46 protein-coding genes (2 of these 46 cut by a window edge) are annotated in these 57,671 nt (G+C 71.0%); 31 read left to right on the forward strand and 15 right to left on the reverse strand.

The window, feature by feature from the left end; all coding sequences use genetic code 11:
* Positions 1-905: the 3' portion of a rifampin monooxygenase gene (gene rox, locus AC3WLB_RS14340; RefSeq protein ID WP_492507064.1), read on the forward strand. Its footprint begins 523 nt before the window's first position; the window shows 905 of its 1,428 coding nt (coding positions 524-1,428); the start codon falls outside the window, past its left edge; its stop codon occupies positions 903-905.
* Between the two features lie 7 nt (positions 906-912).
* Here rox and AC3WLB_RS14345 read toward each other — a convergent pair whose 3' ends face one another.
* Positions 913-2,091: a coiled-coil domain-containing protein gene (locus AC3WLB_RS14345; RefSeq protein WP_492507066.1), complete on the reverse strand. Its 1,179-nt coding sequence runs from the start codon at positions 2,089-2,091 to the stop codon at positions 913-915.
* Between the two features lie 81 nt (positions 2,092-2,172).
* On the opposite strand from AC3WLB_RS14345, the gene AC3WLB_RS14350 reads away from it, so the two are divergent.
* The 3 genes from AC3WLB_RS14350 (at position 2,173) to AC3WLB_RS14360 (ending at position 4,744) form a co-directional block, all read left to right on the forward strand.
* A complete protein-coding gene (locus AC3WLB_RS14350) occupies positions 2,173-2,670 on the forward strand; it encodes a hypothetical protein (RefSeq protein WP_022898065.1) in 498 nt (165 codons plus the stop codon).
* A 111-nt stretch (positions 2,671-2,781) separates the two neighbouring features.
* Positions 2,782-3,336 carry a YceI family protein gene (locus AC3WLB_RS14355; RefSeq protein WP_492507068.1) on the forward strand — a complete coding sequence of 185 codons (555 nt, stop codon included), beginning with the start codon at positions 2,782-2,784 and terminating at the stop codon, positions 3,334-3,336.
* A gap of 169 nt (positions 3,337-3,505) precedes the next feature.
* On the forward strand, positions 3,506-4,744 hold the full coding sequence (locus AC3WLB_RS14360; RefSeq protein ID WP_492507070.1) for a DUF4192 family protein: 1,239 nt from the start codon (positions 3,506-3,508) through the stop codon (positions 4,742-4,744).
* A 116-nt stretch (positions 4,745-4,860) separates the two neighbouring features.
* Here AC3WLB_RS14360 and AC3WLB_RS14365 read toward each other — a convergent pair whose 3' ends face one another.
* Genes AC3WLB_RS14365 through AC3WLB_RS14375 form a run of 3 tightly spaced genes read right to left on the reverse strand, consistent with a single transcriptional unit; the run spans position 4,861 to position 8,164 of the window.
* On the reverse strand, positions 4,861-6,267 hold the full coding sequence (locus tag AC3WLB_RS14365) for an NAD(P)/FAD-dependent oxidoreductase (RefSeq protein WP_492507072.1): 1,407 nt from the start codon (positions 6,265-6,267) through the stop codon (positions 4,861-4,863).
* Between the two features lie 11 nt (positions 6,268-6,278).
* Positions 6,279-7,700: an aspartate aminotransferase family protein gene (locus AC3WLB_RS14370; protein WP_031284105.1), complete on the reverse strand. Its 1,422-nt coding sequence runs from the start codon at positions 7,698-7,700 to the stop codon at positions 6,279-6,281.
* The gene (locus tag AC3WLB_RS14375) at positions 7,697-8,164 is read right to left on the reverse strand and encodes an Lrp/AsnC family transcriptional regulator (protein WP_022898060.1); all 468 of its coding nucleotides are present in this window, start codon (positions 8,162-8,164) and stop codon (positions 7,697-7,699) included. The genes AC3WLB_RS14370 and AC3WLB_RS14375 overlap by 4 nt, the downstream gene beginning before the upstream one ends.
* Before the next feature lie 153 nt (positions 8,165-8,317).
* Here AC3WLB_RS14375 and AC3WLB_RS14380 point away from each other — a divergent pair, with 153 nt between their 5' ends.
* From AC3WLB_RS14380 to AC3WLB_RS14435, 12 genes are all read left to right on the forward strand, one after another.
* On the forward strand, positions 8,318-9,622 hold the full coding sequence (locus AC3WLB_RS14380) for an FHA domain-containing protein (protein WP_492507075.1): 1,305 nt from the start codon (positions 8,318-8,320) through the stop codon (positions 9,620-9,622).
* Between the two features lie 29 nt (positions 9,623-9,651).
* Positions 9,652-10,488, forward strand: coding sequence for a PP2C family protein-serine/threonine phosphatase (locus AC3WLB_RS14385; RefSeq protein ID WP_492507077.1), 837 nt, complete (start codon positions 9,652-9,654; stop codon positions 10,486-10,488).
* A 7-nt stretch (positions 10,489-10,495) separates the two neighbouring features.
* Positions 10,496-12,004: a serine/threonine-protein kinase gene (locus AC3WLB_RS14390; protein ID WP_492507079.1), complete on the forward strand. Its 1,509-nt coding sequence runs from the start codon at positions 10,496-10,498 to the stop codon at positions 12,002-12,004.
* A complete protein-coding gene (locus AC3WLB_RS14395) occupies positions 12,001-17,955 on the forward strand; it encodes an Ig-like domain-containing protein (RefSeq protein WP_492507081.1) in 5,955 nt (1,984 codons plus the stop codon). The genes AC3WLB_RS14390 and AC3WLB_RS14395 overlap by 4 nt, the downstream gene beginning before the upstream one ends.
* Positions 17,956-18,000: 45 nt before the next feature.
* The gene (locus tag AC3WLB_RS14400) at positions 18,001-18,972 is read left to right on the forward strand and encodes an AAA family ATPase (protein ID WP_492507083.1); all 972 of its coding nucleotides are present in this window, start codon (positions 18,001-18,003) and stop codon (positions 18,970-18,972) included.
* Positions 18,969-20,174 carry a DUF58 domain-containing protein gene (locus AC3WLB_RS14405; protein WP_492507085.1) on the forward strand — a complete coding sequence of 402 codons (1,206 nt, stop codon included), beginning with the start codon at positions 18,969-18,971 and terminating at the stop codon, positions 20,172-20,174. The genes AC3WLB_RS14400 and AC3WLB_RS14405 overlap by 4 nt, the downstream gene beginning before the upstream one ends.
* A complete protein-coding gene (locus AC3WLB_RS14410) occupies positions 20,171-22,642 on the forward strand; it encodes a transglutaminaseTgpA domain-containing protein (RefSeq protein ID WP_492507087.1) in 2,472 nt (823 codons plus the stop codon). Before AC3WLB_RS14405 ends, AC3WLB_RS14410 begins: the two co-directional genes overlap by 4 nt.
* The gene (locus AC3WLB_RS14415; protein WP_492507089.1) at positions 22,639-23,262 is read left to right on the forward strand and encodes an FHA domain-containing protein; all 624 of its coding nucleotides are present in this window, start codon (positions 22,639-22,641) and stop codon (positions 23,260-23,262) included. The genes AC3WLB_RS14410 and AC3WLB_RS14415 overlap by 4 nt, the downstream gene beginning before the upstream one ends.
* 213 nt (positions 23,263-23,475) lie before the next feature.
* Positions 23,476-24,702, forward strand: a complete 1,227-nt coding sequence (locus AC3WLB_RS14420) for an extracellular solute-binding protein (protein WP_031284779.1) — start codon at positions 23,476-23,478, stop codon at positions 24,700-24,702.
* Positions 24,702-25,901, forward strand: coding sequence for an ABC transporter ATP-binding protein (locus tag AC3WLB_RS14425; protein ID WP_492507092.1), 1,200 nt, complete (start codon positions 24,702-24,704; stop codon positions 25,899-25,901). The genes AC3WLB_RS14420 and AC3WLB_RS14425 overlap by 1 nt, the downstream gene beginning before the upstream one ends.
* An 8-nt stretch (positions 25,902-25,909) precedes the next feature.
* Positions 25,910-26,821, forward strand: coding sequence for an ABC transporter permease (locus AC3WLB_RS14430; RefSeq protein ID WP_022898824.1), 912 nt, complete (start codon positions 25,910-25,912; stop codon positions 26,819-26,821).
* A gap of 74 nt (positions 26,822-26,895) precedes the next feature.
* Entirely contained in the window at positions 26,896-27,684 is a 789-nt protein-coding gene (locus AC3WLB_RS14435) for an ABC transporter permease (RefSeq protein ID WP_492507289.1), read from the forward strand.
* A gap of 33 nt (positions 27,685-27,717) precedes the next feature.
* Here the strand turns inward: AC3WLB_RS14435 and AC3WLB_RS14440 are convergent, their stop codons facing one another.
* The gene (locus tag AC3WLB_RS14440) at positions 27,718-28,719 is read right to left on the reverse strand and encodes an asparaginase (protein ID WP_492507094.1); all 1,002 of its coding nucleotides are present in this window, start codon (positions 28,717-28,719) and stop codon (positions 27,718-27,720) included.
* Positions 28,716-30,101, reverse strand: a complete 1,386-nt coding sequence (gene gabT / locus AC3WLB_RS14445; RefSeq protein WP_492507096.1) for a 4-aminobutyrate--2-oxoglutarate transaminase — start codon at positions 30,099-30,101, stop codon at positions 28,716-28,718. Before gabT ends, AC3WLB_RS14440 begins: the two co-directional genes overlap by 4 nt.
* A gap of 52 nt (positions 30,102-30,153) precedes the next feature.
* Between gabT and AC3WLB_RS14450 the strand changes: the two genes are divergently transcribed.
* Together AC3WLB_RS14450 and AC3WLB_RS14455 are read left to right on the forward strand one after the other, a co-directional pair.
* Positions 30,154-30,624 (forward strand): OsmC family protein, encoded by a 471-nt coding sequence (locus AC3WLB_RS14450; RefSeq protein WP_492507099.1) that lies wholly within the window; start codon positions 30,154-30,156, stop codon positions 30,622-30,624.
* The gene (locus AC3WLB_RS14455) at positions 30,605-31,054 is read left to right on the forward strand and encodes a hypothetical protein (RefSeq protein WP_492507101.1); all 450 of its coding nucleotides are present in this window, start codon (positions 30,605-30,607) and stop codon (positions 31,052-31,054) included. Before AC3WLB_RS14450 ends, AC3WLB_RS14455 begins: the two co-directional genes overlap by 20 nt.
* Here the strand turns inward: AC3WLB_RS14455 and AC3WLB_RS14460 are convergent.
* A complete protein-coding gene (locus AC3WLB_RS14460) occupies positions 31,051-32,124 on the reverse strand; it encodes a glycoside hydrolase family 76 protein (protein WP_492507103.1) in 1,074 nt (357 codons plus the stop codon). The genes AC3WLB_RS14455 and AC3WLB_RS14460 overlap by 4 nt on opposite strands.
* A 55-nt stretch (positions 32,125-32,179) precedes the next feature.
* Here AC3WLB_RS14460 and AC3WLB_RS14465 point away from each other — a divergent pair, with 55 nt between their 5' ends.
* From AC3WLB_RS14465 to AC3WLB_RS14495, 7 genes are all read left to right on the forward strand, one after another.
* Positions 32,180-33,610 carry a DHA2 family efflux MFS transporter permease subunit gene (locus AC3WLB_RS14465; RefSeq protein WP_492507105.1) on the forward strand — a complete coding sequence of 477 codons (1,431 nt, stop codon included), beginning with the start codon at positions 32,180-32,182 and terminating at the stop codon, positions 33,608-33,610.
* 59 nt (positions 33,611-33,669) lie between these two features.
* On the forward strand, positions 33,670-34,668 hold the full coding sequence (locus tag AC3WLB_RS14470; RefSeq protein WP_492507107.1) for an FKBP-type peptidyl-prolyl cis-trans isomerase: 999 nt from the start codon (positions 33,670-33,672) through the stop codon (positions 34,666-34,668).
* 43 nt (positions 34,669-34,711) lie between these two features.
* Complete coding sequence (gene dxr, locus AC3WLB_RS14475; protein ID WP_492507109.1) at positions 34,712-35,797, forward strand: 1-deoxy-D-xylulose-5-phosphate reductoisomerase; 1,086 nt, start codon at positions 34,712-34,714, stop codon at positions 35,795-35,797.
* A gap of 101 nt (positions 35,798-35,898) precedes the next feature.
* Positions 35,899-37,227, forward strand: coding sequence for a site-2 protease family protein (locus AC3WLB_RS14480; protein WP_022896455.1), 1,329 nt, complete (start codon positions 35,899-35,901; stop codon positions 37,225-37,227).
* Positions 37,228-37,299: 72 nt separating this feature from the next.
* Positions 37,300-38,448, forward strand: a complete 1,149-nt coding sequence (gene ispG, locus AC3WLB_RS14485; RefSeq protein WP_492507111.1) for a flavodoxin-dependent (E)-4-hydroxy-3-methylbut-2-enyl-diphosphate synthase — start codon at positions 37,300-37,302, stop codon at positions 38,446-38,448.
* A gap of 13 nt (positions 38,449-38,461) precedes the next feature.
* The gene (locus AC3WLB_RS14490) at positions 38,462-38,917 is read left to right on the forward strand and encodes a MaoC/PaaZ C-terminal domain-containing protein (protein ID WP_022895250.1); all 456 of its coding nucleotides are present in this window, start codon (positions 38,462-38,464) and stop codon (positions 38,915-38,917) included.
* 35 nt (positions 38,918-38,952) lie between these two features.
* Positions 38,953-40,692 carry an AMP-binding protein gene (locus AC3WLB_RS14495; RefSeq protein ID WP_492507114.1) on the forward strand — a complete coding sequence of 580 codons (1,740 nt, stop codon included), beginning with the start codon at positions 38,953-38,955 and terminating at the stop codon, positions 40,690-40,692.
* On the opposite strand, the gene AC3WLB_RS14500 is transcribed toward AC3WLB_RS14495, so the two are convergent.
* Together AC3WLB_RS14500 and AC3WLB_RS14505 are read right to left on the reverse strand one after the other, a co-directional pair.
* The gene (locus AC3WLB_RS14500; protein WP_492507116.1) at positions 40,682-42,031 is read right to left on the reverse strand and encodes an MFS transporter; all 1,350 of its coding nucleotides are present in this window, start codon (positions 42,029-42,031) and stop codon (positions 40,682-40,684) included. The two genes, AC3WLB_RS14495 and AC3WLB_RS14500, sit on opposite strands and share 11 nt — an antisense overlap.
* A gap of 5 nt (positions 42,032-42,036) precedes the next feature.
* On the reverse strand, positions 42,037-42,717 hold the full coding sequence (locus AC3WLB_RS14505) for a FadR/GntR family transcriptional regulator (protein ID WP_492507118.1): 681 nt from the start codon (positions 42,715-42,717) through the stop codon (positions 42,037-42,039).
* Between the two features lie 104 nt (positions 42,718-42,821).
* Here AC3WLB_RS14505 and AC3WLB_RS14510 point away from each other — a divergent pair, with 104 nt between their 5' ends.
* Together AC3WLB_RS14510 and AC3WLB_RS14515 are read left to right on the forward strand one after the other, a co-directional pair.
* The gene (locus AC3WLB_RS14510) at positions 42,822-43,427 is read left to right on the forward strand and encodes a DUF2781 domain-containing protein (RefSeq protein ID WP_022897566.1); all 606 of its coding nucleotides are present in this window, start codon (positions 42,822-42,824) and stop codon (positions 43,425-43,427) included.
* On the forward strand, positions 43,421-43,885 hold the full coding sequence (locus AC3WLB_RS14515; RefSeq protein ID WP_492507121.1) for a hypothetical protein: 465 nt from the start codon (positions 43,421-43,423) through the stop codon (positions 43,883-43,885). The genes AC3WLB_RS14510 and AC3WLB_RS14515 overlap by 7 nt, the downstream gene beginning before the upstream one ends.
* Positions 43,886-43,987: 102 nt before the next feature.
* Here the strand turns inward: AC3WLB_RS14515 and AC3WLB_RS14520 are convergent, their stop codons facing one another.
* Both AC3WLB_RS14520 and AC3WLB_RS14525 read right to left on the reverse strand, forming a co-directional pair.
* Positions 43,988-44,284, reverse strand: a complete 297-nt coding sequence (locus AC3WLB_RS14520) for a hypothetical protein (protein WP_492507123.1) — start codon at positions 44,282-44,284, stop codon at positions 43,988-43,990.
* A 73-nt stretch (positions 44,285-44,357) separates the two neighbouring features.
* The gene (locus AC3WLB_RS14525; RefSeq protein WP_492507125.1) at positions 44,358-44,555 is read right to left on the reverse strand and encodes a hypothetical protein; all 198 of its coding nucleotides are present in this window, start codon (positions 44,553-44,555) and stop codon (positions 44,358-44,360) included.
* Between the two features lie 77 nt (positions 44,556-44,632).
* Between AC3WLB_RS14525 and acs the strand changes: the two genes are divergently transcribed.
* Complete coding sequence (gene acs, locus AC3WLB_RS14530; RefSeq protein ID WP_492507127.1) at positions 44,633-46,696, forward strand: acetate--CoA ligase; 2,064 nt, start codon at positions 44,633-44,635, stop codon at positions 46,694-46,696.
* Positions 46,697-46,704: 8 nt separating this feature from the next.
* Here acs and AC3WLB_RS14535 read toward each other — a convergent pair whose 3' ends face one another.
* The 4 genes from AC3WLB_RS14535 to AC3WLB_RS14550 all read right to left on the reverse strand — a co-directional run bounded on the left by AC3WLB_RS14535 (position 46,705) and on the right by AC3WLB_RS14550 (position 52,650).
* Complete coding sequence (locus AC3WLB_RS14535) at positions 46,705-48,939, reverse strand: dipeptide ABC transporter ATP-binding protein (protein WP_492507129.1); 2,235 nt, start codon at positions 48,937-48,939, stop codon at positions 46,705-46,707.
* The gene (locus AC3WLB_RS14540) at positions 48,936-49,754 is read right to left on the reverse strand and encodes an ABC transporter permease (protein WP_492507291.1); all 819 of its coding nucleotides are present in this window, start codon (positions 49,752-49,754) and stop codon (positions 48,936-48,938) included. Before AC3WLB_RS14540 ends, AC3WLB_RS14535 begins: the two co-directional genes overlap by 4 nt.
* 230 nt (positions 49,755-49,984) lie before the next feature.
* The gene (locus tag AC3WLB_RS14545; RefSeq protein WP_492507293.1) at positions 49,985-50,908 is read right to left on the reverse strand and encodes an ABC transporter permease; all 924 of its coding nucleotides are present in this window, start codon (positions 50,906-50,908) and stop codon (positions 49,985-49,987) included.
* Between the two features lie 104 nt (positions 50,909-51,012).
* Entirely contained in the window at positions 51,013-52,650 is a 1,638-nt protein-coding gene (locus tag AC3WLB_RS14550) for an ABC transporter substrate-binding protein (RefSeq protein WP_492507131.1), read from the reverse strand.
* Positions 52,651-52,764: 114 nt separating this feature from the next.
* Here AC3WLB_RS14550 and AC3WLB_RS14555 point away from each other — a divergent pair, with 114 nt between their 5' ends.
* The 3 genes from AC3WLB_RS14555 to AC3WLB_RS14565 all read left to right on the forward strand — a co-directional run.
* Complete coding sequence (locus AC3WLB_RS14555; protein WP_022896576.1) at positions 52,765-53,370, forward strand: TetR/AcrR family transcriptional regulator; 606 nt, start codon at positions 52,765-52,767, stop codon at positions 53,368-53,370.
* 232 nt (positions 53,371-53,602) lie between these two features.
* The gene (gene ileS / locus AC3WLB_RS14560; protein WP_492507133.1) at positions 53,603-57,106 is read left to right on the forward strand and encodes an isoleucine--tRNA ligase; all 3,504 of its coding nucleotides are present in this window, start codon (positions 53,603-53,605) and stop codon (positions 57,104-57,106) included.
* On the forward strand, positions 57,099-57,671 hold the start of the coding sequence (locus AC3WLB_RS14565) for a bifunctional folylpolyglutamate synthase/dihydrofolate synthase (protein WP_492507135.1). Its footprint extends 891 nt past the window's final position; only the first 573 of its 1,464 coding nucleotides appear in the window; it begins with the start codon at positions 57,099-57,101; its stop codon lies beyond the right edge, outside the window. Before ileS ends, AC3WLB_RS14565 begins: the two co-directional genes overlap by 8 nt.

Consider the following 57,671-nt stretch of genomic DNA (forward strand, 5'->3'; position numbering starts at 1 on the left):
TCCTCGGCGAGGCGGAGGTCACGATGTCGGCCGACGAACTCGCCCGGGTGGCCGAGCAGGTGCGCGCGACGCATCGCGGCTTCGGCATCGGCCCGAGCGGCGACGGCCTCTACCGTGCCGTCGTGCCTGCCGCGGCCGTGGCCGACGACCGCTCCGTACCGCCGACCCTCGACGAGTTCCGCGAGCGGCTGCGTGCCGTCGCGGGCACCGACTTCGGCGTGCACAATCCGCGGTCGATCACCCGCTTCACCGATGCCACGCGACTCGCCGAGCGCTACCGGGTCGGCCGGGTGCTGCTCGCGGGCGACGCGGCGCACGTGCATCCGCCGCTCGGGGGCCAGGGACTGAACCTCGGCATCCAGGACGCGTTCAACCTGGGCTGGAAGCTCGCCGCCGAGATCGCCGGCTGGGCCCCACCCTCGCTCCTCGACAGCTACTTCACCGAGCGCCATCCCGTCGCCGAGGAGGTGCTCACCATCACGCGGGCGCAGAGTGTGCTCATCTCACCGGAACCCGGGGCGCAGGCCGTGCGCCGATTGCTGACCGAACTCGTCGCGATCGACGACGTGAACCGTTTTCTGGCCGAGCGGATGGCCGGCACCGCCATCCGCTACGACGTCGGGCTTCCCGCCGGGCCGGAGCTGCTCGGGCGGCGGCTGCGCGACATCCGTCTCTCGACGGGTCGTCTCTACGAGCGGATGCACGCCGGCCGCGGCCTCCTCCTCGACCAGACGGGTGCCCTCACGGTGAAGGGCTGGGCGGATCGCGTCGATCTCGTCGTCGACGTGAGTCCCGAACTCGACGAAGCGGCCGTACTGCTGCGCCCCGACGGTCACGTGGTGTGGGCGGGAACCGATCAGACCGAGTTCGAGGCGGCCTTGACCCGGTGGTTCGGCACGGTGTGAGCGCCGGCTAGTACCAGTGCGGGTTGCGGGCCGTCCACTGCGAGAGCGCCTCGCAGGGGTTGCCGTACCGGCCGGCGATGTAGTTCATTCCCCAGATGATCTGGGTGGCCGCGTTGGTGAGGTAGTCGTCGGCCACCGACGCCATCTTGTTGGCGGGCAGGGACTGCGGGATGCCGTAGGCACCGCTCGACTCGTTGAGCGCGTTGGCGCGCCAGCCCGATTCGCCGATCCACAGGCGCACCAGGCAGTTGAACTGCGCGTCGCCCCACCCGTACGAGCCCATGATGCTCGCGGCGTACGCCTGCGCCTCGGCGGGCGACATGATCGAGCCGTCGCCCGGCACCCACGCACTGCCGGGGTCGCCGCTCTCCAGCGCGGCAGCCGCCGCGGCGGCCCGATCGGCGGCGATCTGCTCGTCGCGCTTCCGAGCGCCGGCTTCGAGCTCGGCGGTGGTGCCTTTCAACGAAGCGAGTTGCGCGTCGAGTTGCCCTTGCACGCTCTGTTGCTGGGTGAGTTCGGCCGTCGCCTGGTCCTGCGCCTGCTGCGCCGCAAGGAGCCGGTCGTTCGCTTCTTGGGCGAGTCGCTCGCGGTCTGCCTTGGCGACATCCGCTTGCTTGGTGAGTGCATCGGCGGTGTTCTGTGCGGCGACGGCGGCATCCCGGATGCCCGCGGTCTGCTCGGTGAGCTTCGCCATCGTACCCAGCTGGTAGAGCAGGGAGTCCGCGTCGCTCTGGTTGAGGACGAGGTTCAGGTTGGAGTCGCCACCAGCGCGGTACAGCTGCGCCGCGATCAGGCCCGCCTGTGTCTTCGCCTCGCTCGCCTTCTGCGTGGCTGCCGTTGCCTGCCCGTCGAGGGCGTCGGCATACGTGGTCGCGGCTTGGAGGTCGTAGGAGGCCTGCAGATACTCCTGCCCACGCGCGAAGGCCTGCTGCTGCAGGTCGTTGACCCGGGTCTGCAGGTTGGCGACGTAGGCGGTGATCTTGTTCACCTCGTCCTGCTTGGTCTGCTCGTTCGCCTTCGCTGCCTCGACCTCAGGCCAGGTGGGGAGGTCGTCGTCGACGGTCAGGACACCGGCGGGCGCCGCGCCGACAGTCGATGGAGACGCGTTCGCGGTGACGGCGGGCGTCGCGACGAGCGCCACGAGGGCGACGACGACTGCCACGACCCGGACCGGCGGCTTCCACATGGCCTCCAGAGTATGTGACGGGAGTGAAAGAAGACATGAATCGCCCCGCGCGTCTCGCACCCGGCCCGCTACGATCGCGGCATGGACATCATCGCCGTCGAGGGTTGGCACGATTTCGCTGTGGCCTCGGCGGGTGCGGCCGGGGCGCTGGCCGGCCTCATCATCGTGGCGATGTCGGTGAACATCAAGGAGATCATCGCGGGCGCGGCACTACCGGCCCGCTCGGGCGCGACCATCGGTTCGGTGGTCGTGATCGTGGTCTCGTCGGTGGTGATCCTGGTGCCCGACCAGCTCGCGATCGCCCTCGGTCTCGAGCTCGTGCTGTTCGCGGTGGGTGGCCTCGGTCTCCAGGCGGTGGCCGTGCGGCGGATGTTCACGGCCGACGCCGGTGGTTCGCAGGCCTCGAAGGTGCTCGAGAGCATCCTCGGCATCGGTCAGTTGCTCCCCGTGCTCGTCGGCGGAGTCCTCGTCGCCGCGGGCGCGCCCGCTGGTCTCCTGTTCGTGGCCGCCGGTTTCGTGCTGATCTTCTGCGTCTCGATCCTCAACGCCTGGGTGCTGATGGTCGAGATCCTCCGCTGATTGTCCTGCCGAGTCGAACGAGTCGGGAATAATTCGCGGAGTCCATGCATTTGTATCGATGCGGGCCACCCTTCGCGCTCGACGACACCGATCCACGAAGAGAGAACATCCATGACTGACACCATCGAGATCCCCGGCTACAAGGTCGGCACCTGGACCGTTGACACTTCGCACAGCGAGGTGGGCTTCAGCGTTCGCCACATGCTCATCAGCAAGGTGCGCGGCAAGTTCGAGAAGTTCGACGCCACCTTCGTCACCGCCCCGAACCCGCTCGACACCACGGTCAGCGCCACTGCCGAGGTCGCCTCCGTCAACACGAACGACGAGAACCGTGACGGCCACCTCCGCACCAACGACTTCTTCGACGCCCCCACCCACCCGCAGCTCACTTTCGTCTCCACCGGCGTGCGCCAGGTGGGCGGCGACTACAAGGTCGACGGCGATCTCACGATCAAGGGCGTCACCAAGCCCGTCACCTTCGACTTCGAGTTCGGCGGCTTCGGCACCGACCCGTACGGCAACTACAAGGCCGGCTTCAGCGCGAAGACCGAGGTCGACCGCAACGACTTCGGCGTGAACTGGAACGCCGCCCTCGAGACCGGCGGCGTGCTCGTCGGCGACAAGGTCACCATCACCATCGAGGTTCAGGCGGTGCTGCAGCCGTAAGGCGAGCCGCCGCACAGCCGACGCCGCCGGGCGGGACACGTTCCCGCCCGGCGGCGTTCTGTGTGTCTGAGGTGTGACGGCAGTTGTCCACAACCCGGATGCTCGGCCCGTTGTCCACAGATCGGCCGCCCGCCGCCTGCGGGCGGCCGCACGCCGCGACACTGGGCGCATGACCTCAACCTCCGTCCCGCTCTTTCCCACGTCGGCGGTCTCGCCCGGCGCGGCTCCCACTGCGACCCTGCTCGAGATCGAATCCCTGCTGGGGTTCCGGCCGCAGGCGAGTCTCGCGCTGTACGTGCGACGACGACGGCGACCGCCCGCGGCACTCCGAGTCGACCTGCCGACGGATGCGCCGCCAGACCCGCAGGAGTTCGCCCGCGCGCTGACCGGGCTGCTGGCCCGCGTCACTGGCGCGACGTCGGCGGAGCTCGTCGTCTACGGGCGAGCGGATGACACCCGCGCGACCATCCTGAGCCGCAGCGCTCCATTGCTCCATGCTGCCCTGCAACGCCTCGGTGCCGCGGGCTTCGAGGTGCCCCGCCTCCTGCTCGTGGTGACCGATCACTGGGCACAGCCATCGCTCGACCTGCCTGCGCCAACCGGCTGGACAGCGGGCGAATGGCCCCCGCTGGCCGGTCACCGCGGCGGCCACCCGCTGCCGCCCGACTCCCGACGTCCGGCCGAGCTGACCTGGTCGCCCCTCCCGGGAGCGAAGCCGGCTGATTCGCCCACCTCCGCTCGGCGTCGGCCGGCCGGCACCGACCCGCACCACGGCGCGTTCGTGCCGGTCGCGCGCGCATCGGCACGACGGCGCGAGCGGGCGATGGCTGCGCTGTCGATGTTGACCCGGGTCCCTGGTTTGAGCGGGGGCGAGCGCGAACCGAGTGATGTCGCCGAACTGTTGCTGCACTGGAACGCGGTGTTCGCCGCCGTGTGCCGAGGAGCCGGTATGCCCGGTGGCGCCCCGTCCGGCGCGCTGCCGAGCGATGGGGTCGCCGTAGCCCTGCTGTGGTCGCTGCGGCATCGCGTCGTGCGGGATTGTGTCCTGATGACTCTGGCGTGGGGCGTGGATACCGGGATGGTCGCGCTGCAGGAGGCGACCGAACCCGGAGAAGCGACCATCGGGTCGGGGGCGGTATACGACACCTTTCTCGGAATGGGCGCGAAGGCCCCTGATCCCGATGCCATCCGGGGCGCCGTCGATCTGCTGCGGCACCTGGTGTCGTGCGGCCCCGACTCCCTGGCGGCGCCGGCCCTCACGATGCTGGGCTGGCTCGAGTGGGCCCGTGGCCGTGGTTCGGTTGCCGTCGCGTACCTGGAAGCCTGCCGTCGGGTCGACTCCGAGTACCGCCTCGCCCGCCTCCTGCGCGCCGCCATCCGCCACGGCTTCGTGCCGGAGTGGCTATGAGTGGCGCAACCGGCCGTGGCGCGAGCGACAGTGTCGCGCCCGACCGTGTCGCGACCGGCAGTGCCGCTTTGCGGAGTGCCGTGCCGTGCCGGGCCCCCTCGCGGCGTTCTGGCGGGTCAGTGGCCGGTGAGCGGGCCGAGCAGGCGGGCGGCCAGCGACCGGCGACCGGTGATCGATTCCTCGAGGTCGGCCGCGCCGGTGCCGACGAGGCCGAGGTTGGCGCCGACGAAGCGCAACGGCTCGGGCTCCCACTTGGGCGAGAGGTGATTCACCCACGGCAGTGCGGTGAGCTCGGTCGAGTGGCCGCCGATCAGGTCGGCGAGGGTGCGCCCGGCGAGGTTGGTGGTGCTCAGGCCATCGCCCACATAACCGCCCGCGAACGCGACGCCGGTGCGTGGGTTGAAGCTGGCGGTGGCGTGCCAGTCCCGCGGCACCCCGAGCGGGCCGCCCCAGCGGTGGGTCACACGCGCACCCCGGGCGGCCGGGAAGAGGTCACCGAGGGTGCGTTCGAGATGGTCGAAGACCCGCTGCACCCGATCGTGGCCGGGTTGGATGGAGCTGCCCCAGTGATAGCGCGCCCCGCGCCCACCGAAGGCGAAGCGGTCGTCGGCGGTGCGCTGACCGTAGACAAGCAGGTGACGGTAGTCGCTGAACGTCATCCCATGCTCGATGCCGATCTCGTCCCACACGTCCGCAGGCAGCGGCTCGGTGGCGATCATGAGCGAGTAGAGCGGCATGATCCGTCGGCCGACGCCCGGCAGATGCGCCCCGTAGGCCTCGGTGGCGATGACGAGAGCGTCGCACGAGATGAGACCTTCGCCGCCTCGGCCGCTGTAGAGCGCACGTCGTGGTGCCCATTCCACGATCTCGGTCTTCTCGGCGATCCGCACGCCCAGGCCTTCGACCACCTGCGCGAGTGCCCGCACGAGCTTCCCCGGGTGCACCCGTGCACAGGCGGGGTCGAAGGTCGCGGCGAGCGACGAGCTGGCACGCAACGACCGGGCTCGCGGGTCGTCGACCGAGCCGGCGGTCACGAGCTCCAGCCGGTCGACGCCGAAATCGCGGGCGGCGTCCACATCGGCCACGGCGGCAGCGCGTTGCACGGTGTCACGCGCGAAGACGATCGTTCCGCCCTTGCGGTAGTCGCAGTCCACCCCCTCCGTCTCGACCACGCGGCCCACCTCGTCGACCGTGTCGATCATCGCCTGCCGCATGGCGCGAGCCGCGTCGTCGCCGTAGCTGCGGCGGAGCGCTGCGGTCGACCGGGGAAACAGCGCAGAACACCAGCCGCCGTTACGGCCCGATGCGCCGAAGCCCACGACCTCCTTCTCGACCACGGTGATCGAGAGCGTGGGGTCGGCCTTCTTGAGGTAGTACGCCGTCCACAACCCGGTGAGTCCGCCGCCCACGATGCAGACCCCGGTCGAGAGGTCGCCCGAGAGCGGCGGGCGGGGGGTGAACTCGTCCTGGCCGGATTCGGCCAGGGAATCGAACCAGAACGATACGTCGCGGTAGTCGCGCATGGGGCGCGCGGCTACAGTCGCGACCACGCTTCGGTGAGGACGCTCCGCAGGATCTGCTCGATCTCGTCGAACTCGCTGGGCCCGATGGTGAGCGGCGGCGAGAGCTGGATGACGGGGTCTCCCCGGTCGTCGGCGCGGCAGTACAGACCGGCGTCGAAGAGCGCCTTCGAGAGGAAGCCGCGCAGCAGGCGCTCCGACTCGTCGTCGTCGAAGGTCTCCCGCGTCGCCTTGTCCTTCACGAGTTCGATGCCGAAGAAGTACCCGTCGCCGCGCACGTCACCCACGATGGGGAGGTCGAGGAGCTTCTCGAGTGTCTGCCGGAAGATCGGGGAGTTCTCGCGCACGCGCTCATTGAGACCCTCCTCCTCGAAGATGTCGAGGTTCTCCAACGCGACCGCGGCCGAGACCGGATGGCCGCCGAAGGTGTACCCGTGGTAGAACGCGGTCTGGCCGTACTTGAACGGCTCGTACACCTTGTCGCTCACGATCGTCGCGCCGATGGGCGAGTAGCCGCTCGTCATCGCCTTCGCGCAGGTGATCATGTCGGGTTCGAAGCCGTAGCTGTCGCAAGCGAAGTAGTTGCCGATGCGACCGAACGCGCAGATCACCTCGTCGCTGACGAGGAGCACGTCGTACTTGTCGCAGATCTCGCGCACTCGCTGGAAGTAGCCGGGCGGCGGCGGGAAGCAGCCACCCGAGTTCTGCACCGGCTCGAGGAAGATCGCGGCCACGGTCTCGGGCCCCTCGAACTGGATCATCTCCTCGATCCGGTTCGCCGCCCACAGGCCGAAAGCTTCCTCGGTGCCCTCGAAGCCCATCTCGTGCGCACGGTAGTAGTTGGTGTTCGGCACCCGGAAACCGCCCGGCGTGACCGGCTCGAACATCTCCTTCATGGCGGGGATGCCGGTGATCGCCAGCGCCCCTTGCGGCGTGCCGTGGTAGGCCACCGCGCGCGAGATGACCTTGTGCTTCGTGGGCCGCCCCTGCAGCTTCCAGTAGTACTTGGCGAGCTTGAACGCGGTCTCAACGGCCTCGCCGCCGCCGGTGGAGAAGAACACCCGGTTGAGCGATCCGGGGGCGAGGTGCGCGAGGCGGTCGGCCAGCTCGATGGCCGACGGATGCGCGTACGACCAGATCGGGAAGAACGCGAGCTCCTCGGCCTGCTTCGCCGCAACCTCGGCGAGCCGCCGTCGCCCGTGCCCGGCGTTGACGGTGAACAGGCCCGCAAGCCCGTCGATGTACTTCTTGCCGGTCGAGTCCCAGACGTGGTGCCCCTCACCCTTGACGATGATCGGCACCCCGGCGCCCGACTCGAGTACCGACTGGCGGGCGAAGTGCATCCACAGGTGGTCTTTCGCCATCCGTTGCAGCTCGGCATCGGTGCGCGAAGCGCGTGCCGCGGCGGAGGAGACGGGTTGTTCGGTGGTAGTCATCGTGTGCCCCAGTTGTAGAGCTGCTTGTGCAGCTTCAGATAGACGAATGTTTCAGTGGACTGCACGCCGTCGAGCTGCCGGATCTCGGAGTTCAACAAAGCGATGAGGTCGTCGTCGTCTTCGCAGACGACTTCGGCCAGGATGTCGAAGGTGCCCGCGGTGAGCACCACGTAGTCGACCGCCGGCATCTGGGCGAGCGCGTCGGCGACCTTCCGGGTGTCTCCCGACACTTTCAGGCCGATCATGGCCTGCCGGTAGAAGCCGAGTTGCAGGGGGTCGGTCACGGCCACGATCTGCATCACGCCCGAATCCGTCAGCTTCTGCACACGCTGGCGCACGGCCGCCTCGCTCAGCCCGACCGCCTTGCCGATCTCGGCGTACGAACGGCGCCCGTCGTCCTGCAACTGCTCGATGATCGCCTTCGAGGTGTCATCGAGCTGTGTGCTGCGTGGCTTGCTGCCCATGGTTCGATACTGTCAGGTTCCGGCTGCTCCGGCAAGGGAATCCGTAGCAGAAGGGCCAGTGGAGTGCTGAAATCGACACTCGTGCCTACTGTGCGCCGAGTTCGTTGCGCGACTCGGGTCCGTGCTGTCGACTGCCGGTAGTACCGTGGCGTCATGGGGAGTCTCCGCTTCGTTCCCGCCGAAGACGCGTGGACGGTCGTGGCGGCGTGGCCGACGCTCGTCACCGTCTCGGCGGGTCTGCCCGACCCCGTCATCGAGGCGATCTGGGCGGCGGTCACCGACCCTGCCGCCTCACTCGAAAGCGTGGTGTCGAGCGTCCCCATCCGCGGCGCCGCGGCCGAGGCGTCCTTCACGGTCGTGCGTTTCGAGCCGTCCGATGGAGGTTCTGACGACGCCGAGCCGGGCGACGCAGACCCGGGCGACGCAGAGCCGGGCGACGCAGAGCCGGGTGAGGGAGAGCGGGGCGCACCCGCGCGGCCGCCGAGCGCCTGGACGGCGACGGTCGTCGCCCGCGGCCGGGCGGCCGTCGACCTGCTGTCGGAAGGCGGTTCGCGCCGCTTCGGCTCGGGCGGTGTGCAGCCCTGGGCGCTCGCCGAGTTCGCGTCGGTGATCGGCGTCTCGACGGGCGACCTGCCACCGGTGCCCGAGTCGCAGCTGCGACTGCCCGCGGATGCACGCCGGCTCGACCACGGCATCGCCCACGCCGCCCGGGTGATCTGGGCCGGCACGGCGCAGTCGTTCGTGGACGAGAGCGATCCTCGCGACACCGTCGACTCGAGCACGGCGGACGACGACGACACCGTGATCCGCCGGCGGACGCCGCTCGACGGCGTGTCCGCGCCCGGTCCGCAGCCGCTGGCCGGCGCGGACACCGCGGGCGACGCGGACACCCTGGGGGACGCGGTCACCGCCGGCGACCCGGACACCGTGGGCGACGCAGAAACCGCGGCCGACGCGGACACCGCCGGCGACGCGGACCCGGCCGGCGACGCGGACCCGGCCGGCGACGCAGACACCGCGGCCGACGCAGATACCGCCGGCGACGCGGTCACCGTCACCGACGATGCCCCCGGCTACGACCTGCGCGTCGGTGACGGGCCCGCCTTCGAGCTCACCGGTGCCGTGGTGATCGGCCGGCGCCCGCAGCAGCGCCGCGCCGCCGACCCGCTCGGGCAGACCCTGTCCCGCCCTCCCGCGCAGGCGCTGATCGCGGTCGATTCGCCGGCTCACGAGGTCTCGGCGAACCACGTCGAGATCGCCCTCAGCGGGCGCACCGTGGTCGTCACCGATCTGCGCTCGACCAACGGCACCACGGTCCTCCTGCCGGGCCGGCCGGCGGTGCGACTGCGCCAGGGGGATTCGGTCGTCACAGCGGGTTCGGCTAGGGTCGAAATCGGGGACGGAAACGTTATCCACATCTCGCCGCGAGACCGGGGAAACACCGGGATCACCGTTTAGGATTCCCGGAAAGCTGTCAGGAGAGATCAGTGACCCAGATCGGTCGTACGAGCGCGCGCGTGAGCGTGACCCGGGCCGGCGCCCATCCGCGCCGGGTCACTCTGTCGTGGGCGCAGCTCAGCGACAAGGGCAACAAACGCGCCGCCAATGAAGACAGCGCGATCGCCGAGGTGCCCGTGTTCGCGGTCGCCGATGGCATGGGTGGGCACTCCGCGGGTGACGTCGCCAGTGCGGCGGTCGTCGACCGGCTGGGCGAGATCGCCGAGCCGGTCACCGACGCGGCGGCCATCGAGAGTGCTCTCGCCCGCGCGCTCACCGACATCGATCGGGTCGGCGACGAGTCGGTGCTCGGCACCGGCACCACCGTCACCGGCGTCGCTCTCGCCGAGGTCGACGACGACCTGGCGTGGATGGTGTTCAACATCGGCGACTCGCGCGTCTACCTCTTCGCCGACGGCGAGCTGCGCCAGCTCACGGTCGACCACTCGGTGGTGCAGGAGCTGATCGACGCGGGTCTCATCACGCGCGAGCAGGCCGAGCACCACCCCGACAGCAACGTCATCACGCGTGCGGTGGGCTTCCACGAGAAGCCGGTGCCCGACTACTCGACCATGCCGCTCGTGGCAGGTCAGCGCATCCTCATCTGTTCCGACGGTCTCACCAAAGAGCTCACCGACTTCGGAATCCGCCACTACCTCTCCACCACCGCCACGGCGGAGCGCGCCGCCGGCGAACTCGTCACCGCGGCTCTGGCCAACGGCGGCCGCGACAACGTGACGGTCGTGGTGGTCGACGTCGAGGCCGACGAGTCGATCGACGAACCGGTCGAGTCGCACGGCGCCCGCCGGGGCTCCGGGCGGAACTGAGGTTTCGATGGCTCGGCGTCTGCCTTCCCCGCCTCCGCCCCTGCCGGGTTTCAGCCCGGTGCGGGTGCTCGGTTCGGGCGGTTTCGCCGACGTCTTCCTGTTCGAGCAGAACATGCCGCGCCGGCAGGTGGCGGTGAAGGTGATGCTGCCCGAGGTCGTGAACGAGCAGGTGCGGCGGATGTTCCAGGTCGAGGCCGACCTGATGGCGAAGTTGAGCGCGCATCCGTCGATCCTCACGGTCTACGAAGCCGGTGTCTCCTCCGACGGGCGGCCCTACCTGGTGATGGAACTCTGCTCGTCGTCACTCGGCCAGCGCTATCGCAGCGAACCGGTGCCGGTGGCCGAGGTGCTGCGCATCGGCGTGAAGATCGCCGGGGCGCTGCACACCGCGCACGAGCAGGGCATTCTGCATCGCGACGTCAAGCCGTCGAACATCCTGCTCACGGCGTACGGCGCGCCCGTGCTCTCGGACTTCGGCATCTCGGCCTCCACTCGCGGCAACGCGGCGGTCGACGCGGTGGGCCTGTCGATCCCCTGGTCGGCGCCGGAGGTGATCGCCGAGACCACGAACGGCACCGTGGCCTCCGAGGTGTGGGCGCTGGCGGCGACGCTCTACTCCCTGCTGGCCGGCCGGTCACCGTTCGAGCAACCCGGGGGCGGGTCGGCGCCGGGCGAACTGGCGCGCCGCATCGCGAAGGCGAAGTTGCCGCCGATCGGTCGCACCGATGTGCCGGCGACGCTCGAGCGCATCCTCGCCCGCGGGCTGGCGAAAGACCCGGCGCAGCGGCCCGCCTCGGTGCTGGAGCTGCTCCGCGAACTGCAGGCCGTGGAGACCGAGCTCGGCCTCGCCCAGACCCCGGCGGAGATCGCGATGGCGGAGTGGGCGACCGACTACGGCCGCGACACCGACGATCGCACCGTGCTGCACGTCGCCGGTGGCGGCGGCCCGGCGCGGCCCGCCACCACGACCGGGCGGCGGCGACGCCCGAGCGCGGGCTCGGCCCGCGGCACCGGCGGCGCTTCGCGCGGTTCGGGGAGCACGGGCTCGGGCACCGCGGCGACCGCCGCCACCGAGCGGCACGGTTCGCGATCCTCGTGGGGCGACAGCGGGGACTCGCCGCTCCGGGCAGGCACACCGTCACGCGGCAGCGCCGGCGGCCGCTCGCAGGCGCTCCGCACCGGGCTGATCGTGGGCGCCTCCGTGCTCGCCGCCGCCGGGCTCGCGGCCGGCGGCATCGCCCTCGCGCAACAGGGGGGCGCGCAGTCGATCCCGCGGGTCGGCGAGATCACCGCGACCGCGAGCGCGGGCCGCATCCTCTTCTCCTGGGCCGACCCGGGCCTGCAAGCGGGCGACAGCTATCGTGTCACCACCGCCTCCGGGCAGAGTTCGGTGCAGCGCAGCACCGAGTTCGCCACCGTTCCCACCGACGACGCACCCGTGTGCGTGTCGGTCGCCGTCGTGCGCGCCGGCAAGTCGGGTGCCGCCAGCTCTGAGAAGTGCGCAGCGCTGGAATGATCAGCCGCTCCGGCGTCGCTGCCTGGGCCGCGTCGCACAAGTCCCTTCTCGCTACTGTCACGAGCGGCACCGTCATCGCGGCGCTCGTCGCGGTGGTGGCCGTGGCGTCGACCGGGTACACGGCCCAGAAGGTGGAGCTCGACGACGCCACGGTGTGGGTGACGAGCGACCAGCACCAGGCCGTCGGCCGGGCGAATCCGCAGATCGGCGAGCTGAACACGGCGCTGCGGATGGAGTCGGGCTCGCTCGCGGTGAGCCAGAACGGTCAGACCGTGGTGGTGTCCGACCTCGGCGGGGGAGAGGCCCGCATCATCGACACCGCGAGCGCGGTGGTGGCCGACACGATCTCGCTGCCGATCGGTGACGTGCGAATCGTGCTCACCCCGGCGGTGGCGGTCGTCACCTCGCGCACCACGGGCGACGTCTGGTTCGTCGACCCCGAGGCGCTGGCCGCGTTCGACCCGCAGGTCGCGCCCGACCTCACGCTCGGTGCGGGCGGCGACACCGCTATTTCCGTCGGGGGCACCGTCTTCGCGGTGTCGGCCGCGACGGGGTCGGTGTTCACGGTCGATCCCGCTCGGGCCGGCGAGGCGACATCGACTCCGCTCGACGTCGACCCGGCCGACGACCTCGCCATCTCGGCGGTCGGTGACCGCTGGGTCGTGCTCGATCGCACCGCCGGGCGCCTGAGCACGGCAGAGGCGTCCTTCGACGTGGCACTCCCGGCCGCCGCCGACGAGTCCTGGCTGCAGGCTCCTTCCCGCGCGGCCCCCGGTGTTCTGGTGGCGACCACCGAGGCGCTGGTGGAAGTCGCGCTCGCCGACGGCAGCGCATCCGTGCTCTCGTCCGGTCACGCGGGCCGGTCGGCGTCGCCGGTGGAGGTGAACGGATGCCGCTACGCCGGCTGGTCCGACGGCCGCTCGTGGACGCGGTGCGACGGCGAGAGCGAGGGCCGGGAGGGCACGCTGAGCGGTGCGGTGCCGGGCGACGCGCTGGCGTTCCGCACCGACGGCCGGGGGGCGGTGCTCCTCAGCGACACCACCACCGGCCGTGCCTGGGACGTCACCCGTGACAACGCTCCGATCGACAACTGGGCCGAGCTGTTGCCCGACCCGGCGACCGACGATCGCTCGGCTGAGACCGTGGCGGATGAGCCGGTGGTCGCCGACCCCGACCAGCGCCCGCCGGTCGCGGTCGATGACGAGCTCGGCGCCCGCCCGGGCCGGTCGACGGTGCTGCCGGTGCTGCTGAACGACTACGACCCCAACGGTGACGTGATCGTGATCGACGAGGTGCGGCTGCCGGAGGGGGTCGAGTGGGCGGTGCAGCGCGTCACCGACGATCAGCAGCTGCAGCTCACCCTGCCGCCGACCGCGAGTGGCGAGGTGGTGTTCGGGTACACCATTTCCGACGGCCGTGGCGGAACGGCCGACGCCACCGTGCGGGTGGCCGTGCGCTCGCCGGACGAGAATTCGCCGCCGGTGCAGAGCACTCGCACCACCGTCGCCGTGGCCGTGGGCGGCCGCGCCGAGACGGATGTGCGCAGCGACTGGTACGACCCTGACGGCGACGCCTTCTATCTGCAATCAGCCACCATGGCGGCCCCCGACATCGCCACGGCCACCCCGGAAGGTGTCGTGACCGTCACCGACGGCGGGCAGTCGACGGGCGCGAAGGAGGTGTCGATCAGCGTCAGCGACGGTCAGGCGGCCACCGTCGGCACCATCGCGGTGACGACCAGCCAGGCCGCCGACGTGCCGCTGGTGGCCGAAGGCTTCGCCGTGCTCGCGCAGGTGGGCCGCGCGGTGGAGGTGTCCCCGCTCGATCATGTGCACGGCGGCGGGGCAGGGCTCCGGCTCGCGAACGTTCCCGCCCACGACGGCTTCGAGATCGCCCCCGACTACGCCGACGGCACCGTGCGCCTCACCCCTCAGGCGGCCGGGACGGCCATCCTCGACTACGCGGTCTCCGACGGCTCGAAGACCGCGTCCGGAGTCATCCGCATCGTGACCACTGTTCCGCCCGACGCCAACACGACTCCGGTGACGGTGCCGCACTCGGCGTTCGTGCGCCAGAACGCCAGCGTGCTGGTCGACGTGCTGGCCACCGACTTCGACCCCGCGGGTGGCGTGCTGAGCGTCACCCAGGCGGGCGACGGCCGGGCGGGAGCCGGCGCCGCGGGGGCCGAGGCCGACGGATTGCGCGTCGAGGTCATCGATCAGCGGATGATCCGGGTCACGCTCAGCCGGCCGCTCGACACGGGCAGCACCTCGTTCGGGTACACCGTCAGCAACGGTCTCGCCGAGGCGCAGGGCTCGGTGAGTGTGGTGGAGATTCCCGAACCGGCGCAGCGCCAACCGCCGATCGCCGTGGCCGACACGGCATCGGTGCGGGTGGGCGACGTCGTCGACATCCCGGTGCTCGCGAACGACGTGCACCCCGACGGCGATGCGCTGACGCTCTCCCCTCAACTCGCGCAGCTCCCGGGCGCCGATTCGGGACTGCTCTTCGTCTCGGGCTCGCGCCTGCGCTACCTCGCGCCCGACACCCCCGGCGACGTCACGGCGGAGTACCGCGTCGAGGCACCCGACGGCCAGTGGGCCACCGCGCCCGTCACGATCAGCGTGCGCGAAGCGGATGCGACGGCCAATGCCGCTCCGGTGCCCCAGCAGGTGACGGCGCGCGTCATCGCGGGCGAGACCGTGCGCATCCCGATCCCGCTCACGGGCATCGACCCGGACGGCGACTCGGTGCAGTTCCTCGGTATCGACTCGGTGCCCGACAAGGGCACGGTCGCCGCGACCGGCGCCGACTGGATCGACTACACGGCCGGCGACTACTCCACCGGCACCGACGACTTCCGCTACACCGTGGTCGATCGGCTCGGCGCCCGCGCCTCCGGAACCATCCGGGTGGGTGTCTCCGCGCGGCCCGCGGGCGCGCGGAACCCTGTCGCGACACCCGACGAGGTGTTGGTGCGCCCGGGCAAGACCGTGCTCGTGCGGGTGCTGCAGAACGACTCCGACCCCGATGGCGGGGCGCTCTCGGTGGTCGACGCGACGCCGGTGACGGCGGGCGCGGGCGTCACCGTGATCGACGACATGCTCTCGGTCACCACCCCCGACGAACCGGGACGGTACGGGGTGCTCTACACGATCGCCAATGCGCGCGGCGGCACGAGCTCGAGCTTCGCCACGGTCGACGTGCGCGCCGACGCGCCGCTCGCCCGGCCCCAGGTGAGCGACACCGTGCTCTCGCTCACCGACATCCTCGATCACGAAACCGTCGAGGTCGACGTGCTCGCCAACGTGTTCTTCGCCGAGGGGCCGCCCAGCGAACTCTGGCTCTCGGTGCAGCCGGCGTTCGCCGCCGTCGCTCGTGTCAATGCCGGTCGGGTGAGGGTGACGGTGCAGCCGAAGCGCCAGGTCATCCCGTTCACGGTGGCTCACCCCGACGACCCGAACGTGCGCTCGAGCGGTTTCATCTGGGTGCCGGGCACCGACGACGCACTGCCGCAATTGCGACCGGATGCGCCGAAGCTGACGGTCGAGAGCGGGAGCCCGCTCACCATCCCATTGCGCGACCAGGTGGTGACCGTGGGCGGCCGGCAGGTGCGCATCGCCGACCCGAACACGGTGCGTGCGACTCACGGCGACGGTTCGCCGCTGGTGGCCGACGAGCGCACCCTGGTCTTCCGCAGCGCCGACAGGTACTTCGGCCCCGCATCCATCTCCGTCGAGGTGGCCGACGGCGACGGGGCGGATGCGCGCCGGGCGACCCTCGTGCTGCCCATCACCGTCACCCCGCGTGACGACCAGCCGCCTGTCTTCGCCGGCGCCTCGGTCGAGTTCGAGCCCGGCCAGCAGAAGGTGCTCGACCTGGCTCGCCTGACCAGCTCGCCCGCGGGCACTCCCGCTACCGCACTGCGCTACCAGCTGCTCGACCCGAAGCCCGCCGGTTTCTCGGTCCTGTTGCTGGGCTCCGCCCTCACGGTGTCGGCGGAGGCAGGGGTGAAGAAGGGCACGCAGGGCACTGTCGCCGTGGCGGTCGACGACGGCGTGACGGACCGGGTGACCGGCCGCATCGAGCTGACCGTGGTGCCCTCCAACAAACCGCTGGCGGTGCCCGCCACCGACACCGTGATCGCGCCGCGCGGGCAGACCACGACGGTCGACGTGCTCGCGAACGACGCCGCCACCAATCCCTTCCCCGACCAGCCACTCACGGTCAGCGCGGTGCGCGGGGCCGATGCGGGGTCTTTACCGCCCGGCATCACGGTCTCGCCGAGCGCCGACCGGAGTCAACTGCAGGTGACGGTGGCGCCCGACGCGCCGGCGACCGATGTCGCGTTGCAGTACCAGGTGCTCGACGCCACCCGTGAGCCCGAGCGTGCGGCCTGGGGAACGGTGCGGATCGCCGTGCAAGACCGGCCCGGCCCGGTCGGCGCACTGAGCGTGGTCGGTTTCGGCGATCGCAGCGTGCGGGTCTCGTTCGCGGCCGGGCCGGCCAACAACGCCCCGATCATCGGCTTCGACGTGGCGACCCGTGCCCCTTCGGGCGCCACGATCGTGAGCCGGTGCGCCAGCACCACCTGCGACGTCGGAACGCCGGGGAACGGCCCGGACAACGCCGTCACCGTGAGCGTCGCGGCGGTCAACGCCCTCGGCAGCTCGTCCGCCGCCGAGTACGCCGTACCGGTGTGGAGCGATCTGCTGCCGACGGCGCCGGGTGCGCTCACGATCGCACCACGCGACGGTGCGCTCGACGTGCGCTGGACGGCGGCGACGGTCGGCGCCGGCGGTTCGGCCGTGCGGCAGTACGACCTCGCGGTCGACGGTCGGGTCGTGCAGACCCTCGATGCCGTCGGCGCGGACTGCGATGGCGCAGGCTGCCGCAGCACGGTCACCGGTCTCACGAACGGCCAGTCGAGCACCGTGACAGTGACCGCCCGCAACAGCGCGTTCCCGGCACTCGCGGTCTGGCCGTCGGCGTCTGCCGCGGGCACCCCGTACGGCGCACCGGTCGCATCCGCCGTCGCCGCGGTTGCGAATCCCGACAGCGACCTCGGTTCGGTGACGCTCTCCTGGCCCGAGTTCGGCGGCAACGGCGATCCGGTGCGGGGCTACTTCGCGCAGTTACTGGTGCAAGGCGCGAGTGCCGTGCCGAGCGGCGCGCAGGCCTGCACCGTCTCGGCACCCGCGCCCGGCGCCGTCGAACCACCCCGCGCCGGCGGCGAGGTGGCGGCACAACAGGCGCTCGGCGCGGATGCCCGCAGCGCGCGGTTCGACGGCCTCACCGCGGTCGATTCCCGCTACTCCTTCGTGGTGTGGGGCTACAACGCGGCCGGATGCGTGGCGTCGGCCGTCGTGACGGCGGTCGCGTACCCGAGCCCCGGCCAGGTCGACGCGTCGGGAGTGGCGATGACGATGCAGTATCGACAGGACGGCATGGTGAGCGACGTGCGGGTCGACGCGGCCCCCACGCCCAACGAGACCGCGAACCCGCGGTACTACGTGCGCGCCGTCGACGGCGGCGGCCAGCCGGAGGGGGCCGCGGTCGGCTTCCAGCTCGGCAATTTCCCGCGCGAGCTCACCGGGGGCGACTTCGGCGTGGCCTACCGATTCGTCATCAGGGTGTGCAACGTCTGGAGCGGTGTGGAGGTGTGCGGGCCGTACTCCGACCCGGTGACCGCCCCCGCCGCATCCATCACCTTCGAATTCCAGCCGGAGCCGCCGAGCTACGACGGCACGACGTGGACCTGGAGCACGCCGCCGCAGAACGGCGCGCTGACGCCGCAGTACTTCTGCGGCACCAGCACGGTTTCGCCCGACGACCCGCCGGACGGCCAGGTCGTCACCGCGAACTCGTGCCGCCCTGGTGCGGCGGTGGCGCCCGGCGACGCGGGGCTGTACGTGCAGATCGACGGGCGGGGCCATGTGTACCGTGGATAGGGTGCGCCGGAACGAACCGCGCCGACCGGGCGGAGAGGTGCTTCGATGACGATGACGACCGAGCAGGCGGTGCGATTCGCCGATGTCTTCGAGCGCCTCGTGGTCAATGTGGAGCGCTCGGTGCACGGCAAGTCGCACGTGATCCGCCTCGCGCTCACGGCGCTGTTCAGCGAGGGTCACCTGCTGCTCGAAGACGCGCCGGGCACCGGCAAGACCTCGCTGGCGCGGGCGATCGCCGCCAGCGTGCGGGGCACCTCGAGTCGCATCCAGTTCACCCCCGACCTGTTGCCCGGTGACATCACCGGGGTGAGCGTCTACGACCAGAACCGGGGTGCCTTCGAGTTCCACCCGGGCCCCGTGTTCGCGAACGTGGTGCTGGCCGACGAGATCAACCGCGCCTCACCGAAGACGCAGTCCGCCCTGCTCGAGGTGATGGAGGAGGGGCAGGTCACCGTCGACGGGCGGGCGCACAGCGTCGGTGCGCCGTTCATGGTGGTGGCCACCCAGAATCCGATCGAACAGGCCGGCACCTACCGGTTGCCGGAAGCGCAGCTCGACCGCTTCCTCATCAAGACGAGCATCGGTTACCCCGACCACGCGACCACCCTGCGCATCCTCGAGGGCGCCACGGAACGGCCGCACGGCGAACCGTTGCCGCCCATCATCACGGCCGAAGGCGTGACCCTCCTCGCCGCGGAGGCACGCACGGTGCACGTCGACGCCACGATCAACGACTACGTGTCACGCCTCGTGCAGGCCACCCGCGACGCCGCCGAGACGCGTCTCGGCGCGAGCGTGCGGGCGGCGCTGGCCCTCATCCGCACCGCGAAGACCTATGCCGCGTCCGATGGCCGGCACTACGTCGTGCCCGACGACGTGAAAGCCCTGGCGGGGCCCGTGCTCGCGCACCGGCTCGTGCTCGACCCCGAGGCCGAGTTCGACGGGGTGACCTCGCTCGGCGTCATCTCGCAGATCCTGCTCGACGTCCCGCCGCCCGGGGACACCCCCGCGGCATGACCGAGCGCACGCGCCGGATGCCCGTCGCGATCTCCTCGGGCGGCTGGGTCGTGGTGGCGATGGCCGTCGCCGGGCTGGCCTGCGGCATCGTGTTCGGCTGGACGGAACTGCTCGTCATCGGTGTGGTCGCCGCGGTGGTGGGCATGGTCGCTGCGGGCTTCCTGGTCGGTCGCGCCCGGGTGCGGATCGAGATCGAGGTGCTCGACCACCGCGTGGTCGCCGGTGACTCGGGCACCGTCGCGGTGCGGGTCACGAATGACTCCGGGCGGCGGCAGCGGGCGCATCCGGCCGAGTTGGCGGTGGGTGATCGCATCGAGCCCATCGCCGTGCCCGCGCTGCCCGCGCGCCAGACGCGCGAGGTGCTGGTGTCGGTCCCGACCGAGCGGCGCGGCGTGATCACACTCGGGCCGGTGACCATGGTGCGGCGCGACCCACTCGGACTGGCGCGCCGGGAATCGGTGCGGTCGGGCACCGCCGAGCTGTACGTGCATCCGCCGGTCGTTGCGCTTCCGGTGAGCACGACGGGTCTGTTGCGCGACCTCGAGGGCATTCCCACCGCCGACCTCACCGACAGCGACATGTCCTTCCATGCCTTGCGGCCCTACGTCGCCGGCGACGACCGCCGGCACATCCATTGGCGGAGCACGGCCAAGACCGGCGCGTTCCTCGTGCGGCAGTTCGAACAGACCCGGCGCAGCCATCTCATCGTGCTGCAATCGCTCTCGGCCGCCGACTACGCCTCGGTCGACGAGTTCGAGCTCGCTGTCAGCGTGGTCGCCTCCATCGGCGTGCGCGCCATCGCCGACGGCGCCACCGTCTCGGTCTTCGCCGGAGCGGGCACCCGGCGCCGATCACAGGGCGGCGGGCGACTCGCGGTGCGCACGCCCCGCCTGCTCCTCGACGAACTCAGTGCCCTCGAACAGCCGGTGTCGGCGCGCGCGCCGCGGATCGCCACGGTCGCGCGCGCCGTCGGCGAGTCGGCGACGGATGCATCGGTGGTGTTCATCGCCTGCGGCTCGTCGGTCTCGGCCCGGCAGCTCCGGGCTGCGGCGGCGCACTTCGCGACCGGCGTGGAGGTGATCGCCGTGGTGGCCGAGCCCGAGGCCCAGGCCACGCTCGTGCGCATCGACTCGCTTCGCATCACCCGCATCGGCTACCTCGACGACCTCGTGCGCGTGCTCACCCGGGCGGTGGGCACGTGATCGCGGTCGGCCGGTGGCGTCGCATCCTCGTGGCCGCAGGGGTGTTCGAGCTGCTGACGCTCGTGGCGGCCACAGTGTGGTGGCCGGTGTACGAATCCGTCGCCTTCGTGCTGCTGGCCGTGGTGACCGTGACCGTGGGGGTCGCCATCGGTGCCGCCGGGGCGCGCTGGTCGTGGCCGGCGCCCGTGGTGCTCGGGGCCACGGTCGTGGCGTGGCTCGTGCTCGGGGTGCCGCTCGCCGTTCCCGCGCAGGCGGTCGGGGGGTGGCTGCCGACGCTCGGCGGCCTCACCGATCTGGTGGTCACCACGGCGACCGGGTGGCGCCAGCTGCTCACCATCGAGGTGCCCGTCGGCAGCTACCAGGCGCTGCTCGTACCGGTGTTCGTGGTGCTGCTCGTCGCGGCCGTGCTGGCGGTGACGGTCGCCGCGCGCGCGTCACGGCCCGCGCCGGCGGTGGCGTTCCCCGCGGTGGTGCTCGTGACGGGTGTGGTGTTCGGGAGTGCGGAGCCGTTCGCCCCGATCGCGGTCGGCGCGCTCTTCGCGGTGCTGGCGCTGGCCTGGCTCGTGCTCGCCCCGCGGTTGGCGCCCCCTCGCGGGGGCTCGGCGCGCGCGGGGCTGGCGGGCGCGGCGGCGGGCGCCGGGTCGCCGGGTCTGCGGCCGGCGGCTGCGGCAGCAGGATCGCCGGACGCGCGCGCGGGTGGAGCGGGCGCCGGCGGAGGGCGCGCGCGTGGGGGTGGTGCTGGTGCGGCGAGGGCGCGGAGCGGTGTCCGCGCCGCTGCCGCCGTGGCGATCGTGGCGGCGGGCGTGGCGGTGGCCGTGCTCGTGGCGGCGGCGCTGCCGGCGCCCGACCGTTCGGTGGCGCGGGATGCCGTGGAGCAGCCGTTCGATGCCCGCGAGTACCCCAGTCCGCTGGCGGGTTTCCGGGCCTTCGCCAAACCGCCGCTGGCCGACGCGGTGGTGCTGACCGTGACCGGGGCGCAACCGGGGGAGCGGATGGTCATGGCCCGCATGGCCGACTACGACGGCGTGGTCTACACGGTCGGCGCCCCCGATGACGCTGCGGCGTTGTTCGCCCGGGTGCCGGGTCGTCTGGGCGAGGCCGCCGCCACCGACGACGGGCAGGGCGCGACCGCCTCGGTCGAGGTGCGGGTCGGCGACTACGAATCGGTCTGGGTGCCCACCGTGGGCGACCCGGCGGACGTCACCTTCCTCGCGCCGGGCGACACAGCCGGCAGCGATCGTGACGCGCTCCAGAACTCCCTCTACTTCAGCCCGGTGCTCGGTACCGTGGCGGACACCCAGGGCCTTCGCGAGGGCGACGCGTACACGCTCAGCACCCGTGTCGGAGGCGACCCGGCACCACCCGCGCTCGACGCCCTCACGCCCGGCGGCCCCGCTCCCGCACCCGACGACGCGGCACCCGCCGCCGTGGCCGTGCGGCTCTCGGAGTGGGCACCCGCAGCCGCGTCTCCGGGCGAACGACTCGCCGCCGTCGTCGACGGGTTGCGCGCCGGCTACCGCTCGGGCACCGGCGAGGGTGCGGTGTTCAGCCGATCCGGCCACGGTGCCGACCGCATCCAGGAGCTGTTGACCGCGACCCCCATGCTCGGCGACGCCGAACAGTACGCCGTGGCGGGTGCGCTGCTCGCCGAGGCGGCCGGGTTCCCCGCGCGCGTCGCGATGGGCTTCACCCTGCCCGCGGCCGGCGCGAGCGCCGCCACCGGCGACGCAGCCGCCACCGCAACCGCCACCGACACGGCGGCCATCGAGGTCCACGGCCGCGACGCCACGGCCTGGACGGAGGTGCTCACCGCCGAGCAGGGCTGGGTCGCGATCGACCCGGTGCCGGAGCCCCGGCCGATCCCCGAGAGTGCGCTCGACGACAGTTCGACCGCGGTGCAGCCCCCCGATGTGCTGCCGCCTCGCTCCGACGACCTCGACGACCCCGTGGAGGCGGCACCGCTGCAGCAGGACGACGACGAGTCGACCGCGCCGGACGAGCTGCTGGCGACGGTGCTCGCCGTCGTGGCGGTCGCCGGCGTCACCCTCGCGGTGCTCGCCGTGCTGCTCGCCCCGTTCGTGACGGTGCTGGCCCTGAAGCGCCGGCGTCGCATCCGTCGCCGCACGCGGGGCACGGCGCGGGCGCGGGCCGCCGGCGGCTGGGCCGAGGTGGTCGACCTGGCCCGCGACGCCGCGTTCGCGCCCCCACCGAATGCGACCCGCCGTGAGGCGGCGCAGGTGCTCGGCGGCGACGCGGCCGTGCTCCTGGCCGAGCGCGTCGACGGCGCGGTGTACGCCCCGGGCGACCCCACCGAACCCGAAATCGACGAGATCTGGTCCCGGGCGGATGCGGAACGCCGGCGCCTGCTCGACTCCCGCGGCTGGTTCGCGCGGCTGCGCGCCCGCGTCTCGCCCCGCTCGCTGCGCACGTATCATGGCAAGGACAAGAAGAGGCGGACCATCCGGTGAAGTGCAGAACCTGTGGCACGACGTTGACACCTGGGGCGCTGCTCTGCGGCGAATGCGGCACCTCGGCGATCGCCCCGCGCCCCACCTTGGGCGACACCGAGCGCTACGACCGCAGGGCCCTGCTCGATGCAATCGCCCGTGAGGCGGCTGCCGCCCGACCGCCGTCCGCCCCGCCCGCTGCCGCTCCCGAACCGGCAGCGCCCGCGACCGAGGCCGCCCCGACGGCCGGCCAGACTCCCGCCGCGACATCCGCCGAACCGCCGTCGGACCAAGCCCCACTGAGCCCCCACGGCGGCCCGCTGTTCAGCCTCGTCTTCAGCACCGGCGAGAGCATCCGCGTCTCCGGCAGCGGCCTGGTAGGCCGAAACCCGGTGCCGCGTGAGGGCGAACACTACGACTACCTGGTTCAGATCATCGACCCCGAGCGCAGCGTCTCGAAGACCCATTTCGAGTTCGGACTCGAGGGCGACCGGCTCTGGATCGCCGACCGCGGCTCGGCCAACGGCACGCGCCTCGGCCTCGACCTCGTCGAACCGATCGACCTGGTGCCAGGCGAGCGGATGCGCGTACCCCGCGGTACCCGCATCGGCATCGGCGACCAGTACCTCGACGTGCACTGACGCGCGCCCACGCTTCCGCAGACGAAAACGGAGGTCAACGCGCGAACTCGGAACTGATTTCGTAAAGACTATGTTTCGATCTGCTGTTTTCCGTTGAATGCGCTGTCGCAACCGGTGTCCGGTGTGCGAGTATCGACCTACCATTTTTCCAGTTCCACAGCAGCTGGGCACGTGGTCCGCCACGGCCCGCTCCGACAGGAAAGCGTGAAGAGGATGACCTTGAGACCGCCCACCGACCCGATGATCCTGCAGGCCATCCGCCACTCCCAAGCGCTGCAGCGGGCGCGGGCGCTGACCCTCTCGCGCCGCGGCTTCCTCGGCGCCGCCGGTGCCGGAGCGGCAGCTCTCGCCCTCGCCGCGTGCTCCACTGGCGGCAAGAAGGAGCTCACTCCCGCCAAAGACCTCTCGGCCACCGAGAAGACCCTGGTCTGGGACAACTGGCCCGCCTACATGGACGAGGACGACGCCGGCAACTACCCGACCCTGATGGGGTTCGAGGACCAGTCGGGCATCACCGTGACCTACAACGTCGCGGTCGACGACAACAACACCTACTACGCCAAGGTGAAAGACCAGCTCGCCCTGGGCCAGGACATCGGCGCCGACACCGTCTGCCTCACCGACTGGATGGTCGCCCGCCTGGTGCGCAACGGGTACGTGCAGGAGCTCGACCACGCGAAGATCCCGAACATCGCGAACCTCAGCCCCGCCTTCGCCAACCCCGACTTCGACGAGGGCCGCAAGATGTCCCTCCCTTGGCAGGGCGGCTTCGCGGGCATCTGCTGGAACAAGGAGAAGGTGCCGAACGGCCTCACCAGCGTCGACGAGCTGTGGGACTCATCGCTCAAGGGCCGCGTCGGCGTGCTCTCCGAGATGCGCGACACGATGGGGCTCATCATGCTCTCGCAGGGCGTCGACATCACGGGACAGTGGGGCGACGACGAGTTCGCGAACGCGATGGACCTCTTCACGAAGGAGGTCGACGACGGCCAGATCCGCAACATCAAGGGCAACGCCTACCTCAACGATCTGCAGAGCGAAGACACCTTCGCCGCCATCTGCTGGTCGGGCGACATCACCTCGCTGAACGCCCAGGCCGGCGACAAGTGGCAGTTCGCGATCCCGGATGCCGGTGGCACGCTCTGGAACGACACCTTCGTGGTGCCGATGGGCTCGGCGCACAAGGAGAACGCCGAGGCGGTCATGAACTACTACTACGAGCCCGAGGTGGCCGCCGAACTCGCGGCGTGGGTCAACTACGTGACCCCGGTGGTCGGTGCGAAGGAGGCGGCTGTCGCCATCGACCCGGAGCTCGCCGACAACCAGCTGATCTTCCCCGACGAGGAGACCCTCTCCACGGTGCACGTGTTCCGCACGCTGACCCCGCAGGAGGAGAACGACTACCAGGCCCAGTTCCAGAAGGTGCTGCTGGGCAGCTGATGGCCATCGCATCCTTCGCCGACACCGGTGCCGACCTCGAGCTGGCCGGCATCACCAAGCGCTTCCCCGGCTTCACGGCCATCGAGTCGCTCGATCTCACCATTCCCGCCGGTTCGTTCTTCGCCCTGCTCGGCCCGTCGGGCTGCGGCAAGACCACCACGCTCCGCCTCGTCGCGGGCCTGGAGGAGCCGACCGCCGGGCGCATCCTGATCGGCGGGAAGGACGTCACCACCACCAAGCCGTTCCAGCGGCCGGTCAACACCGTCTTCCAGTCGTATGCGCTGTTCCCGCACATGACCATCCTCGAGAACGTCGCGTTCGGCTTGCGTCGACGCAAGATCGGCGACCCCGTCGGGAAGGCGCACGAGGCGCTCCGGCTGGTCGAGCTCGACCATCTCGCGGCGCGCCGCCCGGCACAGCTCTCCGGCGGTCAGCAGCAGCGCGTCGCGCTGGCGCGCGCGATCGTGAACCGGCCGGCCCTGCTCCTCCTCGACGAGCCGCTCGGCGCGCTCGACCTGAAGCTCCGCCGGCAGATGCAGCTGGAGCTGAAGACCATCCAGACCGAGGTGGGCCTCACCTTCCTGCACGTCACGCACGACCAGGAGGAGGCCATGACCATGGCCGACACGGTGGCGGTGATGAACAAGGGACGGATCGAGCAGATGGGCGCCCCCGAGGAGCTCTACGAGCTGCCGCGCACCTCCTTCGTCGCGAACTTCCTCGGTCAGTCGAACCTCTTCACCGGGAAGGTCGTCTCGCACACCGCCGAGGCCATCACCGTCGACGTCGCGGGGGTGCCCATCGTGGTGCCGCGCGAGCGCGCGAAGCGCCACAGCGGCGAGGTGACGATCGGCGTCCGGCCCGAGAAGGTGACGCTGCTGACCGAAGCGCCCGCCGCGGCAGCCGGCCGCAACGTGCTCGGCCCTGGCCGGGTGACGGATGTCTCGTTCAGCGGCGTCAGCACGCAGTACCTCGTGCAGGTGCCGGGCGTGGGCGAACTCATCGTGTTCGCGCAGAACATGGTCTTCGGACCGGTCGTGCACGAGGGCGCGGAGGTGTGGATCTCGTGGAACGCCGACCACGGGTTCGGCCTCGACGACGATCCGGCCGACGGCCCGCGGTTCGACCCCGACGACTCCACCGAGTCCATCGCCGTGCAGCGCCGCATCGCGCTCGAAGAAGAGCTGGAACAGGCTTAGGGCGCGCTGTGGCCTTCACCGCGTTCTCGTCCCAGGCCGTCGTCGAACAGGCGCCGCGCAAGCGCAGCTTCATCGCCCTGGTGCTGCTCTTGCCGGGCATCCTCTACCTCCTCCTGTTCTTTCTCGCGCCGCTGATCTCACTCGTCATCACGTCGTTCCAGCAGCCGGTGCTCGACGGCGACATCGGCGAGTACACGGCCGGCTTCCAGTGGCAGAACTACACCGACGCGATGGCCGAGTACTGGCCACTCGTGCTGCGGGCCTTCGGCTACGCCATCGTGGCGACGGTGCTCGCGCTCGTGATCAGCTACCCCATCGCCTACTTCATCGGGGTGAAGGCGCGGCGCTGGCCGCTGCTGCAGAGCCTCATGCTCACCCTGGTGATCGCGCCGTTCTTCATCAGCTTCCTGCTGCGCACCCTCGCCTGGAAGCAGATCATGTCCGACGAGGGCCCGATCGTGGTCTTCCTCAAATCGGTCGCGATCCTGCCGTCCGACGGTCACCTCACCGGCACCACCTTCTCGGTGATCTTCGGCCTCACCTACAACTTCATCCCGTTCATGACGCTGCCGCTCTACGCAACCCTCGAGCGCCTCGACCTGCGCTACATCGAGGCGGGCGCCGACCTGTACGCGAGCCCATGGACGACCTTCCGCAAGGTCACGATCCCGCTGTCGATGCCGGGAATCGTCTCGGGCACGCTGCTCACCTTCATCCCCGCCGCGGGTGACTACATCAACGCCAGCCGCGATTTCCTCGGCAGCTCCTCCACCGCCATGGTCGGCAACGCGATCGAGGCGAACTTCCTGGTGCTGCAGAACTACCCGATCGCCGCAGCGCTCTCGATCGTGCTGATGGCGGTCATCCTCATCATCGTGGGCATCTACGTGCGCCGTTCGGGAACGGAGGACCTGATATGACCAGCGCGGTTCCCGCCAAAGCCTTCGAGCAGGCCTCCTTCGAACCGGCTCCCGCGTCGCGCCGGCGGTTCCGGATGCGCGGCATCGGCCTGCCGATCTACACCGTCTTGGCGCTGCTGTTCCTGCTCATCCCGATCGCCTACACCTTCGCCTTCTCGTTCAACGACTCGGGCAAGCTCAACATCGCTTGGCAGGGCTTCACCCTCGACAAGTGGCTCACCGTCTGCAACACGCAGGGCCTGTGCGAGGCGTTCGGCAACAGCATCCTGGTGGGCGTGGTCGCGACCGTCATCGCCACGGCGCTCGGCACCCTCATCGCGATCGCGCTGGTGCGCTACCGGTTCCGCGCCCGCTCGGCGATCAGCCTGCTGCTGTTCCTGCCCATGGCGACGCCCGAGGTGGTGCTCGGCGCCGGTCTCGCGGCCCAGTTCCTCACCATCGGAGCCGAGAAGGGGCTCGTCACGATCATCCTGGCGCACACCATGTTCTGCATCAGCTTCGTGGTGGTGACCGTGAAGGCCCGTGTGGCGAGCCTCGACCCGGCGCTCGAGGAAGCCGGCCGCGACCTCTACGGGTCGCCCAACCAGGTGTTCTGGCGCATCACCTTCCCGCTGCTGCTGCCCGGCATCGCCGCGGCCGCCTTGCTCTCGTTCGCGTTGAGCTTCGACGACTTCATCATCACGAACTTCAACTCGGGCGCGGTCAACACCTTCCCGAAGTTCATCTACGTCGCGGCCGCGCGCGGCATCCCGGCGCAGGTGAACGTGATCGCCTCGGCAGTGTTCCTGCTCGCGATCGTCATCGTCGTGGTGGCGCAGGTGTCCCGTGCGGCGCGCGCCAAGCGGTTGGCGCGCCAGGGGTAGCACCCGACCGCGGCACCGGCGCGGATGCGCCCGTCAGAGGCCGGGGGAGACGCGGATCGCGCCCACCACGGCATCGCCACCGCGCACCTCGAGGTCGAGGTCGGGCCGTAGCTCGTCGAGCTGTGCCCCGGTCAGGGAGCCGTGCCGCACGAGCAGCGTGAGCGCGACGAGCGATGCCGCCCGCAGATTGCCGTCGAGCATCTTCACAGCGACGGATGCGCCGTCAGGCGTCGCCATCACCATCACGCCCTCGGCGCCGAGCTTGGCGACGACGCCGAGCCGGTCGATCACGACGGTGTTGGCGCGCCCTGGCCCGTCGATCGCCCAGCCGTTGGCCAGGATGCTCTGGGTGAGCCAGTGCGCCGGCCCGGCCTCGGCCCGGCGGATGCGCCCGACTCCGCGCGCCAACGCGGTCAGCGCAAGCGCGTGCACCGGTGCTCCGCAGCCGTCGATCCCGGTGTGCGCGACCGGTTCGCCGGTCTCCCGTTCGACGACAGCGAGAATGCGCTGCTGCAGCGGATGCGCCGGATCGAGGTAAGTCGCCGTGTCCCAGCCGTTCTGCACGCAGGAGAGCAGCATCGCCGCGTGCTTGCCCGAGCAGTTCATGAAGACGCGCTGCGGATGCCCGTGGGCCCGCACCACCTCATCGCGCGCCGACGAGGCGCCGGGCCAGTCCGCCGGGCAGCCCAGCGCGTCGTCGGTGAGGCCCGCCTGGGCGAGGATGGAGCGCACCACAGCGACGTGCTCGGGTGTGCCCGCGTGGCTGGCCGTGGCGAGCACGGTCTGTGCCGGGTCGAGGGTGACGCCGCTCTCGAGCACCGCGAGGGCCTGGAACGGCTTCATGCACGATCGTGGGTACACCGGCAGCTCGGGGGAGCCGATCGCGATGGCGACCACGCCCTCCGCATCCAGCACGACCGCCGATCCGGCGTGCCGCGACTCGATGAAGCCGTTGCGCTCGATAACCGCGAGTTCGACCGACTCGCCGAAGCCCGCCGTGCCCGCGGACTCCGCGGCGCTCTCGGTGACGCTCATCGGGCGAGCTGGGCGAACGCCTCGTCGAGCACCGACAGGGCTTCCTCGAGCAGGGCGTCGGAGGTGGCGAGGCTCGGCAGGAAGCGCAGAACGTTGCCGTAGGTGCCCGCGGTGAGCACGAGCACGCCCTGCTGGGCCGCGTACGCGGCGATGGCGCTCACGGCTTCGGCGTGCGGCGTCTTCGTGGTGCTCGCGGTGCCGGGCTCGACGAGCTCGATCGCCATCATGGCGCCGATGCCGCGCACCTCGCCGATGATGTCGTACTTCTCCTGCAAGGCCGTGAGACCGGCTCGCAAGGTGCGCTCGATGCGCTCCGCCTCGCCGAGCAGGCCGTTCTTCTCGATCTGCTCGAACACGGCGACGGCAGCGGCTGCCGCCACCGGGTTGCCGCCGAAGGTGCCGCCGAGGCCGCCGGGCTGCGCCGAATCCATGATGGTGGCCCGGCCCGTGACGCCCGCGAGCGGCAGACCGCCCGCGATGCCCTTGGCCGAGAGCACCATGTCGGGCACCAGCCCGAAGTGCTCGCTCGCGAACCAGGCACCCGTGCGGGCCATGCCGCTCTGGATCTCGTCGGCGATGAAGACGATGCCCTGCGCCGTGCACCATTCCTGCAGGGCCGGCAGGTAGCCCTCGGCCGGCACCACGAATCCGCCCTCACCCTGGATGGGCTCCACCACGAGGCAGGCGAGGTCGGCCGCGCCGACCGTCTTCTCGAGGTAGTTGATGGTGCGGGCCGCGGCCTCCGTGCCCGAGAGCCCGTCGTGGTACGGGTAGGAGTTCGGCGCGCGGTAGACGTCGCCGGCGAACGGCCCGAAGCCGGTCGAGTAGGGCGCGGCCTTGAAGTTCATGGCCATCGTGAGGTTCGTGCGACCGTGGTAGGCGTGCTCGAGCACCGCGACACCGTTGCGGCCGGTGTGCTTGCGGGCGATCTTCACGCCGTTCTCCACCGCCTCCGCGCCGGAGTTCACGAGCACCGTGCGCTTGGCGAAGTCGCCGGGGGTGTGCTCGGCGAGCAGCTCGGCCACCCGCACGTACTCCTCGTACGGCGTGATGGTGAACAGGGTGTGCACCACGTCTTGCAACTGCGCAGCCGCGGCGGCGACGACGGTCGCCTCGGTGTGGCCGATCGTGGTGACGCCGATGCCGGCCCCGAGATCGATGAACTGGTTGCCGTCGACGTCGACCAGCACGGCGCCGTTCGCCTTCGCGATGTACACCGGCAGGGCGCTCGACACGCCCGGCGGCACCACGGCCAGGCGTCGCTCGTGCAGCTCCTGCGACTTCGGGCCGGGGATCGCTGTGACGATCTTCCGCTCCTGCGGAACCGAGTACAGAGGAGCCGCGACCGAGGCGGCGACCGGGGTGTCGATGGTGTCAGTCATAGTCAGGCAAGTTTAGGCCAGGGGCCTGCGCCGCCGGGGCTAGCATGGCGGGGTGAATCGTGAACATCACTACAGCGTCGATGTGGCCTGGCTTGGCAATCGCGGCACCGGCACCAGCGGCTACCGCGACTACGGCCGGCAGAGCGTCGTGACCGCTGTCGGCAAGCATCCGCTCGAGGCGTCGGCCGACCGCACCTTCCACGGCGACGCCGACCGCTGGAACCCTGAGGAGCTGCTGCTCGCCGCGCTCAGCGAGTGCCACATGCTGTCCTTCCTGCACGTCGCGGTGAAGCACGGCGTGGTGGTGACCGACTACACGGATGCCGCCGAGGGCGTGATGGCGCAGGAGGGCGACGGGGGCCGGTTCACGAGCGTCACCCTGCGGCCCGTGGTGACCGTGACCGAGCCCGTCGACGACGCGCAGCTCGCCGCCATGCACCACGAGGCGAACCAGGTGTGCTTCATCGCCAACTCCGTGAACTTCCCCGTGCACCACGAACCCCGTGTCGTCGTCGCCGTCTGACGATTCCCCCGGCGCCGAACCGGTCGAGCTCTTCCTGATCGGGCGCACGCTCCGCGGCACCCTCGGCGAAGCCTTCCGCGAGGAGGTCGTCGCCCGCTTCGAAAGCCGGCACGGGCACACGGATGCGCCCCTGAACACCGCGCTCAGCCGCACCGTCGAGCTGACCGCCGTCGCCGTGACCCGGGCCGGTGCGGTGCGGGTCGACGTGGGGATCGCCGACCCGACGTTCCGCTCCGCACTCGACGTGAGCGCGCCTGCGCCCGCCACCGCATCGGCCGGCGAGCAGCTGTTCGAGGTCGACGTGGACGCGGTTCCTGGCATCCGCGCGGTGGCCGGACCGCCGGGCGTCGACCGCTCGCGTCGCGCCGTCGTGCGGGTGCGGAGCGCGCATCCGGTCGACCTCGAGGTCAAGGTCGTGCCGACCGATTAGCCCGCCGCCTCCCACCGGGCGCGCGCCTCGAGCGCCATCACCGCGCTCAGCTGGGTCGAGAGGAAGGTCGCGCGCGGCGGCGGGGCACCCCAGACGTCGCCCGTTCGGAGGCCGGGGGAGTCGCGCATCCCGGCCCACAGGGCGTCGGTGCTCGCCCGCAGGAAGCCCGCCAGCGTCGTGCGGGCGGCCGACCCGGTCGCCATGTGCGGCAGCAGCTCGCCGAGGTAGCGCACGAAGACACCCTTGAAGAGACCGATGTCGCCCCCGCCGCGCTGATCGAAGCGCGCGTTCTCTGAGAGGATGACGCCCGCGGGGGCGAGGCGCTCCACGGCCGCCACTGCCGTGCGCGCCGCCGCCGCAAGCACCTCGTTCTGCCCGTGCCGCCGGTACTCCTCGAGCAGTGCCCCGACGTAGAGCCCCTGACAGTAGCTGAACACCCAGCCGGTGTCGATCGAGCCGTCTCCGGTGCGATTCACGCCGTCATACACCAGCCCGCTCTGCCGGTCGACCATCAGCGCGTCGTCGAACCACTGCAGCGTCGCGGTGGCGTAGCGGCCGAACTCGGCGGAGCCGGTCACCCGCGCGAGTCGCGCCGACAGGATGGCGAAGGTGCCGTTCGAGGGCGTGTTCTTGTACTGCAGCTGCTGGGTGCGCCACGGCACGCCGGGTGTGCCGGATGCCTCCCAGCCCGCCTGCACGATGTGCCGCCAGAGCGCGACCGAGTCATCGAGGTAGCGATCCTCGCCCGATGCCTCGTGCAGGCGCAGCAGGGCGAGACCGAGCCAGCCCATGTCGTCGAAGTAGTCGTTGACGAGGCCGCGGTTGCGGCGGAGCAGCCGCTCGTACACCCGCTGCGCATCCGTCAGCCACGCCGGATCGTGGCTGCGCTCGAAGGCGTCGACCCGTACCTCGATGAGGTGCGCCAGCCACCAGTAGTTGAAGGCGAAGGCCGGGCGCAGCCGCAACGGCGCGGTGTTGTGCCAGCCGCGCCTCAGTCCGTGCGGGCCGAACTGGGCGGTGAGCGCGCGTTGGGCCGCGTCGGCACGGACGTCCCACTCCCGCTGAGTCATGCTCAGAGGATAGGGGGTGTCGCCATCCACCGCCCCGATGCAGTTGACTGGGGGCATGGCGACCGGCAGTGCGGCGATGACGAGGCAGCAGAAGTACGTGCTCGCGGTCGCGGTGCTCGCGTCGTTCATCTCCTTCCTCGACGCCACCGTCATCAACGTGGCGCTGCCCGCCATCAGCCGCGAGCTCGGCGGCGGACTCGCCTCCCAGCAGTGGGTGGTGGACTCCTACCTCCTCACCCTCGGCGCCGTCATCCTGCTGGCCGGCTCGCTCTCCGACGTCTACGGGCGTAAGAAGGTGCTGCTCGCGGGGCTCATCGGCTTCGGTGTCTCCTCGCTGGCCTGCGCGTTCGCGCCCACGATCGAGTTCCTCATCGTCGCCCGTGGCGTGCAGGGCATCGCCGGGGCGCTGCTCGTGCCGAGCTCGCTCGCCCTCATCCTCGCGAACTTCAGCGGCCCAGGGCAGGGTCGCGCAATCGGCACCTGGACCGCGTTCACCAGCGTGGCCAACATCGCGGGACCCATCGTCGGGGGAGTGCTGGTCGACACGCTCTCCTGGCGCTACGTCTTCATCATCAACGTGCTGCCCATCGCGGTCACCCTCTTCCTCCTCATGAAGCTCGAGCACGACCACGCGCGACTCCCCGGCGCACGCATCGACTACGTCGGCGCCGTCCTCGGAGTGATCGGGCTCGGCTTCCCGGTGTTCGCGCTGATCGAGCAGGCGAACTTCGGCTGGGGCTCGCCCGTCGTGTTCGTTCCGCTCGCCGTCGGCGCCGTCGCCCTCGTCGTGTTCGTGCTCTGGGAGCGTCGCGCCCCGCAGCCGATGCTGCCGCTCGAGCTCTTCCGGGTGCGCAACTTCTCGGTGGGCAACGTGGCCACCTTCCTCATCTACGGCGCCCTCTCGCTCGGCTTCTTCAGCGTGGCCGTGTTCCTGCAACAGGTCGCCGGGTACAGCGCCACCTGGGCGGGGTTCGCGATGGTGCCCACGAGCATCCTGCTCATCACGCTCTCGAGCCTGTTCGGGCGGCTGAGCGGGCGCGTGGGGCCGCGCCTGTTCATGACGGTCGGGCCGATCGTCGCCGGCGTCGGCTTCCTGCTCATGCTCCGCTTCTCGGGCGAGGCGCCCTACCTCACCGAGGTGCTGCCGGCCGTCGTGGTGTTCGGCCTCGGCATGGCCATCACGGTCGCCCCCTTGACCGCCGCCATCCTCGGGGCGATCGACCCGGCGCGCTCGGGCATCGCCTCCGCGGTGAACAACGCGGTCTCTCGGGTGGCCGGGCTCATCGCGGTGGCACTCGCGAGCGTCGTCGCGGGCATGACGGTGCTCGACCTCGTGGGTTTCCACCGCGTGGTGCTGGTGACCGCGCTGTTCTTCTTCGCCGGCGGGGTGGTGTCGCTCATCGGCATCCGCAACCCGCGGCACCCGGCCGACCCGGCTGTGCCGGAACCGGATGCCCAACCCGCTCCCAGCGGGTCATCAGCTTGATGCAAGGGGCCTGCACCAGACTGGCAGCCGTCCCCCCACCACTCTCCCGAAGAGGAACCATGCGCTCACTTCCGGCACTGGCCGCAGCGGCCGTCGCCGCCACTCTCCTGCTCGCGGGCTGCTCCGCGTCGAGCCCCGACCCCTCGGCGACGGGTGCGTCGGGCGACTGCCAGGCCACCGCATCCGGCAGTGCGTCGAACGGCGTGACCGTGACCGGCGACTTCAAGGCGGCACCGAAGACGCAGTTCACCGGGCCGCTGACGGTCGACAGCACCGAGCGCACCGTGGTGACCGAGGGCGACGGCGAAGTGGTGCAGCAGGGCGACGTCGCCACCATCGACTTCACCATCTACAACGGCACCAGCGGCAAGCAGGTGTTCTCCACCCTCGATCCGGGCGGCACCCAGCTGCAGCTCACCGTCGACGACACGCAGTTCATCCCCGGCATCGTGAACGCGGTGGCGTGCTCGCCCGTCGGGTCGCGCGTGGTCGCCGTGATCCCGCCGTCGGAGGGCTTCGGCGACGGCGGCAACAGCCAGCTCGGCATCGCCGGCACCGATTCCATGGTGATGGTGGCGGATGTCGAGGGCATCGTGCCGGTGCGCGCCGACGGCGAAGACCAGCCGCCGCAGGACGGCTTCCCGACTGTGACCCTCGACGACACCGGTGCCCCGACGGTCACCGTGCCGAAGACCGACCCGCCCACGACCCTCGAGACCGAGGTGCTGAAGAAGGGCGACGGCGCCGTCGTCGGCGACGGCGACAACGTCACCGTGCAGTACCAGGGGCTCGTCTGGGACACCGGAACCGTCTTCGACCAGAGCTGGGGCCAGGGCGGACCGCGCACCTTCCCGACCACGGGCGTGGTCAAGGGCTTCGCGGCGGCCATGATCGGGCAGACCGTCGGCTCGCAGGTGCTCGTCGTGATCCCGCCGGACCAGGGCTACGGCAGCGCCGGCAACGACTCGGCCGGAATCAAGGGCACCGACACGCTCGTGTTCGTGATCGACATCCTCGCCTCGGCCTCCGCGCCGCCCTCGACGCCCGCCGCGGGCTGAGCGGAGCGCGGCGGCCTTCGCCGGCGGATGGGATGATGGCGGGATGAGACGCGTCATCATCCTCGGTTCCACCGGCTCCATCGGCGTGCAGGCGCTCGACGTCATCCGCTCGAACCCCGAGCTGTTCGACGTCGTGGGCCTCGTGGCCGGCACGAACCGCGAGTTGCTGGCTGCGCAGGCGGCGGAGTTCGCGGTCGCCGACACCGGGCTCGGCGTCGCCGAGGCCGAGGCGATCGTGCGCGACGTCGAGGCCGACGTGGTGCTGAACGGCATCACCGGCTCGGTCGGGCTCGGCCCGACGCTCGCCACGCTCGAAGCCGGGCGAACGCTGGCCCTCGCCAACAAGGAGAGCCTCATCGTCGGCGGCGACCTCGTTCGTGACGCCGCGAAACCGGGGCAGATCGTGCCCGTCGACTCCGAGCACTCGGCCATCGCGCAGGCGCTCCGCTCGGGCACGGCGGGCGAGGTGTCGCGGCTGGTGCTCACCGCATCCGGTGGGCCGTTCCGCGGGCGGAGCCGCGCCTCGATGGCGGGCGTCACGCCGCGCGAGGCGCTCGCGCATCCGACCTGGGACATGGGACTCGTCGTCACCACGAACTCCGCCACGCTCGTGAACAAGGGGCTCGAGGTGATCGAGGCGCACCTGCTGTTCGACGTCGCGTTCAGCGACATCGAAGTGACCGTGCATCCGCAGTCCATCGTGCACTCGATGGTGGAGTTCACCGACGGGTCGACCATCGCCCAGGCCTCGCCGCCGGACATGCGGCTGCCCATCTCGCTGGGCCTCGACTGGCCGCACCGCGTGGCGGGAGTCGGCACGCCGCTCGACTGGACGACCGCGCAGAGCTGGACCTTCGAACCGCTCGACGACGAGGCGTTCCCCGCGGTCGAGCTGGCCAAGCAGGTGGGGCGGGCCGGCGGCGGCTTCCCGGCCGTGTTCAACGCGGCGAACGAGCAGGCGGTGGCGGCGTTCCACGCCGGTCGCATCGGCTTTCTCGACATCGTCGACACGGTGGCGCGGGTGGTGGATGCGCACGAGATGCCCTCCGAGGTCGTCACGCGCGAGTCGCTCGCCGAGTCGGAGGACTGGGCGCGGCGCACCGCCGACGCCCTCATCGCCGCGGCCTGACCCGCGCCGCCCCCGCCCCGGTCCCCACCCCCCAGAGGATTCATCAGCCGCGCTCAGGCAACGGTCAGCGCGATGTCGTGGGCCCGGGGTAATGTCCTCGTGTGGAAACGGTCCTGCAGTTCATCCTCGGCGTGCTCATCATCGCCGTCGGCGTCGCCGTGTCCATCGGGCTGCACGAGGTGGGGCACCTGGTGCCGGCGAAGCTGTTCGGCATCAAGGTCACCCAGTACATGATCGGCTTCGGGCCCACCATCTTCTCGCGCACGAAGGGCGAGACGGAGTACGGCGTGAAGGCCGTGCCGCTCGGCGGCTACATCTCGATGGTGGGCATGTTCCCGCCGCGCCGCGCCGGCGAGAAGCCGGTCGCCAACAGCACCGGGTTCTTCCAGTCGATGGTACAGGATGCGCGGCAGGCCTCCCAGCTCTCCATCGGCCTCGAAGAAGACCGCGCGTTCTACCGCAAGCCGGTCTGGCAGCGCATCATCGTGATGCTCGGCGGCCCGTTCATGAACCTCGTGCTCGCCGTGGTGTTCTTCGCCATCGTGCTCGTGGGCTTCGGCACCGTGCAGTCGTCGACGACGGTGGGCAGCGTGTCGGCGTGCGTGCTCCCGGCCACGAGCGACCGGCAGCAGTGCGAGGCGGGCGACCAGCAGTCGCCCGGCGCCGCAGCCGGCCTCCAGCCGGGCGACCAGCTGGTGAGCCTCGGCGGCACGCCGATCACGAGCTGGGCGCAGTCGACAGCCATCATCCGCGACTCGGCGGGCAAGACGTTGCCGCTCGTGGTGAAGCGCGACGGCGTCGAGACCACGCTGAGCGTCACGCCGTTGCTCACGCAGCGGTACGTGCTCGACGACAAGGGTCAGGTGGTCGAGAACGCCGACGGCACGAAGCAGACCGAAGACGTGGGGTTCGTGGGCATCGGCGCGGCCTCCGAGCTCGTGCCCCAGCCCGTCACCGCCGTGTTCCCGTTCATCGGCGAGAACATCGCCAGCACGGTCGGCATCGTCGCGAACCTCCCGCAGCGGCTCTACGACGTGGCGCAGGCCGCGTTCGGGCCGGGGGAGCGCGACCCTAACGGCCCCATCAGCGTGGTGGGCGTCGGCCGGGTGGCCGGCGAGATCGCGTCGATCGACACCATCCCGCTCGCCTCGAAGGCGGCGAGCCTGCTCGGCCTCCTCGGCTCGCTCAACGTCGCCCTGTTTGTCATCAACCTGGTGCCGCTCACCCCGCTCGACGGCGGGCACGTCGCCGCGGCCCTGTGGGAGGCCATCCGTCGCGGCTTCGCCAAGCTGTTCAAGCGCCGCGACCCGGGGCCGGTCGACGCGGCGAAGCTCATGCCGCTGACCTTCGTGGTGGTGATCCTGTTCGGCGGAATGACGGCGTTGCTCGTGTACGCCGACATCGTGAAGCCCATCAACGTCTTCGGCTGAGCCCGCGCATCCGTCACCCGGCGGCCTCGCCGTACCGACCTGCTGTTCAGATTGCGGTCCTAGACTGAAATCGTGCCTGCAATCAACTTAGGGATGCCCAAAGCACCCGAAACCCTGGCGCCGCGGCGCAAGTCCCGTCAGATCAAGGTCGGCAAGGTGCTCGTCGGTGGCGACGCGCCGGTGAGCGTGCAGTCGATGACCACGACGCCGACGCCGAACATCAACGCGACCCTGCAGCAGATCGCCGAACTCACCGCTTCCGGCTGCGACATCGTGCGCGTGGCGGTGCCGAGCCGCGACGACGCCGAGGCGTTGCCGATCATCGCGAAGAAGTCGCAGATCCCGGTGATCGCCGACATCCACTTCCAGCCGAACTACGTGTTCGCCGCCATCGACGCCGGCTGTGCGGGGGTGCGCGTGAACCCGGGCAACATCCGCAAGTTCGACGACAAGGTCGGCGAGATCGCGGCGGCGGCCAAGGCGGCGGGGGTGAGCATCCGCATCGGCGTGAATGCCGGCTCACTCGACCCGCGCCTGCTCGAGAAGTACGGCAAGGCCACCCCTGAGGCGCTCGTCGAGAGCGCCGTCTGGGAGGCGTCGCTGTTCGAAGAGCACGACTTCCACGACTTCAAGATCTCGGTGAAGCACAACGACCCGATCGTGATGGTGAAGGCCTACCGCCTGCTCGCCGAGCGCGGCGACTGGCCGCTGCACCTCGGTGTCACCGAGGCGGGGCCCGCGTTCCAGGGCACCATCAAGAGCGCCACGGCGTTCGGCATCCTGCTCGCCGAGGGCATCGGCGACACCATCCGCGTCTCGCTGTCGGCGCCGCCGGCCGAAGAGGTGAAGGTGGGACTGCAGATCCTGCAGTCGCTGAACCTCCGCGAGCGAAAACTCGAGATCGTGTCGTGCCCGTCGTGCGGCCGCGCCCAGGTCGATGTGTACAAGCTGGCGAACGACGTCACCGACGGCCTCGAGGGCATGACCGTGCCGCTGCGGGTCGCGGTGATGGGCTGCGTCGTGAACGGGCCCGGCGAGGCGCGCGAGGCCGACCTCGGCGTCGCCTCGGGCAACGGCAAGGGTCAGATCTTCGTGAAGGGCGAGGTCATCAAGACCGTGCCCGAGTCGGAGATCGTGGCCACCCTGATCGAAGAGGCGAACCGGCTCGCGGCCGAGATGCCGCCCGGCGCCGTCGGCTCGCCCGAAGTCGTCACCGCGTAGGCGCGGGCGCCGGATGTCGCTGCCGTACTTCTTCGAGGACTTCGCGACCGGGCAGGTCTTCGTGACCCCCGGCAAGACGGTCACCGAGACCGACGTCGTGATGTTCGCGGCGCTCACGAACGACAACAACCAGTTGCACACCGACGCGGAGTTCGCGGCCGGCAGCCGCTACGGGCAGCGCCTCGTGCACGGCCTCTACGGCGCGTCGCTCGCGCTCGGCCTGATCGCCCGAACCGGCGTGTTCGAGGGGTCGTCGGCGGCGCTGCTCGGCATCGACGGCTGGCGCTTCCTCGCGCCCGTGTTCATCGGCGACACGCTCACCTGCACGGTCGAGATCCTCGGGCTGCGGCTCACCTCCTCCGGCGCGACCGGCGTGGTGGAGCGGCTGTTGACTCTGCGCAACCAGCGCGACGAGGTCGTGCAGTCGGGGCGGATGGACATGCTCATGCTCGTGCGCCCCACCGCCTGAACCACGATCCGGCCCTGACCGGCCAGACTGGGAACATGAACCCGAGCCAGGCCTTCCGCACCGCCCGCGACACCCTCCTCCGGCACCGCACCGAATCCGCCGCCGCAGCGGCCGAGTTCACCTGGCCCGACGTCGGCCCGCACTTCAACTGGGCCGTTGACTGGTTCGACGAGATCGCGGTCGGCAACGAGCGGCCGGCCCTCTGGATCGTGGAGGAGGACGGGCGGGAGCAGAAGGTCAGCTTCGACCGGATGCGCTCCCGCTCCGACGAGGTCGCGGCCTGGCTGGCAGCCACCGGGGTGGAGCCGGGCGATCACGTGCTGCTGATGCTCGGCAACCGGGTGGAGCTCTGGGAGTCGATGCTCGCCGTCATGAAGCTCGGCGCGGTGCTGCTGCCCACCACGACGCTCCTCTCAGGGAGTGACCTGGCCGACCGGATCGAGCGCGGAGGCGTGCAGCACGTCATCGCCGAGGTGGGTCTCGCCCCGACTTTCGCCGCGCTCCCTGCCGGGCTCACCGAGGGGCTCGGGTTGATCGCGGTGGGAACGGGAGCGGGGGCGCCCCGCGAGGGGGAGGCCCGGGCATCCGTCGCCCCCGCCGGCTGGCTCGACTACGACGACTCGCTCGAGGGCGCCGGCATCTGCCCCACCGTCGTGGTCGACTCCGACGAGCCCTGCTTGATCTACTTCACCTCGGGCACGACCTCGAAGCCGAAGATGGTGGTGCACACGCGTCGTTCGTACCCGGTGGGGCACCTCTCCACGCTGTACTGGATCGGTGCCGGGCCGGGCGACGTGCATCTGGCGATCAGCTCGCCCGGCTGGGCCAAGCACGCGTGGAGCTGCTTCTTCGCGCCGTGGAACGCCGAGGCGACGGTGTTCGTGTACAACTACACCCGCTTCGACCCGGCGGCGTTGCGCGAGCAACTCGTCCGTGCGCGTGTCACGACGTTCTGCGCGCCCCCGACGGTGTGGCGGATGCTCATCCAGTCCGAACTCGGATCGCGACCGCCCGCGCTCCGCGAGATCCTCTCGGCCGGCGAACCCCTCAACCCGGGCGTGATCGCCGCGGTCGAGGAGGCGTGGGGGCTGACCATCCGCGACGGCTACGGGCAGACCGAGACCACCGCGATCGTGGCCAACCCGCCCGGGCAGCCGATCGTGCCCGGCGCGATGGGGCGGGCGCTGCCGGGGGTCGCGATCGCGATCATCGATCCGGTGTCGGGCGAGCCCGCGGCCGCCGGGGAGATCTGCCTCGATCTCGCAGCCGACCCCGTGAACCTCATGGCCGGGTACCGGGGCGACGAATCGCGCACGGCGGATGCCCGCGCCGGCGGGTACTTCCACACCGGCGACGTGGTCGACCGGGCGCCTGACGGCACCATCACCTTCGTGGGCCGCACCGACGACATCTTCAAGTCGAGCGACTACAAGATCTCGCCGTTCGAGGTCGAGAGCGCGTTGCTGCGGCATCCGGCCGTGGCGGAGTCGGCCGTGGTGCCGGCACCCGACGCCACCCGGCACGCGGTGGTGAAGGCCTACGTGGCGCTCGCCGCCGGCTGGGCGGCCGATGCCGAGACGGCGCGCGCCCTCTTCGAGCACGCGCGCGCCGAGCTCTCGGCCTGGGAGCGGGTGCGCCGGATCGAGTTCTTCGAGCTGCCCAAGACCATCTCCGGGAAGATCCGCCGGGTCGAGTTGCGCGACCGGGAACAGGCCGCCTTCGACAGCGGCACCGAGCTCCCCGACGAGTACCGCAGCGACCGGACTACCGGGTAGCGCGTTCGCGCAGCACGAAGGAGAGCGCGAAGCCCACGGCCACCAGCGCCGCGAGCAGGGTGAACACGGTGCGGATGCTCGTGGCGTCGGCGAGCTCGCCGAGCAGCGGGTTGAGGAACCCGCCGAGCGAGAGCGTCAGTCCCAGGGTGAGTCCGCTCGCGGTGCCGACACGGTTGGGCAGGTAGGAGTGGGAGAGCGTGATCTGCGGGGCGAACGGTAGGAAGATCGTGAACCCCACGACCGCGGTGGCGACCACGACCACCGCGGTGTTCGGCGCGAGCACGATGGCGGCCAGACCCAGCGCGCCGAGCAAGTAGCCGGAGCGGATCGTGCGCAAGCGCCCGAACCGGTCGGCCAGGAAGCCGCCCGCCAGCGTACCGGCGGCGCCCGCTGCGGGCAGCACGGTCAGGGCGATGGATGCGGTGCCCTCGTCGACCCCGAAGCGCTGGATCGAGTACAGCGACACGAACGACGACGTGCCGACGTAGGCCACCGACCAGAACGCGAGCACCAGCGTGAGCCACGCGAACGCGCGCCAGTCGTCGCGCGGGAGGGGCGGCGCTGCGGCGGGCGTCGCGGCGAGCGGATGCGCGGGGCCGACGTCGTCGAGCTCCTCCAGCGCGATCTCCACGGCCGGTTCGACCACGCCGTCGGTCCGGGCGGCGGCGCCGCGGTCGGGGCTCGCCGATGCACCAGGGTCGCCGGCAACGGTACCGGGTGTGGCTGGTGCCGCGGACGCTGACGGTGACGCTGCGGTCGCCGTCTCGGGCGACCGGCGGGCGCGCATCCGGAGCACACGCATCCGGAGCAGGTAGACCACCGCCATGACGACGGCCGGGATGGCCAGGAGCGGGGTGGCACCGAGACCGAGCACGCCGACGGTGAGGAGCACGCCGGTGGGCGCCAGAGCGACGCCGACCGTGCCACCGACCGAGAAGACGCTCATCGAGCGGTTCGACCCGTTGCCGGCCTCGCGAGCGGCCATCGTGGCCGCGGGGTGGTAGGCGGCGACACCGATGCCGGAGATGGCGATGACGATCCAGGTGAGCCAGTACGAGCCGGAGACCACCCCGCTGAGTGCGATCCCGGCGGCGGCCACGGCCATTCCGGCGAGCAGCATCCAGCGCATGCGGTAGCGGTCGGCGAGCAGACCGAACACGGGTTGGGCGACGCTCGAGAGGGCGGTGGCGGCGAGGGTGATGCCCGCCACAGCGGCGTAGTCGTAGCGTTGCTCGAGCACGAAGAGCGGCAGGAGCGCCGCGACGCCGCCGGTGTAGAAGTCGTTGACGGTGTGGGTGGAGACCAGCAGCCAGAGGCCGGGTCGGGTGCTGCGGGGCATGCGGTTCAGGCTTTCAGGATGTCGATGGTGTCGAGCACGTTGGCGTTGACGACCGCGGCGGCGGCCGCCGGGTCGGCGGCGGCGACGGCGTCGTAGAGGCGGGCGTGGCTGGAGTCGACGTCGTGGCCGGCGAGCGACTGCTGGTGCACGACGTCGATGAGGGCGTCGCGGAGCCGCGGGAGGAAGGTGTCGAAGAGGCTGAGCAGCAGCGGGTTGTGGGCGGCGACGACCACCTCGCGGTGGAACAAGAGGTCGGCGTCGATGAAGGGCTCGGCGAGTTCGGCCTGGGTCGTCGCCAGGCGTTCGCGGGCATCGAGGGCGGTGCGGATGCGCGCGAGATCGTCGTCGGTGCGCCGGCGCGCCGCGAGGGCGGCGGCCTGCACCTCGAGGGCTTCCCGTACCTCGTAGACCTCGATCACCTTCGCCGCGTGCAGTGCGGAATCCCAGGTGCGGGGCGGGGTGGTCGAGAGAACGTAGGTGCCGGAGCCCTGCCGTGATTCGAGGAGGCCCGCCTGCACGAGCGACCGGGTCGCCTCGCGCACGGTCGAGCGGCCGACGCCGAGCTGTTCGGCGAGCTTCACCTCACCGGGCAAGGCCGTGCCGACGGGCCAGGTGCCCGCGGCGAGCTGCTCGGTGAGGGAGGCGGTGGCGAGCTCGACCAGGCCGCTGCGCTTCAAAGACTTCATCATCGCTCCTCAGATGTCTGAGGACTTAACGTAGCGCACCTCGACTCTCCCTGTCACGCCGTGCCGCTCCCGGATGCACGCCGGTTGGATCGTAGGATGCCTGCGTGACCAGCGAACCCAGCACCGCGCCCCGCGCATCCGCTTCCCCGCTCCCTCCGTCGCCGCCGCCCGTGCACGAGGTGACGATCGACGCGCGGCCGGGAAAGGGGCCGCGCCCGGCGAACCTGCCGCTGCGGCAGCGGCCCTTCGACATCGCGTTCGCCGTCGTGTTCCTGCTGTTCACGGTCACGAGCGGCATCAGCGACCTGGTGCCGACGATCGGCATCCCGATCACCGCCGATTCGACCAACTGGCTGGCGCAGTCGAACTACTGGTACGGGCACGACGCCGATCCGCTGTTCATCGACCCGCCGGTGTGGATGCGCTTCGTCACCGGCCTCTCGGCCTTCGTCTACGGCCCGTTCTACCTCGTGCTGGCGTTCTGCCTGCTGACGGGGCGCAACTGGATCCAGCTCCCCGCGGTGATCTACGCCTCGGCGATCTCGATGATCACGGGCGTCGTCGTCTTCGGCGTCGAGTTCTTCGGCGAGCCCGAGTTCCAGACCCAGAACCCGGCGAAGTTCCTCGCCTTCAACCTTCCGTACGTGATCATCCCGATCCTCCTGCTCGTTCGGATGCGCAAGCCGCTACCGTTCACACGGAGGTGGTGACGGTGCCGGAACATGTAGTGAGCATCGATGTTGGAACCGACTGGGACCCAAACGCGCCATTTGCAGTCTTACTTGCTGACGATGAGGGTAGAACTGCCTTGGCGCTGAATGCACAGATCGATGATCCGGATCAGCGGTCAGTTGTCTTGTTCTGGACGGGTTGCCGCTCCCGTGCGATGGGCGACCCGAATGATGAGGCCCGCTCGGGGCACCGGTTGTGGGGGAGCGGATTGGCGTCGGTGCTCTGGATCGGTGAGGTGCGGGAGAGTGAACTCGTCAAGGCGTTGGAACGTCAGAACAGCGTTCACGACCGCCACGATCCCGCTCGGTTCGCCGATCTCGTGCATCACATCGTGTTGACCAAGGAAGAGACTATCGAGGTCGTCGCCGACGACCTCACGGTCAAGCGGATCGAGGGTTCCACGGGACGCGCAGCACGCGAAGCATTTGCGTCCTAGGACGAAGGGATTCCCACTCTCTCGAGAGTTCTTCGGTGAGCCCGAATTCCAGACCCGGCGCCGGTGACTGCCGCCACCTTCCTTCGAGTGCGTGGGCGGGGCTCAGGCTGCACGCGGGAGGCGACGGCGGTGGGCGATGACGAAGATGAGGTTGAGGAGCGCGAGGGCCGTGACGGCGGCGGTGGCGAGCTGGGCGATGAGCAGGGTGGTGGCGACGGACGGGTCGTAGGGGTCGACCAGCCGGGTGCCGTCGCCGTCGGACGAGCCGACGTACCACTGCGCGTCGCCCGGGCCCGGCACGTGCACGAGGAGGGTTGTCGTCAGAGCGGCGGCAGCGACGACGAGGAGTGCGATCGCGACGACGAGGATGCCCGTCGAGCGGGGTGCGGCGGTGGTCACGGGTCGAGGCTATCCGGTTCGTGCCGCGCGCGCCGCCACCGCCCGGGTAGTCGGGCGGCCCCCCGCGGACGGGTCAGGGGAGGCTCGTGAACAGGTCGGCGATGGCGCCGAGGAGCGACCAGATGGGGCGGCGCGGTTTGCGGATCTGCGTCCACGACTGCCCGTCGAGTCGGTAGCGGGCGCGGCAGACGGGGCAGGTCCATTTCGTGCCCGGGGCGGCGGTTGCGATCGGGAGGGCGCACGGGTGGGTCGGACGGGCCAGGATGCGCATCGCACAACGGTAGCGCGGGTTACGTTCGGTTGCGGGGCGTTTTGGTACCAATGGGCCGGGCCGCCTAGCGTCGGAGGGTGACCACAGTGCCCTCGAACGAGACCATCGCGAATCTGTCGACCGAGAGCAGGCGGTACCCGGCGCCGGCGGAGTTCGCGGCACAGGCGAACGTCGACGGTGGCCTCTGGGCGGATGCTGCTGCCGACCCGGTCGAGTTCTGGGCCGAGCAGGCGCGGCGGCTGGAGTGGCACACGCCGTGGCACACGACGCACAGCTGGACACCCGCTCGCCCGGCCGAGAGCACCGGCGACGCCGGCGACACGGGCAGCGCGGGCGGCGCCGGCGACCCCGAGCTCGGGGTGCCGGTCGCCGAGTGGTTCGCCGGCGGCACCCTCAACGTCGCGGTGAACTGCGTCGACCGGCACGTCGCCGCCGGCCGCGGCGACAAGGTCGCGCTGCACTTCGAGGGCGAGCGGGGCGACCGCCGAACGATCACCTACGCCGACCTCCAACGCGAGGTCGCGAAGGCCGCCAACGCCCTCACCGACCTCGGCATCGCACAGGGCGACCGCGTGGTCATCTACCTCCCGGTCATCCCGGAGACCGTCATCGTGACCCTCGCGGTCGCCCGGCTCGGCGCCATCCACTCGCTCGTCTTCGGTGGATTCTCGGCCGAGGCCCTGCGCTTCCGGGTCGAGGACACGGGAGCCAAGCTCCTCGTCACCACCGACGGCCAGTTCCGCCGCGGTCAGGCCGTGCCCGTGAAGCAGAACGCCGACGCCGCCGTGGCCGGCGAGAACGCCGTCGAGCACGTGCTCGTGGTGCGCCGCACCGGCGATGAGACCCCCGACGTGCCGTGGACGCCGGGCCGCGACCTGTGGTGGCACGACGTCGTCGACACCGCGCCCGACGTGCACACGCCCCAGTACTTCGACGCCGAGAATCCGCTCTTCATCATCTACACCAGCGGCACCACCGGAAAGCCGAAGGGCCTCGTGCACACCTCCGGCGGCTACCTGACCCAGGCCTCCTGGACCCACTGGGCCATGTTCGACGTGAAGCCCGACGACGTGCACTGGTGCACCGCCGACCTCGCGTGGGTGACGGCGCACACGTACGAGATCTACGGCCCGCTGAGCAACGGCGTCACCCAGGTCATCTACGAGGGCACGCCGAACAGTCCGCACACCGCTCGGCATTTCGAGATCATCGAGCGCTACGGGGTGACGACGTATTACACGGCGCCGACGCTCATCCGCACCCTGATGACCTGGTTCCCGGATGGGGTGCCCGCCGAGTACGACCTGTCGAGCATCCGTCTGCTCGGCACGGTCGGCGAGGCCATCAACCCGGAGGCCTGGGTGTGGTTCCACGAGAACATCGGTGCGGGGCGCGCGCCCATCGTCGACACCTGGTGGCAGTCGGAGACGGGCGCCGCGATCATGGCGCCCCTCCCCGGCGTCACCACCCTGAAGCCCGGCTCGGCGACGCGCGCCCTGCCGGGGTTGCGCACGCTCGTCGTCGACGAGGCGGGCGAGGAGGTGCCGTTCGGCAGCGGCGGCTACCTCGTGGTGGCCGGCACCTGGCCGAGCATGGCGCGCACGGTGTGGGGGAATCCGCAGCGCTACCTCGACGCCTATTGGCGGCGCTACGCCGAGCAGGGCTACTTCTTCTCGGGCGACGGCGCGAAATACGACCTCGACGGCGACATCTGGTTGCTCGGCCGGGTTGACGACGTCATCAACGTGTCGGGGCACCGCCTCTCGACGATCGAGATCGAGTCGGCGTTGGTCGCGCATCCGCTGGTCGGGGAGGCGGGGGTCGTGGGCGTGCACGACGAAACCACGGGGCAGGGGATCGCGGCGTTCGTCATCCCGGCCGCCCGGGGCGACGCCGATGGTTCTGCGCTCGCCGCCGACGACACGAGCGGATGGCGCCACGCTGCCGACGCGGTGAGTGCCGAACTGCGCGCCCACGTCGCGCGGGAGATCGGGCCCATCGCGAAGCCGCGCGACGTCGTGCTCGTGCCCGATCTGCCGAAGACCCGTTCGGGCAAGATCATGCGGCGCCTCCTCGGCGACACGACGAGTCTGCAGGACGAGGCGGTGCCGCGGCAGATCCAGGCGATCGTGCGGGGCTGAGCGCAGCGTCAGTGCACGGTGAGGCGCGGGGCGGCGGCGAGCAGCTGCTGCGTGTACGGATGCGTCGGCGCACCGAACACCGCCGCCGTCGGGCCTTCCTCGACGATGCGCCCGTCTTTCATCACCGCGATGCGGTCGCTCATGTGCTGCACCACGCCGAGATCGTGCGAGATGAAGAGGTAGCTGAGCCCGCGTTCCCGCTGCAGGTCGTCGAACAGGTCGAGGATCTGCGCCTGGATCGACACATCCAATGCCGAAACCGGCTCGTCGCAGATCAGCACCGCCGGATCGGCCGCCAGCGCCCGGGCGATCGACACCCGCTGCCGCTGGCCGCCTGAGAGCTCGAGCGGTCGCCGGCCGAGCACGGCACTCGCCAGGCCCACGTCGTCGAGCAGCCGGGCGACGGATTCGCGCCCCGCGCTCACCCCGCCGGCGCTGCTCCTCGACTCGCGTGCGTCGGCTGAGGCGCCGTCCGCGCGCGGGGGACCGGCGTGCACCCTGGCGGAGCGGTGTGCCGAGCCGCGGAGCGCATCGGTGAGGATCTGCTCGACGGTGAGGCGCGGGTCGAAGGAGGAGAGCGCATCCTGGTACACGGCGCCGAGGAGGTGGCGCCGCGGTCGGCGCTGCCGCTCGGGGAGGGGTGCCCAGGGCTCCCCGTCGAGCGTGACCGTGCCGGAGTCGGGTGCCGTGAGGCCGAGCGCGATGCGTGCGAGCGTCGTCTTGCCCGACCCCGACTCCCCGACGAGCCCCAGGGTGGTCCCCCGCTCGAGCACGAGCGACACGTCGTCGACCGCCACCCGCTCTGCGCCTCGCGCGCCACTTCGCACGGGGAACGACTTGCGCACCCCGTGTAGCTCGAGCACGCCATCCACGCGTCGCAGCTCGGGCAGTCGAGGCTCCCGGCTGCCCGATTCGCGACCAGTCACCTCATCGAGCGGGCTCGCGTACGCCAGAGGCAGAGGCAGAGGCAGAGGCAGAGGCGGGGTGGGTGCGGGCGGTGCTGCGTTCGCGGGGGGCCCTGCGGGCGTCAAGGGTGCGGGTGCAGGGGTTGCTGCGGGTTCGCGGGGCGCGGCTGGAGCTTCGGTCGCCGAAGGCACGGGAGGCACGGGAGGCACGGGATGCGCTGCGGGTGCCGGGGTTGCGGGAGGCGCTGCGGGTGCCTGGATTGCGGCGGGCGCAGAGATTGCCGCGGGCGGAGCTGCGGTCGCGGGGGGCGCCGCGACTGCGGGCAGCGTGAGGGAGACGCCGCGCGGCACCCCGGTGGGCACGGCGCGCAGCAGGGCGCGGGTGTACTCGTGCTGCGGATCGCCGAGCACCGTCGCGGTCGGTCCCGACTCGACGACGTGGCCGTCGCGGAGCACCAGCACGTCGTCCGCGATGCGCGACACCACGGCGAGGTCGTGGCTGATGAACAGCAGCGCCGTGCCGCGCGCCTTCACCTCCTCGAGCAGGGCGAGGATCTGCGACTGCACCGTCGCGTCCAGCGCCGTCGTCGGCTCGTCGGCGATCAGCACGGGCGGATCGGCCGACAGCCCCGCCGCGATCAACGCCCGCTGCCGCAAGCCGCCCGAGAGCTCGCCGGAGCGTTGCCCCACCCGCGCCTCGGGCTCGGGCATCCCGACCGATCGCAGCAGCTCGAGCACCCGCGCCCGCCGCTCCGCGACCGAAAGCCGCGTGTGCAGCCGCAGCCCATCGGCGATCTCGCGCCCGATCGGCCGCAACGGATCGAGCGACACCAGCGCATCCTGCACCACCAGCCCCACCTGCCGCCCCCGCACCCGCCGCCACTGGGGGGTCGACAACCCGCGCCCCGCGCCACCGCTCGCGCCACCGTCCGCGCCCCGAGCATTCGCACCCAGGACGGATGCGCCCAGCACCTCGAGCGCATCCGCCGACACCCACGACGCAGGCCCCGCGAGCCCCACGATCGCCCGCGCGGTGACGCTCTTGCCCGACCCGGACTCGCCCACGATCGCGAGCGCCCGGCCCGCCCGCAGCTCGAACGACACCCCGTCGACGACCGGCGCCGAGTCCCGTCGCCCGAACCCCACCCGCAGCTCCCGCACGCGCACGAGCGGCTCCCCGACTGCCACCTCGCTGGGGGTCGGAGCCGCCGACGCCGCCCGGTGCGACGGAGTTTCGGCACGAGCATCCGGAACGACGGAGTGAGGCTCCGTACCGGGCGAATCTCTCCGTCGTTCCGGCGCCGTGCCGCCGGCCGAGCCCGGCCCGGCGCCGCTCACCGCGCACTCCGTCGCTGCAGCGCCCGCCCCAGCACCGTGGTGGCGGCGGCGCTCAGCACGATCGCGAGGCCGGGGAAGAACGTCATCCACCACGCCGTCGCCAGGTAGTTCTTGCCGGCGAAGAGCATCGCGCCCCACTCCGCCGCGGGCGGCTGCGCGCCGAGCCCGAGGTACGACAGCGCCGCCGCCCACACGATCGCCTGCCCCACACCGAGCGTCACGAGCACGAACACCGGCGCGACCGCGTTCGGCAGGATGTGTCGCACCAGGATGCGTCCCCGTGACCGCCCCAGCACCACCGCCGCCTCCACGTACGCCGACGAGGCGACCGACCGCGTCTGCGCCCGGATGATCCGCGCATACCCCGGCGCCGTCGCCAGCCCCACCGCGATCGTCGACGTGACGATCCCCGGCCCGTACACGGTGATCACGAGCAGCGCGAGCAGCAGCCCCGGAAACGCGAACAGCACCTCGAGCAACCGGTTCACCCCGAAGTCGACGGCCCGCCCGCCGAGCGCCGCGGCCATGCCCAGCACCAGCGCCAGCGCGATGCCGATCGCGGTCGCCGACACCCCGATCACGAGCGAGGGCGCCGTGCCGTGTACGACTCGGGTGTAGACGTCCCGCCCCGACTCGTCGGTGCCGAACGGATGCCCCCACCCCGGTGCCCGGAACGCCTCCGCCGGGTCGATGGCCAGCGGGTCGCCGGGTGCCAGCAGCCCCGGCCAGAACGCCGCAACGAGCAGCAGCAGGAGGAAGCCGGCCGCGACCCACTGCGCCACCCCGAGCCCGCGCAGCCCCCCGAGCCGACCCAGCCGCCGGGCGAAGTCCCGAAACGACGGAGTTCCGGCGCGAATGCCCGGAATGACGGAGTCCTGGCCCGGCCCGGCGGGAGAACTCCGTCGATCCGGCACGCCGGAGCGGATGGCGGCGTTGCCGGCGGCGAGGTGGGAAGCGGGGGCGGGGGGTGGTGTGGAAGCGGGGTGGGAGGCGGCTGCACCGGCGCCCGAAGCAGGGACGGACGGTGGGGTGGTGGGGGGCAGGCTCACGCGGCACGCTCCCGGGGGTCGGCGAGCCGGGTCGCCGCATCCGTCGCCACCGTCATCGCCACGTAGCCGAGCGCCACCACCAGCACGACGCCCACCACGAGCGGCACGTCGCGCAGCTGCACCGCGTTGAGCAGCGTGCGCCCGAGCCCGGGCCGGGCGAAGATCGTCTCCACCACCACCGCCCCCGAGATGAGCCACCCGAACGCCCACCCCGACAGCGCGATGCCGGGCAACGCTCCGTGCCGCAGCACGTGCCGGAACCGCACCCCGTTCTCGCTCTCCCCCCGTGCGCGCGCCGACAGGGTGAACGGCGCCTCGAGCGCGTTCAGAACGGATTCGCGCATCACCTGCCCGAGAAACCCGGCGAGCGGCAGTGCGAGCGTCAGTACCGGCAGAACCAGTCCCGCGGGCCCCGCCGTGCTCACCGCCGGGAGCCAGTGCAGCGTCGTGCTGAACACCAGCACGAGCACGGTGGCCAGCCAGAAGTGCGGTACCGCCGCCGCCACGATCTCGAGTGCCGAGCCCACCGCGCCGGCCACCCGCCCGCCGCGGGTCGACCACAATGCGAGCCCGAGCGCGATCGCCCACGCGACCACGAGCGCCAGCGCCGCGAGCAGCAGGGTGCCCCCGATCTGCGACCCGATGATCGACACGACGGATGCGCGCTGCGAGTACGAGGTGCCGAGATCGCCCGTGGCGAGCCGCCCGAGCTGCGCGAGGTACTGCACGAGCAGCGGCTGGTCGAGCCCGTACTCCGCCCGCACCTGCGCGAGCGCTTCGGCGCTGGCGTTCGACCCCGGCCCGCCGAGGATGGCCTGCGCAGGGTCGCCCGGAATCAGCCGAAGACCGAAGAAGGTCAGCGTTGCCGCCGCCCAGAGCACGAAGACCGCCCCGCCGATGCGGAGCGCGAGCCAGCGCACGCCCGCCCACGCCCGCGGCGCCGCGCGTGAGCGCGAGCGCGCGGGCGCGGGCGCCGGCGAGGGTGACGGCGAGAGCGCGGCGTCCGGGGGAGTCGCCGGCAGTCCTACTGCTCCACCCACGTGTCTCCGAAGTACGGAATCTCGAGCGTCGGCAAGAGCGACAACCCGTGCACCTTGGTCGAGTACCCGATCTTCTGCAGGTGGTCGTAGAGCGGCAGCACGTAGGCGCCGTCGGCGAGGATCTTCTGCGCCTGCTCGTAGAGATCGGCGCGAGTGGCGTCATCGGTCGTCTGTCCCGCCTCGGTCAGCAGCGAGTCGAGCTCGGGCAGAGACACGTGCGCGTTGTTCGAGTGGTACCCGCTCGGCGCCGGCGTGATGTTCGACGAGTGGTACAGGATGCGCAGCACATCGGGCGAATTCTTCGTGTAGATCGCGCTCGTCACCCCGAAGTCCCACGACCCGAGCGCCGCGTACCACGACGACAGATCGAGCGGCTGCAGCTCCACGTCGAAGCCGACCTCCTTGGTGGTGGCCTGGATCTGCTCGAACAGCGACTGCTCCGCCGGGATCGACTGGTTCGTCGACACCGGGAACTTCACCACGAGCCGCTGCCCGTCCTTCGTGCGGTACCCCTCCGAGTCGCGCCCGGTCCAGCCCGCTTCGTCGAGGAGGTCGTTCGCGAGTGAGGGATCGATCGTGTAGTCGTCGGGGAAGGATGCGCCGTAGGGGGTGCTCGACGAGAGAACCGAATACGACCGAGACGCCGTGCCGAAGAACAGGCTCTCGATGCCGGGGTTCACATCCGCCGAGTGCACGAACGCCTTGCGCACCCGCTCGTCGTCGAAGGGCGCGTAGCCCGCGTTCAGTTCGAGCCGAATGGATGCCCCGGGCAGCGCCCCGGTGAGCACGTCGAACTGGTCACTGGTGGAGGCCGCCACCACGTTGTCGGGCTGCATCTCGTCGATCACGTCGACCTGGCCGGACTGCAGCGCCGCGAAGCGGGTGGCCGAGTCGGGGATGAAGCGCCAGACGATCTTCTCGAGGTAGGCGGGCCCGTCGTGCGCGGCACCCGAGGGCGCCGAGTTGTAGTTCTCGTTGCGCACCAGCGTGATGCTGTCCTGCTTGGTCCAGCTCTCCACCACGAACGGCCCGGTGCCGATCGGCGCCTCGCAGTTGGCCTCCAGCCCCCGCGCGAGACCGGCGGGCGACTCCATCGCGAGCCAGGTCTGGGCGAGCGACTCGAGCAGCGCGCTGTCGGGCTCGGCGAGGTGGAAGCGCGCCGTGGTCGGGTCGACGGCCTCCACCGACTGCACCTTGCCGAGCGCGAGGATGCCCGTCGACGACGCCGTCGCCGGGTCTTGGATCTGCTCGATGTTCGCCTTCACCGCCGCGGCGTCGAACGGGGTGCCGTCGCTGAACTGCACGTCGTCGCGCAGCGTGATGTCCCAGGTCAGCCCGTCGGCCGACGGGGTGCCTGCGGTGGCCAGCCACGGCGCGATGGCGCCGGACTCGTCCTGCGAGAACAGCGACTCGAGGAAGTTGGTGCCCACCAGCGCCTGCGGCATGTTGCCGCCGTTGTGCGGGTCGAGGCAGTCGGGCTCGCCGAACCCGGTCGCGTAGGTGAGGGTGCCGCCGCTCACCGGGGTGCTGCTCGCGCCGGGTGCCGCGTCGGCGGCGCAGCCGGCCAGGAGAAGGGCGGATGCCGCCGCCACGGCGAGAAGGGGAATGCTGCGTCTGGACACGGAAGAGCCTGCCTGTGTGGAATGGTGGGGAGAGCGATCTGCTGTGATCGCCACCCAGTCTAATTCTTGTACTGGATCTATTTATTCCCCTCGACAGGTGCACCGGGAGATGAGATGGTCGGCAGGCCCCGCGCCTCCTCGCAGCGGATGCTCGAAGAAGCCGCCTCCGAGCTCTTCCTCGAGCAGGGCTACGCCAAGACCACGATCGAGCAGATCACCCAGCGCGCGGGCGTCAGCCGCAACACCTTCTTCAACTACTTCGGCTCGAAGAGCGAGCTGCTCTGGGTGGAGCTCGACGCGAGCCTGCAGGCGCTGACGGATGCCCTCGCCGAACGCGCGACCGCCGACGACCCGCTCGGCGCGGTGGAGGAGGCCCTCCTGGTCACCGCCGCCGGGTTCACCGCCGACCGCGCGCCGCTCGTGCTGACGCAGTACGACGTGATGGGCATCGACGCCGAACTGCGCGCCGCCGGCCTCGCCCGCGCACTCGCGCACGCCGAGCTGATCGAGCGGTACCTGGTGGCGCGTCTGTGGGGCGTCGACCCCCGAGGCGCCGCCCGCCCGCTGCAGGCCCGGGCCGTCGCGCTCGCCGTGCTCGGCGCCGCGGCCGCCGCCGTCGGGCGCTGGGCCGCCGACGGGCCGACCCGGTCACCGCTCGTGTCCTACCTGGAGCGCACCGTGCATCCGGTTGTCGACGGATACCGCCGGGCCGGCCTCTGAATCCGGTAGAATCACCTGCAACATGGCTGTGAACCGGCGATCACCGGGGAGCTTTCGGAAGAACGGTGCGCGAGCACCCGGTAGAACCGAACGGGTCGGGCCCGTCATCGCCTGAGAACGAGCGGTCGAGCGCGCAAGCGATCGGCAAGCGAGGTGGTACCGCGGTGGGGAGTACGGCTCCGATCCGTCCTCGTGGACATACGCAGAAGACATCCGGCCGTCCAGGAGCAGCATGTACCCCAAAGACTCTGACGAGTTCTCAGCCGTCGTCCCGTCGCCGAGCTTCCCCGCCGTCGAAGAGGGGGTGCTGGCGTTCTGGAAGGGCGACGACACCTTCCGGGCGAGCATCCAGAACCGGGCGGATGCGCCGGAGTGGGTCTTCTACGACGGCCCGCCCTTCGCGAACGGCCTGCCGCACTACGGGCACCTGCTCACCGGCTACGCCAAAGACCTCTTCCCGCGGTTCCAGACCATGCGCGGCAAGAAGGTGGAGCGCCGCTTCGGCTGGGACACCCACGGCCTGCCCGCCGAACTCGAGGCGATGAAGCAGCTCGGCATCACCGAGAAGAGCCAGATCGAGGAGATGGGCGTCGAGGTCTTCAACGCGGCTAGCCGCAAGTCGGTGCTGAAGTACACCCAGGAGTGGCAGGAGTACGTCACCCGGCAGGCACGCTGGGTCGACTTCGACAACGACTACAAGACCCTCGACATCACGTTCATGGAGAGCGTGCTCTGGGCCTTCAAGGAGCTGTACTCGAAGGGCCTCGCCTACGAGGGCTACCGCGTGCTGCCCTATTGCTGGAAAGACGAGACCCCGCTCTCGAACCACGAGCTCCGCATGGACGACGACGTGTACAAGATGCGGCAGGACCAGACGGTCACCGTCACCTTCCCCCTCGTCGGCAGCCGCGCCGAGTCGCTCGGCCTGACCGGCGTCGAGGCGCTGGCCTGGACGACCACTCCGTGGACGCTGCCCACCAACCTCGCCCTCGCCGTCGGCCCCGAGATCGAGTACGTCGTGGTGCCGCACGCCCTGGCCCCGGGGGAGCGCACGGGGGTGCAGGAGAAGTTGCGCGGCCAGGAGTTCCTGCTCGCCCGCGAGCTCGTCGGCTCCTACGCCCGCGACCTCGGCTACGACTCCGCCGAGGCGGCGCTCGGGGCGTCGGCGGCCTGGGCCACCGAGCCGGGCACCGGCCGCCGCGCGGTGTACAGCGGGCGCGACCTCGAGGGGGTCGCCTACGACCGTATCTGGGACTACTACGCCGACACCGAGAAGTACGGCACCCAGAACGCGTGGCAGATCCTCGTGGCCGACTACGTCTCCACCGGCGACGGCACCGGCATCGTGCACCAGGCCCCCGCCTACGGTGAAGAAGACCAGAAGGTCTGCGAGGCGGCCGGCATCCCGGTGATCATCTCCGTCGACGACGGCGGGCGCTTCCTCGCCAGCGTTCCGGATGTCGCGGGCCAGCACGTCTTCGACGCCAACAAGCCGCTCACCCAGCTGCTGCGCGAGGCCGGGCGCCTGGTGCGCCAGGCCAGCTACGAGCACAGCTACCCGCACTGCTGGCGTTGCCGCAACCCGCTCATCTACAAGGCGGTCTCGAGCTGGTTCGTGCGCGTCTCGACCATCCGCGACCGCATGGAGGAGCTCAACCAGCAGATCGAGTGGGTGCCCGAGAACGTCAAGGACGGGCAGTTCGGCAAATGGGTCTCCGGCGCGCGCGACTGGTCGATCTCGCGCAACCGCTACTGGGGCTCGCCCATCCCGATCTGGAAGAGCGACGACCCCAACTACCCGCGCGTCGACGTCTACGGCTCGCTGGCCGAGCTCGAGGCCGACTTCGGGCGGCTGCCCCTGAACCGCGACGGCGAGCCGGACCTCCACCGCCCGTTCATCGACGAGCTCACCCGCCCGAACCCCGACGACCCCACCGGGCAGTCGACGATGCGCCGGATCGAGGACGTCTTCGACGTCTGGTTCGACTCCGGGTCGATGCCGTTCGCCCAGGTGCACTATCCGTTCGAGAACGAGGAGTGGTTCGCCACCCACAGCCCCGCCGACTTCATCGTGGAGTACATCGGGCAGACCCGCGGCTGGTTCTACGTGATGCACGTGCTCTCCACCGCGCTGTTCGACCGCCCCGCCTTCAAGAACGTGATCAGCCACGGCATCGTGCTCGGCAACGACGGGCAGAAGATGTCGAAGTCGCTGCGCAACTACCCCGACGTCTCGGAGGTCTTCGACCGCGACGGTTCGGATGCGATGCGCTGGTTCCTCATGTCGTCGCCGGTCTTGCGGGGCGGCAACCTGATCGTGACCGAGGAGGGCATCCGGCAGGGCGTGCGCGAACTGCTGCTGCCGCTGTGGAGCACCTACTATTTCTTCACTCTCTACGCGAACAGCGCAGGCGCCGGCAGCGTCGCCGCTGAAGGCGACGGCGCTACCAGCGCCACCTCCGGCGGCGGGGACGCCGGAGAAGTAGGCACAGAAGGCGGCTACGAGGCATCCTGGCGCACCGACTCGCAGGACGTGCTCGACCGGTACCTGCTGGCCAAGACCCGCGAGCTCGTGCAGAGCGTGACGGCCGATTTCGAGGCGCTGGATGCGACGCTCGCCGCCGCGAAACTCCGCGACTTCGCCGACGTTCTCACGAACTGGTACGTGCGCCGGTCGCGCGACCGCTTCTGGTCGGGCGACGACCACGACGCCTTCGACACCCTCTACACGGTGCTCGAGACGGTCACGCGCGTCGCGGCCCCGCTCCTCCCGCTCGTCGCGGAGTCGATGTGGAAGGGACTCACCGGCGGCCGCAGCGTGCACCTCACCGACTGGCCGAACGAGAACCACTTCCCGGCCGACGCCGGGCTCGTGCACACGATGGATGCGGTGCGCGCCATCTCCTCCACGGTGCTGTCGCTCCGCAAGGCCAACGGCCTGCGGGTGCGCCTGCCGCTCGCCGAGCTCACCGTCGTCACCGACGACGCGAGCGCGCTGGCACAGTTCGAGGGCATCCTGAAGGACGAGCTGAACGTGAAGTCGGTCGTGTTCGTCGACCAGGCCGAGTCGACGGCCGCGGAATTCGGCATCACCTCGCGGCTGACGGTCAACGCGCGCGCCGCCGGGCCCCGGCTCGGCAAGAGCGTGCAGCAGGCCATCCAGGGCGCACGCTCGGGGGACTGGACCGAGCTCGACGGCGTGGTGACCGCCGGCGGCATCGAACTGGTCGAGGGGGAGTACGAGCTCGTGCTCGAGGCCGCGTCCGGCAGCACCGCCGACGGCGGCGAGGAGCAGCACTCCCGTGCCCTCGCCCTGCTGCCCGGCGGCGGCTTCGTGCTGCTCGACACCACGCTCACCCCGGAGCTCGAGGCCGAGGGGCTGGCGCGCGACGTCATCCGTGCCGTTCAGGATGCGCGCAAGTCGGCCGGCTTCGAGGTCAGCGACCGCATCGCCCTCGACCTCGTGTTCTTCGCCGACGCCGACGCCGGCGCGGTGGCCTCGGCCCGCGCAGCCGTCGACATCGCGGGGGAGACCCTCGCCACCGACTTCGCGGTGCATTCACCCCGCGACACCCCGGCGATCGACGGGTATCGTGAGGTGCTCGCCTCGGAGTGGCTCGGCACGGTCGCTGCCGCGGCCCCCGAGCACTTCGCGCGAGTGGGCGCGGGAAAGTACGCCAATCAGGATGAGTTCCTCATCGCCGTGAGCCGGAAGTCGGTGACCCAGAATGTCTGATCAGTTTTTCGGTGGAGACTTCGGCCCGCCCGCCGACGACCCCGACGACGAGAACGCGGAGTACGGCGAGGCCGACCCCGACCGCTTCGACGAGGTGGGCATCGAGGCACCCGACGAGTTCGTCGAGGAGGGCGACGCCGTCTACGCGGCCCTGCTCGCGCGGCTCGGCGAATCCGCCCCGCAGCCCCGGCTGTCGGCGACCCGGCGGGCGGTTGAGCTGCTCGGCGATCCGCAGCGGGCGTACCCGATCATCCACATCACGGGCACCAACGGCAAGACGAGCACCAGCCGCATCATCGAGAGCCTGCTGCGCGCCTCCGGCCTCCGCACCGGCCTGTTCACGAGCCCGCACCTCGAGCGGATGAACGAGCGCATCATGATCGACGGGCGACCCATCTCGAACGAGGCGCTCGCGGCGAACTGGCGCGACATCGAGCCCTTCCTCGACCTCGTCGACACCGAGCTCGAGGGGGCAGGCGAACCGCGGCTCACCTTCTTCGAGGCGCTCTCGGTGCTCGCCTTCGCGTCGTTCGCCGACGCGCCCGTCGACGTCGCCGTGATCGAG

This window comes from Herbiconiux sp. FW305-C-125 (genome assembly GCF_058783455.1).

Bases quoted from the DNA above. Each gene is read 5' to 3' on its own strand.
- AC3WLB_RS14345 (WP_492507066.1), bottom strand. From the start codon at position 2,091: ATGTGGAAGCCGCCGGTCCGGGTCGTGGCAGTCGTCGTCGCCCTCGTG.
- AC3WLB_RS14350 (WP_022898065.1), top strand. From the start codon at position 2,173: ATGGACATCATCGCCGTCGAGGGTTGGCACGATTTCGCTGTGGCCTCG.
- AC3WLB_RS14355 (WP_492507068.1), top strand. From the start codon at position 2,782: ATGACTGACACCATCGAGATCCCCGGCTACAAGGTCGGCACCTGGACC.
- AC3WLB_RS14360 (WP_492507070.1), top strand. From the start codon at position 3,506: ATGACCTCAACCTCCGTCCCGCTCTTTCCCACGTCGGCGGTCTCGCCC.
- AC3WLB_RS14365 (WP_492507072.1), bottom strand. From the start codon at position 6,267: ATGCGCGACTACCGCGACGTATCGTTCTGGTTCGATTCCCTGGCCGAA.
- AC3WLB_RS14370 (WP_031284105.1), bottom strand. From the start codon at position 7,700: ATGACTACCACCGAACAACCCGTCTCCTCCGCCGCGGCACGCGCTTCG.
- AC3WLB_RS14375 (WP_022898060.1), bottom strand. From the start codon at position 8,164: ATGGGCAGCAAGCCACGCAGCACACAGCTCGATGACACCTCGAAGGCG.
- AC3WLB_RS14380 (WP_492507075.1), top strand. From the start codon at position 8,318: ATGGGGAGTCTCCGCTTCGTTCCCGCCGAAGACGCGTGGACGGTCGTG.
- AC3WLB_RS14390 (WP_492507079.1), top strand. From the start codon at position 10,496: ATGGCTCGGCGTCTGCCTTCCCCGCCTCCGCCCCTGCCGGGTTTCAGC.
- AC3WLB_RS14395 (WP_492507081.1), top strand. From the start codon at position 12,001: ATGATCAGCCGCTCCGGCGTCGCTGCCTGGGCCGCGTCGCACAAGTCC.
- AC3WLB_RS14400 (WP_492507083.1), top strand. From the start codon at position 18,001: ATGACGATGACGACCGAGCAGGCGGTGCGATTCGCCGATGTCTTCGAG.
- AC3WLB_RS14405 (WP_492507085.1), top strand. From the start codon at position 18,969: ATGACCGAGCGCACGCGCCGGATGCCCGTCGCGATCTCCTCGGGCGGC.
- AC3WLB_RS14420 (WP_031284779.1), top strand. From the start codon at position 23,476: ATGACCTTGAGACCGCCCACCGACCCGATGATCCTGCAGGCCATCCGC.
- AC3WLB_RS14425 (WP_492507092.1), top strand. From the start codon at position 24,702: ATGGCCATCGCATCCTTCGCCGACACCGGTGCCGACCTCGAGCTGGCC.
- AC3WLB_RS14435 (WP_492507289.1), top strand. From the start codon at position 26,896: ATGCGCGGCATCGGCCTGCCGATCTACACCGTCTTGGCGCTGCTGTTC.
- AC3WLB_RS14440 (WP_492507094.1), bottom strand. From the start codon at position 28,719: ATGAGCGTCACCGAGAGCGCCGCGGAGTCCGCGGGCACGGCGGGCTTC.
- gabT (WP_492507096.1), bottom strand. From the start codon at position 30,101: ATGACTGACACCATCGACACCCCGGTCGCCGCCTCGGTCGCGGCTCCT.
- AC3WLB_RS14460 (WP_492507103.1), bottom strand. From the start codon at position 32,124: ATGACTCAGCGGGAGTGGGACGTCCGTGCCGACGCGGCCCAACGCGCG.
- AC3WLB_RS14465 (WP_492507105.1), top strand. From the start codon at position 32,180: ATGGCGACCGGCAGTGCGGCGATGACGAGGCAGCAGAAGTACGTGCTC.
- AC3WLB_RS14470 (WP_492507107.1), top strand. From the start codon at position 33,670: ATGCGCTCACTTCCGGCACTGGCCGCAGCGGCCGTCGCCGCCACTCTC.
- dxr (WP_492507109.1), top strand. From the start codon at position 34,712: ATGAGACGCGTCATCATCCTCGGTTCCACCGGCTCCATCGGCGTGCAG.
- AC3WLB_RS14490 (WP_022895250.1), top strand. From the start codon at position 38,462: ATGTCGCTGCCGTACTTCTTCGAGGACTTCGCGACCGGGCAGGTCTTC.
- AC3WLB_RS14495 (WP_492507114.1), top strand. From the start codon at position 38,953: ATGAACCCGAGCCAGGCCTTCCGCACCGCCCGCGACACCCTCCTCCGG.
- AC3WLB_RS14500 (WP_492507116.1), bottom strand. From the start codon at position 42,031: ATGCCCCGCAGCACCCGACCCGGCCTCTGGCTGCTGGTCTCCACCCAC.
- AC3WLB_RS14505 (WP_492507118.1), bottom strand. From the start codon at position 42,717: ATGAAGTCTTTGAAGCGCAGCGGCCTGGTCGAGCTCGCCACCGCCTCC.
- AC3WLB_RS14525 (WP_492507125.1), bottom strand. From the start codon at position 44,555: ATGCGCATCCTGGCCCGTCCGACCCACCCGTGCGCCCTCCCGATCGCA.
- AC3WLB_RS14555 (WP_022896576.1), top strand. From the start codon at position 52,765: ATGGTCGGCAGGCCCCGCGCCTCCTCGCAGCGGATGCTCGAAGAAGCC.
- ileS (WP_492507133.1), top strand. From the start codon at position 53,603: ATGTACCCCAAAGACTCTGACGAGTTCTCAGCCGTCGTCCCGTCGCCG.